This is a genomic window from Vibrio sp. 1288 (assembly GCF_033344475.1).
Genome location: NZ_JAWPOX010000013.1, coordinates 1 through 57,671, shown reverse-complemented (window position 1 = coordinate 57,671; position 57,671 = coordinate 1). Strand labels below are relative to the sequence as shown.

37 protein-coding genes (1 of these 37 running past the window's edge) are annotated in these 57,671 nt (G+C 46.4%); 20 read left to right on the top strand and 17 right to left on the bottom strand.

What is annotated here, in order from left to right; genetic code table 11:
• From R8O11_RS11760 to R8O11_RS11740, 5 genes are all read left to right on the top strand, one after another.
• A protein-coding gene (locus R8O11_RS11760; RefSeq protein ID WP_017634379.1) for a hypothetical protein crosses the window boundary here: on the top strand, positions 1 to 2 show a 2-nt sliver of it. The gene continues 148 nt to the left of window position 1, outside the view; just 2 of its 150 coding nucleotides fall inside the window; the start codon falls outside the window, past its left edge; the stop codon is cut by the window's left edge — 2 of its three bases fall inside, at positions 1 to 2.
• A gap of 12 nt (positions 3 to 14) precedes the next feature.
• Positions 15 to 665: an isoprenoid biosynthesis glyoxalase ElbB gene (gene elbB, locus R8O11_RS11755; RefSeq protein WP_318194171.1), complete on the top strand. Its 651-nt coding sequence runs from the start codon at positions 15 to 17 to the stop codon at positions 663 to 665.
• 333 nt (positions 666 to 998) lie between these two features.
• On the top strand, positions 999 to 2,147 hold the full coding sequence (yiaY, locus tag R8O11_RS11750; RefSeq protein WP_005375581.1) for an L-threonine dehydrogenase: 1,149 nt from the start codon (positions 999 to 1,001) through the stop codon (positions 2,145 to 2,147).
• A 149-nt stretch (positions 2,148 to 2,296) separates the two neighbouring features.
• Positions 2,297 to 3,373, top strand: coding sequence for a PQQ-dependent sugar dehydrogenase (locus tag R8O11_RS11745; protein WP_222716918.1), 1,077 nt, complete (start codon positions 2,297 to 2,299; stop codon positions 3,371 to 3,373).
• 142 nt (positions 3,374 to 3,515) lie between these two features.
• The gene (locus tag R8O11_RS11740) at positions 3,516 to 4,130 is read left to right on the top strand and encodes an HAD family hydrolase (RefSeq protein WP_005442617.1); all 615 of its coding nucleotides are present in this window, start codon (positions 3,516 to 3,518) and stop codon (positions 4,128 to 4,130) included.
• Positions 4,131 to 4,238: 108 nt separating this feature from the next.
• Here R8O11_RS11740 and R8O11_RS11735 read toward each other — a convergent pair whose 3' ends face one another.
• The 4 genes from R8O11_RS11735 to R8O11_RS11720 all read right to left on the bottom strand — a co-directional run bounded on the left by R8O11_RS11735 (position 4,239) and on the right by R8O11_RS11720 (position 29,756).
• Positions 4,239 to 4,718: a Dps family protein gene (locus tag R8O11_RS11735; RefSeq protein ID WP_005388254.1), complete on the bottom strand. Its 480-nt coding sequence runs from the start codon at positions 4,716 to 4,718 to the stop codon at positions 4,239 to 4,241.
• Between the two features lie 300 nt (positions 4,719 to 5,018).
• A complete protein-coding gene (locus R8O11_RS11730) occupies positions 5,019 to 7,019 on the bottom strand; it encodes a methyl-accepting chemotaxis protein (protein WP_222716919.1) in 2,001 nt (666 codons plus the stop codon).
• Between the two features lie 121 nt (positions 7,020 to 7,140).
• Entirely contained in the window at positions 7,141 to 7,494 is a 354-nt protein-coding gene (locus tag R8O11_RS11725; RefSeq protein WP_222716920.1) for a hypothetical protein, read from the bottom strand.
• Positions 7,495 to 7,925: 431 nt separating this feature from the next.
• Positions 7,926 to 29,756 (bottom strand): tandem-95 repeat protein, encoded by a 21,831-nt coding sequence (locus tag R8O11_RS11720; RefSeq protein WP_318194170.1) that lies wholly within the window; start codon positions 29,754 to 29,756, stop codon positions 7,926 to 7,928.
• A gap of 200 nt (positions 29,757 to 29,956) precedes the next feature.
• Here R8O11_RS11720 and R8O11_RS11715 point away from each other — a divergent pair, with 200 nt between their 5' ends.
• The 7 genes from R8O11_RS11715 to R8O11_RS11685 all read left to right on the top strand — a co-directional run bounded on the left by R8O11_RS11715 (position 29,957) and on the right by R8O11_RS11685 (position 39,497).
• Positions 29,957 to 30,310, top strand: coding sequence for a hypothetical protein (locus R8O11_RS11715; RefSeq protein WP_318194169.1), 354 nt, complete (start codon positions 29,957 to 29,959; stop codon positions 30,308 to 30,310).
• 12 nt (positions 30,311 to 30,322) lie between these two features.
• Positions 30,323 to 31,672 carry an HlyD family type I secretion periplasmic adaptor subunit gene (locus tag R8O11_RS11710; RefSeq protein WP_009704725.1) on the top strand — a complete coding sequence of 450 codons (1,350 nt, stop codon included), beginning with the start codon at positions 30,323 to 30,325 and terminating at the stop codon, positions 31,670 to 31,672.
• A gap of 3 nt (positions 31,673 to 31,675) precedes the next feature.
• Positions 31,676 to 33,907, top strand: coding sequence for a response regulator (locus R8O11_RS11705; RefSeq protein ID WP_318194168.1), 2,232 nt, complete (start codon positions 31,676 to 31,678; stop codon positions 33,905 to 33,907).
• On the top strand, positions 33,882 to 35,306 hold the full coding sequence (locus R8O11_RS11700) for a TolC family protein (protein ID WP_017821589.1): 1,425 nt from the start codon (positions 33,882 to 33,884) through the stop codon (positions 35,304 to 35,306). Before R8O11_RS11705 ends, R8O11_RS11700 begins: the two co-directional genes overlap by 26 nt.
• Entirely contained in the window at positions 35,296 to 36,882 is a 1,587-nt protein-coding gene (locus tag R8O11_RS11695; RefSeq protein WP_025768455.1) for an ATP-binding cassette domain-containing protein, read from the top strand. Before R8O11_RS11700 ends, R8O11_RS11695 begins: the two co-directional genes overlap by 11 nt.
• Positions 36,879 to 39,017 carry an ATP-binding cassette domain-containing protein gene (locus R8O11_RS11690; RefSeq protein ID WP_053350479.1) on the top strand — a complete coding sequence of 713 codons (2,139 nt, stop codon included), beginning with the start codon at positions 36,879 to 36,881 and terminating at the stop codon, positions 39,015 to 39,017. The genes R8O11_RS11695 and R8O11_RS11690 overlap by 4 nt, the downstream gene beginning before the upstream one ends.
• A gap of 105 nt (positions 39,018 to 39,122) precedes the next feature.
• On the top strand, positions 39,123 to 39,497 hold the full coding sequence (locus tag R8O11_RS11685) for a hypothetical protein (protein WP_005375619.1): 375 nt from the start codon (positions 39,123 to 39,125) through the stop codon (positions 39,495 to 39,497).
• A 26-nt stretch (positions 39,498 to 39,523) separates the two neighbouring features.
• On the opposite strand, the gene R8O11_RS11680 is transcribed toward R8O11_RS11685, so the two are convergent.
• The 3 genes from R8O11_RS11680 to R8O11_RS11670 all read right to left on the bottom strand — a co-directional run bounded on the left by R8O11_RS11680 (position 39,524) and on the right by R8O11_RS11670 (position 42,716).
• On the bottom strand, positions 39,524 to 40,414 hold the full coding sequence (locus R8O11_RS11680) for an RNA polymerase sigma factor RpoD/SigA (protein WP_025768458.1): 891 nt from the start codon (positions 40,412 to 40,414) through the stop codon (positions 39,524 to 39,526).
• 333 nt (positions 40,415 to 40,747) lie between these two features.
• Positions 40,748 to 42,190 carry a sensor domain-containing diguanylate cyclase gene (locus R8O11_RS11675; RefSeq protein ID WP_318194167.1) on the bottom strand — a complete coding sequence of 481 codons (1,443 nt, stop codon included), beginning with the start codon at positions 42,188 to 42,190 and terminating at the stop codon, positions 40,748 to 40,750.
• Between the two features lie 229 nt (positions 42,191 to 42,419).
• Complete coding sequence (locus R8O11_RS11670) at positions 42,420 to 42,716, bottom strand: alternative ribosome-rescue factor A (RefSeq protein WP_017635870.1); 297 nt, start codon at positions 42,714 to 42,716, stop codon at positions 42,420 to 42,422.
• Between the two features lie 365 nt (positions 42,717 to 43,081).
• Between R8O11_RS11670 and R8O11_RS11665 the strand changes: the two genes are divergently transcribed.
• The 4 genes from R8O11_RS11665 to R8O11_RS11650 all read left to right on the top strand — a co-directional run bounded on the left by R8O11_RS11665 (position 43,082) and on the right by R8O11_RS11650 (position 44,926).
• A complete protein-coding gene (locus R8O11_RS11665) occupies positions 43,082 to 43,291 on the top strand; it encodes a cold-shock protein (RefSeq protein WP_005375625.1) in 210 nt (69 codons plus the stop codon).
• An 89-nt stretch (positions 43,292 to 43,380) separates the two neighbouring features.
• Entirely contained in the window at positions 43,381 to 43,926 is a 546-nt protein-coding gene (locus R8O11_RS11660; RefSeq protein WP_005375627.1) for a YaeQ family protein, read from the top strand.
• Positions 43,913 to 44,455: a hypothetical protein gene (locus R8O11_RS11655; protein ID WP_053303766.1), complete on the top strand. Its 543-nt coding sequence runs from the start codon at positions 43,913 to 43,915 to the stop codon at positions 44,453 to 44,455. Before R8O11_RS11660 ends, R8O11_RS11655 begins: the two co-directional genes overlap by 14 nt.
• Before the next feature lie 111 nt (positions 44,456 to 44,566).
• Positions 44,567 to 44,926: a glutaredoxin family protein gene (locus R8O11_RS11650; protein WP_005375631.1), complete on the top strand. Its 360-nt coding sequence runs from the start codon at positions 44,567 to 44,569 to the stop codon at positions 44,924 to 44,926.
• A gap of 191 nt (positions 44,927 to 45,117) precedes the next feature.
• Here the strand turns inward: R8O11_RS11650 and R8O11_RS11645 are convergent, their stop codons facing one another.
• Positions 45,118 to 45,744, bottom strand: a complete 627-nt coding sequence (locus R8O11_RS11645; RefSeq protein WP_025768460.1) for an OmpA family protein — start codon at positions 45,742 to 45,744, stop codon at positions 45,118 to 45,120.
• A 282-nt stretch (positions 45,745 to 46,026) separates the two neighbouring features.
• On the opposite strand from R8O11_RS11645, the gene R8O11_RS11640 reads away from it, so the two are divergent.
• Both R8O11_RS11640 and R8O11_RS11635 read left to right on the top strand, forming a co-directional pair.
• Positions 46,027 to 46,659 (top strand): thiol:disulfide interchange protein DsbA/DsbL, encoded by a 633-nt coding sequence (locus R8O11_RS11640; RefSeq protein ID WP_318194166.1) that lies wholly within the window; start codon positions 46,027 to 46,029, stop codon positions 46,657 to 46,659.
• A 13-nt stretch (positions 46,660 to 46,672) separates the two neighbouring features.
• Complete coding sequence (locus tag R8O11_RS11635; protein ID WP_005375638.1) at positions 46,673 to 47,146, top strand: FKBP-type peptidyl-prolyl cis-trans isomerase; 474 nt, start codon at positions 46,673 to 46,675, stop codon at positions 47,144 to 47,146.
• Between the two features lie 82 nt (positions 47,147 to 47,228).
• On the opposite strand, the gene cyoE is transcribed toward R8O11_RS11635, so the two are convergent.
• From cyoE to R8O11_RS11615, 4 genes are read right to left on the bottom strand one after another with little or no spacing between them, the layout of a single operon-like run.
• Positions 47,229 to 48,128 carry a heme o synthase gene (gene cyoE / locus R8O11_RS11630; protein ID WP_042521489.1) on the bottom strand — a complete coding sequence of 300 codons (900 nt, stop codon included), beginning with the start codon at positions 48,126 to 48,128 and terminating at the stop codon, positions 47,229 to 47,231.
• Positions 48,121 to 49,140, bottom strand: a complete 1,020-nt coding sequence (locus R8O11_RS11625) for a COX15/CtaA family protein (protein WP_064376784.1) — start codon at positions 49,138 to 49,140, stop codon at positions 48,121 to 48,123. Before R8O11_RS11625 ends, cyoE begins: the two co-directional genes overlap by 8 nt.
• A gap of 11 nt (positions 49,141 to 49,151) precedes the next feature.
• The gene (locus R8O11_RS11620; protein ID WP_064376783.1) at positions 49,152 to 49,688 is read right to left on the bottom strand and encodes a hypothetical protein; all 537 of its coding nucleotides are present in this window, start codon (positions 49,686 to 49,688) and stop codon (positions 49,152 to 49,154) included.
• Positions 49,678 to 50,469 carry an SURF1 family protein gene (locus R8O11_RS11615; RefSeq protein WP_182039332.1) on the bottom strand — a complete coding sequence of 264 codons (792 nt, stop codon included), beginning with the start codon at positions 50,467 to 50,469 and terminating at the stop codon, positions 49,678 to 49,680. Before R8O11_RS11615 ends, R8O11_RS11620 begins: the two co-directional genes overlap by 11 nt.
• Between R8O11_RS11615 and R8O11_RS11610 the strand changes: the two genes are divergently transcribed.
• On the top strand, positions 50,468 to 50,704 hold the full coding sequence (locus R8O11_RS11610) for a DUF2909 domain-containing protein (protein ID WP_005375504.1): 237 nt from the start codon (positions 50,468 to 50,470) through the stop codon (positions 50,702 to 50,704). The genes R8O11_RS11615 and R8O11_RS11610 overlap by 2 nt on opposite strands.
• A 24-nt stretch (positions 50,705 to 50,728) precedes the next feature.
• Here the strand turns inward: R8O11_RS11610 and R8O11_RS11605 are convergent, their stop codons facing one another.
• The 4 genes from R8O11_RS11605 to coxB are packed head-to-tail and all read right to left on the bottom strand — an operon-like array spanning position 50,729 to position 55,016.
• Positions 50,729 to 51,613, bottom strand: coding sequence for a cytochrome c oxidase subunit 3 (locus R8O11_RS11605; RefSeq protein WP_005385214.1), 885 nt, complete (start codon positions 51,611 to 51,613; stop codon positions 50,729 to 50,731).
• A gap of 51 nt (positions 51,614 to 51,664) precedes the next feature.
• Positions 51,665 to 52,204 carry a cytochrome c oxidase assembly protein gene (locus tag R8O11_RS11600; RefSeq protein WP_318194165.1) on the bottom strand — a complete coding sequence of 180 codons (540 nt, stop codon included), beginning with the start codon at positions 52,202 to 52,204 and terminating at the stop codon, positions 51,665 to 51,667.
• A gap of 20 nt (positions 52,205 to 52,224) precedes the next feature.
• Positions 52,225 to 53,856: a cytochrome c oxidase subunit I gene (ctaD, locus tag R8O11_RS11595; protein WP_318194164.1), complete on the bottom strand. Its 1,632-nt coding sequence runs from the start codon at positions 53,854 to 53,856 to the stop codon at positions 52,225 to 52,227.
• The gene (gene coxB, locus R8O11_RS11590) at positions 53,853 to 55,016 is read right to left on the bottom strand and encodes a cytochrome c oxidase subunit II (protein WP_171345465.1); all 1,164 of its coding nucleotides are present in this window, start codon (positions 55,014 to 55,016) and stop codon (positions 53,853 to 53,855) included. Before coxB ends, ctaD begins: the two co-directional genes overlap by 4 nt.
• 330 nt (positions 55,017 to 55,346) lie before the next feature.
• Here coxB and R8O11_RS11585 point away from each other — a divergent pair, with 330 nt between their 5' ends.
• Positions 55,347 to 57,041, top strand: coding sequence for a phospho-sugar mutase (locus R8O11_RS11585; protein ID WP_238972281.1), 1,695 nt, complete (start codon positions 55,347 to 55,349; stop codon positions 57,039 to 57,041).
• A 98-nt stretch (positions 57,042 to 57,139) separates the two neighbouring features.
• Here the strand turns inward: R8O11_RS11585 and R8O11_RS11580 are convergent, their stop codons facing one another.
• The gene (locus tag R8O11_RS11580) at positions 57,140 to 57,562 is read right to left on the bottom strand and encodes a GNAT family N-acetyltransferase (protein ID WP_005375519.1); all 423 of its coding nucleotides are present in this window, start codon (positions 57,560 to 57,562) and stop codon (positions 57,140 to 57,142) included.
• Between the last annotated feature and the right edge of the window lie 109 nt (positions 57,563 to 57,671).

Below are 57,671 nucleotides of genomic sequence, written 5' to 3'. Positions count from 1 at the left end.
AAAGGAATCCAAACATGAAAAAAGTCGCAGTCATTTTAAGTGGTTCAGGCGTTTACGACGGTTCTGAGATCCACGAAGCAGTGTTGGCGCTCTACGCCATCGAGAAGGCAGGTGCAACTTGGCACTGCTTTGCACCTAACATTGACCAACTCCACGTCATCAATCACCTAACTGGTGACGAAATGGATGAAACACGTAACGTATTGATCGAATCAGCTCGTATTGCACGCGGAAATATTGACGATGTCGCCAAACTTAACGTCGATGAATACGATGCCCTACTGCTTCCAGGTGGGTTTGGTGCTGCGAAAAACTTAACCGACTTCGCCGTTTCAGGTGCGGAGTGCTCCATTAACACACACGTAGCTCAAGCTTGTCGCGCGTTTGCTAATGCGAAGAAACCAGCTGGCTATCTGTGTATTTCTCCTGTCATTATTCCGATGATTTATGAGCAAGGCGTGAAAGGAACGGTAGGCAACGATGAGGCAGTCTCAATAGCATTTAATCAAATGGGCGGTGAACACACCACGTGCCCTGTCGAAGGCATCATTTTTGATGAAAAACACCTCGTACTTTCAACCCCTGCTTACATGTTGGCAGAGAATATCTCTCAAGCGGCTTCAGGTATCGAAAAATTAGTATCAAAACTGATTAAAATAGCTTAATTATTAGTAGTTAGCTTATAAAACACTTCCCTATCCCCATTGATAATTAAGTTATTAATGGGGATTTTTTATACTTTAGTCGAATTTAGAGATATATCCGCGTCAGAAGTCAATTTCCGCCAATCGTTTGCGTCCATAGTTTCATATTTGTTCTACTTTATATCAGTGTTGCACTTATACGCAGTGCAACAAGATCACTGTCACAGTTTTTCTCTTGCAAGTACCTCTAAGTAGGTAAACTTGCTTCAGATCAACTTCAATCTGGAAACGAATGTGCGACAGTAAATGGCAAATTAAGAAAGATTATTAAAAATAACGACGGAGCTATCCAATATGACAAGTGCATTTTTTATCCCTACGGTAAACCTAATGGGCGCTGGTTGTTTGAAAGACGCAGCAGACAGCATCCAATCTCAAGGCTTTAAAAAAGGTTTGATCGTTACGGATAAGATCCTTAACCAAATCGGTGTAGTCAAACAAGTTCAAGACCTTCTCACTGAGCGCGATGTAGCAACCGTTGTGTTTGATGGTACTCAACCAAATCCAACTATCAGCAACGTTAACGACGGCTTAGCACTTCTTACTGATAACGAATGTGACTTCGTTGTCTCTCTAGGTGGTGGTTCACCACACGACTGTGCGAAAGGTATCGCGCTTGTTGCTTCTAACGGCGGCAAAATCGCAGATTACGAAGGCGTAGACCAGTCTGCAAAACCAATGATGCCACTTATCGCAATCAACACGACGGCAGGTACTGCATCTGAAATGACGCGTTTCTGCATCATCACTGACGAAGAGCGTCACATCAAGATGGCTATCGTTGATAAGCACACAACACCGCTTATCTCGGTAAACGATCCAGAGCTAATGCTCGCTAAACCTGCTTCGCTAACTGCGGCAACAGGTATGGATGCCCTAACTCACGCGATTGAAGCTTACGTATCTATCGCGGCAACACCAATCACTGATGCGGTAGCAATCAAAGCGATTGAGCTTATCCAAGCTTACCTACGCACAGCAGTGAAAAACGGTGAAGATCTAGAAGCTCGTGAACAAATGGCATACGCACAGTTCATGGCGGGTATGGCGTTCAACAACGCTTCTCTAGGTTACGTACACGCAATGGCACACCAGCTAGGTGGTTTCTACGACCTTCCACACGGTGTTTGTAACGCGATTCTTCTACCTCACGTACAGCGTTACAACGCGCAAGTATGTCCTGAGCGTCTACGTGATGTAGCGAAAGCAATGGGCGTAAACGTAGAAGGCATGTCTGCTGAAGAAGGTGCAGCGGCAGCAATCGACGCTATCGTTACTCTAGCGAAAGATGTGGGTATCCCAGCAGGTATTAAAGAGCTTGGTGCGAAACTAGAAGACATCCCAACACTAGCAGACAACGCACTGAAAGACGCTTGTGGTTTCACTAACCCTAAACAAGCAACTCACGAAGAAATCTCTAAGATCTTCGAAGAAGCGATGTAATCTCGCTAGCTAAACAATTCTCTAGCCTTAATTCAATCCCCGATCTCGTATCGGGGATTTTTTACATTCATATACAAGTGAATCTCTGCCAAACATAGTCTTTTAGTGTTAGCTTTTAAGTATTAACACGATTCATATTGGAAGGAACCATGAGAACGATTGCTGCTACTCTACTCGCTTGTTTATCCTTTTCTGCCAACACTGCCGAATACCGCGCCAACGAAGTGGCGAATGGATTTCAGATCCCTTGGGGGATCGAGTTCTTAGATAACCAACGCGTTATCGTCAATGAAAAAAACGGTACGGTTTCGTTGCTGGATATCACCACAGGCAAACCTCAAATGCTGTTTAACGTCCCCAATGTGAACACCAGTGGACAAGCTGGTTTATTGGATGTTGCACTCGCACCGAATGCCGATACGCAAAACCCGCAACTCTTCTTTACCTACAGCAAGCGCACGAGTAAAGGCAATACGGTGGCGTTAGCGACGGCGCAATTGCAAAACAATCAACTTGTGGGTTGGAACGATCTCTTTGTTGCTGATGCCATCACCGACACAGGGCGTCACTACGGCAGTCGACTTTCATTTGTTGGCGACAAAGTTTATTTCTCAATCGGTGACCGTGGCGAACGTGATAATGGGCAAGACACTCAAACCCATGCTGGCAGTATTCTGCGCCTTAACCTTGATGGTTCGGTTCCACAAGACAACCCATTCAAACCTTCCCAAGCTCTTCCTGAGATATGGAGTTACGGGCACCGCAACCCACAAGGTATGTTTTACGACGAAGCAACAAAACAGCTGTGGTCTATTGAACATGGACCACGCGGCGGCGATGAAATTAATCTAATCAAGAAAGGCGCGAACTACGGCTGGGCAAAAGTCTCTCATGGTAAAGAATATTGGGGACCGTTGGACGTCGGTGAAGCTAAGTCGTTACCGGGAATGGAAGATCCAAGACTGGTATACATCCCTTCTATCGCACCAAGTAACATGATTTTGTACCGTGGCGATAAGTACCCTGAGTTGGACGGAAAGATCCTCGCCGGTGCCTTGAAGCTGGCGCACATCAACGTGGTTTCTATTGAGAATGGCAAGCTCACCGAATCAAAAAGATTGATGGAGAATCTTGGTGAGCGAGTAAGAGATATAACCATCAGCCCCGATGGTTATATCTACTTTTCTACCGACAGCGGCAAAATCTTTCGTCTTGAGGAAAGGTAATCGAACACTAAAATCGTTAAGACTATTTAATTTGTGACGTACTAGTGATTTATTTTCGTACAATCTAAGCAGAAGAATCTAAACTTAACAATAACCTTTTGTTTTTTAAAACGATAGTTCGGTTAAGTTGTACGAGGTCATTATGATTCCATTCCCTTTACAGCTCGATAAAATTAAAGCCGTGGTGTTTGATTTAGACAACACCTTGGTGAGTTCTGATATGAACTTCGGCGAATTGCGACAACAGCTAGGTTGTCCGCAGAGTGAAGATCTATTGGATTTTGTCGACGCACTTGAGCATCCTCATCATCGAGAGCACGCTCATAACGTGATATTTGATTACGAGATTTCTGATGCTGAGCAGTCTGCTCCAATGATTGGCTGCCATGAATTACTCGCCCACTTGCATCAAAATGAAATCAAAACCGCTATCGTGACGCGCAACTGCCAAATCGCTACGCAGCGCAAACTAGAGCACAACCAAATCTCTGTGGAGCGAGTCATCACTCGTGAATGCTTCCCGCCCAAGCCAGACCCTTTGTCTCTGCAAGTATTGGCGAAAGAGTGGCGTTTGATGCCTGATGAAGTGCTTTATGTCGGCGATTACCTCTATGACTTACAGGCAGCGTATAACGCGCAGATGCCCTCTTGCCTTGTTCATCACGGTAATCAAGAAACCTTCAATGATTCAGCCTCGTTGGCGCTTAATGAACTCAGTGATTTATTGAGCCATTTCGAGTCCTTACCACGCAAATAAAGCACACATATAAAATACGCAAACAAAAAAAGGGGCACCAACGTGCCCCTTATGACTTATTCCCGATTGTTTCATGCGTTCCCAAGGATTGCTTGGGTGATGCGCTGCTTAGCCTTGTAGGTAAGCGTTAAGCATCCACATTAATTTTTCTTGCTCACGGATGTAGTCACCCATCAATGCCGCTGTACCTTCGTCATCTGCTTCACCCGCGTTTTGTAGAATCTCACGCTGTTTTAGAAGTAGAACGCTAAAGCCTTGAACTAGGCCTTGTACACACTCCTCACCAGAAGTCGCGTTTTGATGTTCTTTAATTTCACTTGCTTCCAAGTAGTTGCTGAATGCGTGCGCTGGTGTATGACCCAAAGTTAGAATACGCTCTGCAAGCTCATCGATTTTTGTTTGTAGATCCGTGTAGATCTCTTCAAATTTTACGTGCAGTTCGAAGAATTGCGCACCTTTAATGTTCCAGTGGTAACCGCGAGAGTTCATGTACAACACTTGGTAATGCGCTAGCAGTTGATTTAGCTGTTGAGCTAGTTGTGCTGATTGTTCGCTGTCTAGACCAATTAGGCTTACTTGTTTGTTCATAATCTTGCTCCTAGGAGGATGATACCAATCGTAGTAACGAACGATTCTCTTACCGGGATTGGTATAAAGTTTAAAAATTCTTTTGCAGTATTTGCTGCCGATGGAGTCATATTACAACTCCGGCTTGGTGAAGAAAATTTGGTTTTAACTATGATTTAAATAGCTAAATCCAATGAGCAAGTAGACGAATATCGGCGTATCATCCAACAAAAAGCCCCAACCCTTTTTGTGTAAAAAGGATTGGGGCTTTTTTACTATTTGATTAACGTTCAAAAGTAGATGAACAGACGTAAATCTTATCTACGCCGTTTTAAAAGTTGCCATCTGTTGATTCAGCTCAGTAACTTGCTCTTTTACTTGCAATGATGTCTCTGATGCGCGTTGGCTGTTATTCGAAACCTCATCCACTGATTGAGTAATACCGGACATCAATCCAGTGATCGAATTGGTCGCATGAGATTGCTGCTCTGCCGCTGCCGCAAGCTCTGCCATTTGTTCATTCAAGGAACCTATTTGCTCAGTAGTAACAAGCAGACGAGTTACCGCTTTTTCAATGTGCTCAGCGCCCTGCTCCGCAAGTGATTGACTGTGTTCAATCTCCTCAACCACCGAATTGGTCGAGCGTTGAATCGCATTAATGATGCCGTTGATTTCTGTCGTCGATTGAGTGGTGCGCGTCGCTAACATGCGTACTTCGTCCGCCACAACCGCAAAGCCTCGCCCTTGGTCACCCGCACGCGCTGCTTCTATCGCGGCATTCAATGCCAGTAAGTTAGTTTGTTCTGCTAAGCCTTCAATCACCTCTGTAACTCGACCAATGGCTTCGCTCTCTTTGCTTAACTGCGTCACTTGCGTACTCGCGGTTTCAATGCTGCCGTGCAAGCTTTCCATGGTGACTTTGTTTTGCTCTAAAGCATCACGACCTTGTTCAATCTCGCCTTTTGAATCAGAAAGCTTCTGCACCGATTGATTGGCTTGATCTAGGGTGTTACGCGCGGCTAAAGCGATTTCATCCAATTGGCTTCCCATTTCAACAATGCTGGTCTGTTGCTGTTCAACATTCGATGAAGTGACTTGCGCCGATTCCAATAAAGCCCCCATGCTGGTATCCACTTGGTGCGCTTTCTCACTCACCCCAGCCACGATGCTCGCTAACGATTGGTTCATGCGGTTAATCGAATCGGTAAGGTCTGCCAATTCATCTTTCCCAACAACGGTGAGCGGAGGCTGAGAAACGTCTCCTGAAGCGATCGTCTTTGCACGCTCCGATAAGTTTTTCACTCGGCGACCAATGGTGTTGCCCATGTATTTTGAAATCGCTACTGCGGCAAACAAAACTAATGCTGCTGCAATCAACATAGTGGTCAGTACGTTCTTGATCGACTGATTAATACCCTGTCCACTTTGATCAGCACGACTTTGCTGAGCCAATACGATCGTTTCTAAACTTTGGTCTAGTGCATCCGCTGCTGGCAACAGTTCATTCGCCATTAACAAGTTTGATTCGTTCCATTCTGGCGATTGACGCAATGCAACCACCTGCTCTGCTAAAGGAAAGTACAGTTGCTGCATTTCTTTAAACAGTGACCACAGTGATTGGTCGTTATCGGTCAGTCTGTCGAGTTTGCTGTCGATTTCCGCCACGGACTGATTGTGGTACTTAATCAAGTCGTGGTATTTGTCTAGGTGATCTTGCTGCCCGTACAACAGGAAATCTCGCAAGGCGGACAGAGCATTGGCGAGGGAGGTGTAACTGTCGGCATAGACTTTAAACAGACGTTTTCTGTCTCCACCAAATGGGTTTCCCGACTCTTCATTGATTAAGCTTTGAAGCTGATCAAGTGCAACTTCTGCAATGGGTGCCGCTTCGTTAATAAAGAGGTTATGCGCGGGTAAGTTCTCATCACTGTGGCTAAGTTCAATCAACTTGTTTAGAGAAACTTTTACCGCATCCCACTGGGTTTGAATCGCTTGAAAATCCTGTTCAGAGATCAAAGCCTGCAAAGTCGGAAGCGACTCGTCTGTAGATGCCATTATATTGCGTACGTCCTCACTCAGACGTGCACTCGCCTCTTCATCGCCACCTAGCAACATGTAGGCTCGAATAGAAGACAGCGACGCTTGAACGGACTGTTGGATACCGCGACTGGTGTCGACGGTCGGTAAATCGGATTTAAGTAACGAAGAGGCGTATTGCTCTACGGTGGTGACGTTGCGATACGTGAATACCGCTGATGCCATAAAAAGTACGGCTAGCAGCACAAAACTGAGCTGCAACTTCCCTGATATCGTAAGGTTCATCCATAAACTCCTGACAACGATGAGCCTTAAATATAACGATGTTTACAAAAATGTTAAACACAGGTATCAAAAGTTACTAAGAAAACCATGTAAACGACTATTTCAAGCCAAGAAATGGGACTTATTCGAAGTATGGTATGCGCTCACTACGTAAAATCAGATAATTAACGTAAGTGGTTTCTAAACAGTCTTGCTCCCACAACGAGAGAATCCGCTTGGTGGCAAAGTAGTAATCTTTATTACGCAGTAGCACGCCCACCGTACGGCTTAGCTGCTCAAAGCGCTGTTGCTCATTAGCAGAGATGTCATTGTCTTCATTCTGAATGATGGGCGCCAATCCATCGGCAAACCAATTGTTCAGAATTTCACGCATCTCAAGTTCTGACTCCGGCACATCCATACACGACAACTCACGATGCAGTGGCGGCGGTACTATGTACTTTGACGCTTTTGGTGAACTGACATAACGGTACATGTCGCTCCTCCTTGTAAATGACTCTTATACCCAAGTGACTTCAAGATGCAGGATTCAGAGCGTTGTCATTGATTCGGGGTCAAGGAAAACAACGCAGCGTAATAGTCAGCTCTTTCCAAGTTGTTTGACACAGAAGCCGAGTCAATGACACGCTCCCGAAGGGCGAGCTGTCTTGGTTTGTATACTTTGTTGTCGATTCTTGATTTAGACCCACTAGACCTTTAAATCGCCGCCGCGTCTACAAACCAAGCCATTCTCGCTGAACCTAACATCTCGAGGTTACTTGGGTATAAACTAGCTAAGAATACTTTTTTCAATTTCCAAGTTTTTTTCTAGAGCTCATAGAAAGAAGACCAACAAAAAAGCCATGCAAGTAGAACCTGCATGGCTTTGGTCCGGGCAGCAATGACACTGCCCTCGTCTAGGACTGGTTACATTGAGCTTTGATCGAAATCGTTGCCTTGGTCAGTACCCGTTTGAGTATCCGAGTCGAAGCTGCCAGAGTCATCCGTGAAGTCAACACCTTGATCTTGACCTCCCGCACTTGTCCAGTCGCTGCCGCCAGATTCCATACCCGCCATGTCTGGTTGCTGATCTTGAGCAGAACCTTGCATGGTGTATTGGTCATCGACTTCAACTTCAACTGTGCCACTCGCACCTTCTACTGCGCTGCCCAATTCGTCGTAACCTTGGAATTGGATTTCGCTCGTACCTTCGTAACCTTCTGGTAGGTCAACCGATACTGGTTGGTTCAGGTTGCCACTTAATGTGAAGCTGCCATCGCCGTTATCCAGTGCGTTGCTTACTGATGCACCATCAGGTAGACCGGACATTTCTGCATAATCCACCGATTCGTTACCACTGACCTCATCTGGAACCGAGATAGAAATGGTATCCCCTGGTGCTGCAGTCACATCAGCTGCGCTCTCCTCTTCACTGTCTGCACCGTTTGCTGCTTGCTCTTCAGGCTGTTGCGCTTCGCCGACTTGCTGCTCTGATGATGCTTGAGCAGTTTGGATCTGTGGCTCGTCGTTTTGCGCTGAATCGTCTGCAACTTGGATGCTCAGATTCTGAGTCGATACTTCACCATTGTCGTTGACCTGAACATCCATAGCCAAATTGCCATCGAAGTCATCGTTCGGCCAGTATGTCCACTCTTCATCACCTGATTTCGCGAAGAAACCAGCATCGTTTGCATCGGCGACATCCAACACTTCTGCAGAAGGGCTAATGCCAAGCTCATCAATCAACTGTGCTTCCGTTAGTGTTAGTGAACCATCATCAGCCAGTGCGTAGCCTTCGCTGGTAGTGGTTTCACCTTCACCTTGGATGTCGACATTAAAGAAGCTCTCAATGCGGTTTTCACCGTCAGTTGCAATGAAGCCAACTTGAACATCTCCGGTGTAGCCTTCTGCTGGTGTGAATTGGTAGTTACCTTGGTTATCAGTCTCTATCACACCTTGACCTTCCATTAGGCTCACTGACTCAATGCTCAAGCTGTCGCCTTCTGCATCGCTCAATGCCGATAGCATGTCGTCATTGGTGAACGACAGGGTGCCATCCGCTGCCATTTCTGTGGTAGAAATGCTGTCGATTTCTGGAGAAGCATTCTCTTGTGGTGCGTCTTCTTTCACGACCACGCCTGTTTGCTCATCATGAAGCACACCGTCTTTATCAATCACATAAGCGATATCCGCTTCACCCGTAAAGCCCGGTGCTGGATTGAATGTCCATGTGCCATCACCGTTATCGACAATCTCACCTTGGCTGCGATCAGCTAGGTGAACGAATTTCACTTCATCACCCGCATCAGCGTCCACGTTTTCTGCCAATCCGATTAGGTCATCAGCGGTTAGAATAACTGGCTCACCCGCTAGGGTTTCGAAGTCACCTGAATCGATGCCATCTTCGAACTCTTCTGGCTCGTCACCATAATCCACCGTTGTTGCGGTCACGGTTACGAAGAACTCGCCATTAAAGTCAGCCGGAGGCGTCATTTGCAGGTCTGAAATATCCCACTCGTTCAAGTCGATGTATTGACCCGGCTCCGTAATGGTAATGGTATTCACACCATCCGTAACTTCGAAGCCAACAGGGAAACCAGTCATCACTAGGTTACTTAGCGTTTCTGAATCGTCGATTAGACCGACATTCAAGCCTAGGTGACCCGTTTCGTCCTCACCGAAGACTAACGGACCATCATGGTCGGTTGTGATGACCGCGCCATCCGCAACAGGGCGAACAAACACTGGTACATCAAGTACCGTTTCAAACTCACCGTCACTTACCACAACTTGCAAGTCAGAAACACCTGCAAAATCGCCAGTCGGTGTGAATGTCCAAGTACCGTCACCGTTGTCTGTTACCTCACCACCATCTTCACCTTCTGCGGTGATAATGCGTGATACGACTAGGTTTTCAGTGTCGATATCGCCGAACAAGTTCATCAGGTCGCCAGCGTCGAAGGTGAATGCGCCATCCTCGTCAGTTGCCATAAAGGCATTACCCACATTGAATGGAGCATCGTTGACTGGAATGACATCCACATTCAACGAGCCTTCAACCACTTCTTCACCATCCGTCGCGGTGTAGCCCAGTTCCACCAAACCATTGAAGTCTTGAGTGGTTACCAAGTGGTACATACCATCTGGCTGCTGAGTTAATGTCGCGTTTGCAGGCGCACGAACCGTGATGCTTTCTACGCTGATTTCGTCACCATCAAGATCCGTAACTTGATCAGCGATGTAAGCTGGGTCAATCACCATGACCACATCTTCTTCGCCTTGCATCTGGATGGTTGGCGCTTCTGGTGCATCGTTAACCGCTTCGATGTTTAGATTGCCTTCAACCGGCGTCACTAAATCACCATCGCTGACACCAAACGACATTGGCACATCACCATTGAAGTTCTCAGCCGGAGTGAATGACCAAGTGCCATCACCGTTGTCTAGCAAGTCACCGTATTGCTCATCAATCACTAGGTCGACAGCAGACAGTTCGTCGTAGGTGTTGTCGATGTCTGTCGCGTTAGCAAGCAACATGTCCTGCGTGATAAGAATGGTGGTATCTTCGGTGCCAGCAATATTCACTGGCGTTGATTGCGGCGCATCGTTAATTGGGTTCACCGTTAGGTCAACGCCCACTTCCACGCTCGCACCATCGTTATCAATCAAGTCGAAGCTTAGGTCGATATCGCCATTGAAGTTCGCATCAGGCGTAATCGTAAAGCTACCATCTTGGTTCTCAACAACGGTTGCATTGGCTACCGCGGTTAAGTTCACTGCTTCTAGATTATCGCTGTCGACGTCACCCGCTTGAGCCAGTAACTGCTCTTGACTCAATGTGATTGAACCGTCTTCATCGACACTGTAAGCCAAGTCGCCAGATACCGGAGCATCGTTGACTGGCAATACATCGATGTTCGCGTTGGTTGTCGCAGTTGCACCGTCTTCATCAGCCACTACTACGTCTAGGCTTACGCCACCATTGAAGTTTTCATTTGGCGCGAAGCTATAAGTACCATCGTCATTCGCCGTTAGAATACCGTCGCTACCACTGTAAGAGACGCTTTCTAGGCTCACGTCACCTTCCACATCGCTTGATTGCGCTAGCAGTTGCTCTTCCGTGAAGATAATGACTTCATCTTCATTGACAGAGTAACTTGTCGCACCTGCGATTGGTGGATCGTTCACCTCAAGAACGGTAATACCCGCAGTGGTTGAGTCTGTCGCACCCTCTTCATCGACAACCACAACGTCTAGGCTAACCTCGCCATTGAAGTTCTCATTTGGAGAGAAGGTGTACGTACCATCGCCATTGTCTTGGAAGACGCCATCGTTGCCACTGTAAGTCACACTACTGATGTCTACGTCGCCTTCAATATCCGACGAATTAGCCAGTAGTTGCTCGTTGCTGATGGTGATCGAGTTGTCTTCATGTACGGTGTAAGACGTGCTGCCCGCAACCGGAGGATCGTTCTCTGGCGTCACACTCACATCAATGTTGGCAGAGGTCGTATCCGTACCGTCTGACACATCGAACGTAAAGTTCACATCGCCATTGAAGTTCTCGTTCGGCGCGAAGCTGTACGTGCCATCGCCATTGTCGGTTAGGACACCGTCCGTGCCAGTGTAAGTCACACCTTCAACGGTTAGGTTGTCACCTTCTACATCCGTCGCGCCTGTTAACAAGTCTGCGTCTGTGAAGGTAAGAAGACCGTCCTCACCCACGGTGAACGCTTGATCTTGTGGCTCTGGCGCGTCATTGACTGGTGTTACTGATAAGTCGAGACCAGCCGCAACCACTTCTTCGCCATCTGTGACATCGTAACTAAACTCAATGTCACCGTAGAAGTTCTCGCTCGGAGTGATGGTAAAGCTGCCATCCTCGTTCATTTCAACCGTTGCATTTTCATCATTGGTGCTCAGGTTGATTGCACTTAAGTCATCGCCATCGATATCAACAGCGTGCTCCAGTAACTGCTCTTGAGTTAGCGTAATGCTGTTGTCTTCGGCAGTGACTGCAGTGATGTCACCCGTTACTTCTGGTGCATCATTGGTTGGCGAGATATGAATTGTCACATCTTGCGTCGCTGTCGCCGTTGTACCGGTATCCACATCCGTAGAGGTTGCATTCACGGTTAGCGTCACATCGCCATTGAAGTCCGCAGAAGGAATAAACTCTAGCCCTTCTAGCTCGCCTGGTTGTAGTGACCAAGTGCCGTCGCCATTATCAACACCCGCTGATAGTGCGCTGCCCTCTGGCACATCTTCAATCAAGATTGAGAGGTTTTCTGAGCCATCGGTATCGGTCAATGCTGCATCGATATCAAGCGGCACTGGCGTATCTTCGGTACCAATGATTTGGTAATCCGCGTCCGCTACCGTGATTTCGATGTTGTCGATACCAAACGATTCATCCCAAACGTCTTGATTCAAGGTTGAACCGAAGCCGAGTTGCAATTCACCATCCTCGACAGGAACCGTCAGGTTGATTTGGTGAGCTTGGTCATTCCAACCACTGAAGCCTTCACGTTGAGAGGCTCCGTGGATCACTTCACCCACTTCGTTACCGTCAGAATCGTAAAGCGTTGTCGTACCATCTTGAGTACGGAACGCTGAGTTCTCCAAGGTGGTTAGCTGTTCGCCGCCCACAAAGATTTGGAACGACTCGCCATCCCAAGAATCGATTTCGTAGAAGCTAAACGAGATATTCACTTCGTTGACATCGCTTGGGATCTCGTAGGTTTTGCTGACCGCTTCATCACCGCCTGTGCCACCAATACGACCCAGCATGTCGCCCGTTTCGAAGCCTTGTGAACTTTCAGTATTCGCGTTCCAACCGTTCGAGCCAGACTCGAAGTTATCAGACGCAATCACCAAGTCCGAAGCAATCGAAAGCTCTGGCATATCAACCACAGATTGAACATCAATGTTCGCTTCAGCAGGAACCGTTGCAGTGCCATCGTTGACATCAAACGTTACGTTCACGTTGCCATCGAAGTTTTCATTCGGTGCGAAGGTGTACGTGCCGTCACCGTTATCAACCAAAGTACCGCTGTCAGAAGCAACGTTTTCTACGGTTAGGTTATCACCATCGATATCACCTGCATTTTGCAGCAGTTGCTCTTCGGTAAAGGTGAAGCTGGTGTCTTCTTGCGTGACGAACTGTGGCTGACCAACCGTTGGCAAGTCATTCACTGGGTTCACAGTCAGATCGGCAGTCGCTTGAATGGTTGCATCACCGTCCGTAATGTCGAAGCTCAGATCAATGTCGCCATTGAAGTTCGCATCCGGCGTGATAGTGAAGCTACCATCATCGTTCGCAACAACGGTCGCATTACCGTCAACAGTCAGGTTGGATGCGGTTAGGTCATCGCCATCTACGTCGCCGGCTTGCGCAAGAAGTTGCTCTTGGCTTAGCGTGATAGAACCATCTTCATCCACGCTGTAGGCCAAATCACCTGATACCGGAGCATCATTGATTGGCAATACATCGATGTTTGCATTGGTTGACGCAGTTGCACCATCTTCATCAGTCACAACAACATCAAGACTGACGTCACCGTTGAAGTTTTCGTTTGGTGCGAAACTGAATGTGCCATCGCCGTTATCGGTAAAGATACCGTCGGAGCCACTGTAGCTGACGCTATCAATCGCGACGTCACCTTCAACGTCAGAAGCATTCGCCAACAGCTGCTCAGAGCTAATGGTGATGACTTCATCTTCGTTCACTGAGTAGCTAGTTGCACCGGCAATTGGCGGATCATTCACCTCAAGAACAGTAATGCCAGCGGTGGTTGAATCCGTCGCACCGTCTTCATCTACCACGACAACATCTAGGCTGACTTCACCATTGAAGTTCTCGTTTGGCGAGAAGGTGTAAGTACCATCACCATTGTCTTGGAACACGCCATCTGCGCCACTGTAGCTCACGCTATCAACCGAAACATCGCCTTCAATATCTGACGAATTCGCTAGTAATTGCTCATCGCTGATGGTGATCGAGTTGTCTTCATGTACGGTGTAAGACGTGCTGCCCGCCACAGGTGGATCGTTCTCCGGCGTCACACTCACATCAATGTTGGCAGAGGTCGTATCCGTACCGTCTGACACATCGAAAGTGAAGTTCACATCACCATTGAAGTTCTCGTTTGGAGCAAAGCTGTAGGTCCCATCACCGTTATCGGTTAGGACACCATCTGCACCAGTGTAGCTCACACCTTCTACCGAAAGATTATCGCCATCGATATCCGTTGCACCATCAAGCAGATCTTCATCAGTGAACAGCAAGACGCCATCTTCACCAATGGTGAACGCTTGATCTTCCGGCTGCGGCAAGTCATTAACTGGGTTAACCGTTAGGTCAGCCGTTGCAACGATAGTATCGCTGCCATCGTTGATATCGAACGTGAAATCAATGTCGCCATTGAAGTTCGCGTCAGGCGTAATGGTAAAGCTGCCATCGTCATTAGCCGTAACCGTCGCATCACCGTCAACCACTAGGTTAGATGCAGTTAGTGCATCACCTTCTACATCCGTTGCTTGTGCCAACAATTGTTCTTGGCTTAGCGTGATTGAGTTGTCTTCGTCGACACTGTAAGCCAAGTCACCCGATACTGGAGCATCATTGATTGGCAGAACATCAATGTTTGCCGTCGTCGAAGCGGTCGCACCATCTTCGTCCACGACTACAACATCAAGATTCACTTCACCATTGAAGTTTTGGTTTGGTGCAAAGCTGAACGTACCATCACCATTGTCGGTAAAGATACCTTCGCTGCCACTGTAGCTCACGCTATCTAGTGCTACCTCACCTTCAATATCGGAAGAGTTTGCCAACAACTGTTCTGCACTGATGGTGATGACTTCATCTTCATCAATGGTGTAACTGGTTGTGCCTGCGATTGGTGGATCGTTCACTTCAAGAACGGTAATACCCGCTGTTGTTGTATCAACCGCGCCGTCCTCGTCAACCACGACAACATCAAGGCTAACATCGCCTGTAAAGTTTTCGTTTGGTGAGAAGGTGTAAGTACCATCGCCATTAATTTCTAGCACACCGTCGTTACCGCTGTAGCTCACGCTGCTGATCGCAACATCACCCTCGATATCAGACGAATTAGCCAGTAGTTGCTCGTCACTGATGGTGATCGAGTTGTCTTCATGTACTGTGTAAGACGTGCTGCCCGCCACCGGAGGATCGTTCTCTGGCGTCACACTCACATCAATGTTGGCAGAGGTCGTATCCGTACCGTCTGACACATCGAAAGTGAAGTTCACATCGCCATTGAAGTTCTCATTCGGCGCGAAGCTGTAAGTGCCGTCACCATTGTCGGTGAGAACACCGTCTGAACCTGTGTAAGTCACGCCTTCAACTGTTAGGTTGTCACCTTCTACATCCGTCGCGCCTGTTAACAAGTCAGCATCGGTGAAGGTAAGAAGACCGTCCTCACCCACAGTGAACGCTTGATCTTGTGGCTCTGGTGCGTCATTGACTGGCGTTACCGTTAAGTCGAGACCAGCCGCAACCACTTCTGCCCCGTCAGTCACATCGTAGGTGAACTCGATGTCACCGTAGAAGTTCTCGCTCGGTGTAATGGTGAAGCTGCCATCCTCGTTCATTTCAACCGTCGCATTTTCATCATTGGTGCTCAGGTTGATTGCACTTAGGTCGTCACCATCAATATCAACGGCATGCTCCAGTAACTGCTCTTGAGTTAGCGTAATGCTGTTGTCTTCGGCGGTAACGGCACTGATATCACCCGTTACTTCTGGTGCATCATTGGTTGGCGAGATATGAATCGTCACATCTTGCGTCGCTGTCGCCGTTGTACCTGTATCCACATTGGTAGAAGTTGCGTTCATGGTTAGCGTCACATCGCCATTGAAGTCCGCAGAAGGGATAAACTCTAATCCTTCTAGCTCGCCTGGTTGTAGTGACCAAGTGCCGTCGCCATTATCAACACCCGCTGATAGTGCGCTGCCCTCTGGCACATCTTCAATCAAGATTGAGAGGTTTTCTGAACCATCGGTATCGGTTAACGCTGCATCGATATCAAGCGGCACTGGTGTATCTTCGGTACCAATGATTTGGTAATCCGCGTCCGCTACCGTGATTTCGATGTTGTCGATGCCGAATGACTCGTCAGGAATACTTTGGTTTAGCGTAGAACCAAAGCCTAACTGAAGCTGACCATCTTCCACCGGAACGGTTAAGTTCACTTGGTGTGCTTGGTCGTTCCAACCACTGAAGCCTTCACGTTGAGAGGCTCCGTGGATCACTTCACCCACTTCATTACCATCTGAGTCGTAAAGCGTTGTCGTACCATCTTGAGTACGGAACGCGGAGTTCTCCAAGGTGGTTAGCTGTTCGCCACCTACAAAGATTTGGAACGACTCGCCATCCCAAGAATCGATTTCGTAGAAGCTAAACGAGATATTCACTTCGTTGACATCGCTTGGGATCTCGTAGGTTTTGCTGACCGCTTCATCACCGCCAGTGCCACCAATACGACCCAACATGTCGCCCGTTTCGAAGCCTTGTGAACTTTCGGTGTTTGCGTTCCAACCGTTCGAGCCAGACTCGAAGTTATCAGAGGCAATCACCAAGTCTGAAGCAATCGACAGCTCTGGCATATCAACCACAGATTGAACATCAATGTTCGCTTCAGCAGGAACCGTTGCAGTGCCATCGTTGACGTCAAACGTCACGTTCACGTTGCCATCGAAGTTTTCGTTTGGCGCGAAGGTGTACGTGCCGTCACCGTTATCGACTAACGTACCACTGTCAGAAGCAACGTTTTCAACCGTTAGGTTATCACCATCGATATCACCTGCATTTTGCAGCAATTGCTCTTCGGTGAAGGTGAAGCTTGTGTCTTCTTGCGTAACAAACTGTGGCTGACCAACCGTTGGCAAGTCATTCACTGGGTTCACAGTCAGATCGGCAGTGGCTTGAATGGTGGCATCGCCGTCCGTAATGTTGAAGCTCAGATCAATGTCGCCATTGAAGTCCGCATCTGGTGTGATAGTGAAGCTGCCGTCATCGTTCGCAACAACGGTCGCATTGCCGTCAACAGTGAGGTTCGCTGCGGTTAGGTCATCGCCATCTACGTCGCCTGCTTGCGCAAGAAGCTGCTCTTGGCTGAGAGTGATAGAACCATCTTCATCCACGCTGTAAGCCAAATCACCTGATACTGGAGCATCGTTGACTGGCAATACATCAATGTTTGCATTGGTTGCTACCGTTGCACCATCTTCATCGGTCACGACAACATCTAGGCTGACATCACCGTTGAAGTTTTCGTTTGGTGCGAAGCTGAATGTACCGTCGCCGTTGTCAGTAAAGATACCGTCGGAGCCGCTGTAGCTGACACTATCAATCGCGACGTCACCTTCAACATCAGATGCGTTCGCCAATAGCTGCTCAGAGCTAATGGTGATCACTTCGTCTTCGTTGACTGAGTAGCTAGTTGCACCGGCAATTGGTGGATCGTTCACCTCAAGAACGGTAATACCCGCAGTGGTTGAATCCGTTGCACCGTCTTCATCGACAACCACAACGTCAAGGCTCACTTCACCATTGAAGTTCTCGTTTGGCGAGAAGGTGTAAGTACCATCACCATTGTCTTGGAACACGCCATCTGCGCCACTGTAGCTCACGCTGTCGATTGCTACTTCGCCTTCTACGTCAGATGAGTTAGCCAATAGTTGTTCGTTACTGATGGTGATCGAATTATCTTCATGCACCGTGTAAGACGTGCTGCCTGCAACCGGAGGATCGTTCTCTAGCGTCACGCTTACATCGATATTCGCCGTCACGGTATCCGTGCCATCAGAAACATCGAAGGTAAAGTTCACGTCGCCATTGAAGTTTTCGTTTGGCGCGAAGCTGTAAGTGCCATCACCATTGTCGGTTAGGACACCGTCTGCACCTGTGTAAGTGACACCTTCAACCGATAGATTATCGCCATCGATATCCGTTGCACCATCAAGCAGATCTTCATCAGTGAACAGCAAGACGCCATCTTCACCAATGGTAAACGCTTGATCTTCTGGCTGTGGTAAGTCGTTAACTGGATTAACCGTTAGGTCCGCCGTTGCAACAATAGTGTCGCTGCCATCGTTGATATCGAACGTGATATCAATGTCACCATTGAAGTTCGCATCAGGCGTAATGGTAAAGCTGCCATCATCGTTTGCCGTAACCGTTGCATCACCGTCAACCACTAGGTTAGATGCGGTTAGCGCGTCGCCTTCTACATCCGATGCTTGAGCAAGAAGCTGCTCTTGGCTAAGCGTAATTGAATTGTCTTCATCGACACTGTAAGCCAAGTTGCCCGATACTGGCGCATCGTTGATTGGCAATACATCGATGTTTGCATTAGTTGACGCAGTTGCACCGTCTTCATCAACAACCACAACATCTAGGCTCACATCGCCATCGAAGTTTGCGTTTGGTGCGAAGCTGAATGTGCCGTCACCGTTATCAGTAAAGATACCGTCAGAGCCGCTGTAGCTTACGCTATCAATCGCAACTTCACCTTCAACGTCAGAAGCGTTCGCCAATAACTGCTCAGAGCTAATGGTGATGACTTCGTCTTCGTTCACTGAGTAGCTGGTCGCGCCTGCAATTGGTGGATCGTTCACCTCAAGTACTGTAATACCTGCGGTAGTCGAATCCGTCGCACCATCTTCATCGACCACGACAACATCTAGGCTCACTTCGCCATTGAAGTTCTCGTTTGGCGAGAAGGTGTACGTACCGTCACCATTGTCTTGGAACACACCATCTGTGCCGCTGTAGCTAACGCTATCAACCGCGACATCTCCTTCGACGTCAGATGAATTCGCCAGTAACTGCTCGTCACTAATGGTGATCGAGTTGTCTTCATGCACTGTGTAAGACGTGCTGCCTGCCACCGGTGGATCGTTCTCTGGAGTGACTGTCACATCGATATTCGCGGTCACGGTATCCGTGCCATCAGAAACATCGAAGGTAAAGTTCACATCCCCATTGAAGTTCTCATTCGGTGCAAAGCTATACGTACCATCGCCATTGTCAGTTAGGACACCATCTGCGCCTGTGTAAGTGACGCCCTCTACCGATAGGTCATCGCCATCAATGTCCGTTGCACCATCAAGCAGGTCTTGGTCAGTGAAGGTCAACACACCATCTTCACCAATGGTGAACGCTTGATCTTCTGGCTGCGGCAAATCATTAATTGGGTTAACGGTTAGGTCCGCTGTTGCAACAATAGTGTCGCTGCCGTCGTTGATATCGAACGTGATATCAATGTCGCCATTAAAGTTCGCATCTGGCGTGATAGTGAAGCTACCATCGTCGTTTGCCGTAACCCTTGCATCACCGTCAACCATTAGATTAGATGCGGTTAGCGCGTCGCCTTCTACATCCGATGCTTGAGCAAGAAGCTGCTCTTGACTCAACGTGATTGAGTTGTCTTCGTCGACGCTGTACGCCAAGTTACCCGAAACTGGTGCATCATTGATTGGTAAGACATCGACTGTGATGTAAGTATCGACCTCTGCGCCGTCTTCATCACGAATGGTCACATCCAACTGCACTTGACCATTGAAGTTTTCATTCGGAGCAAAGCTACAAGTACCATCGCCGTTTACTGAGAAGATACCATCTGGACCGTCGTAGCTGATGCCTACTAGCTCAACATCCCCTTCAACATCCGAAGCATTCAGTAGCACTTGAGATTCACTAAAGGTTAGAACTTGGTCTTCATCGATAGTGTATGCGGTAGGACCTGCGATTGGTGGGTCATTTACCTCAATCACAGTAATGCCAGCAGTGGTAGAATCCGTTGCACCTTCTTCATCAACAACGACAACATCTAGGCTCACCTCGCCGCTGAAATTTTCGTTTGGTGAGAAGGTGTACGTACCATCACCGTTGATTTCCAGCACGCCATCGTTACCGCTGTAGCTCACGCTATCAATCGCCACTTCGCCTTCTATATCAGACGAGTTAGCCAACAGCTGTTCGTTACTAATGGTAATCGAATTGTCTTCATGAACGGTGTAAGCCGTGCTGCCTGCAACCGGTGGATCGTTCTCCGGCGTCACGCTTACGTCGATATTCGCCGTCACGGTATCCGTGCCATCGGAAACATCGAAAGTGAAGTTCACGTCGCCATTAAAGTTCTCGTTTGGTGCGAAGCTATATGTGCCATCACCATTGTCAGTAAGAACACCGTCCGCGCCTGTGTAAGTGACGCCCTCAACAGATAAGTCATCCCCTTCAATATCGGTAGCGCCTGTTAGGAGATCCGCATCAGTAAAGGTCAGCACACCATCTTCACCAATGGTGAACGCTTGATCTTGTGGTTCAGGCGCATCGTTAACTGGTGACACCAATAACTCAAGGTTGGTTGAGACAACATCATCGCCGTCAGACACATCGAACGTAAAGGTGATGTCACCATTAAAGTCCGCATCTGGCGTTAAGGTGTAAGTACCGTCACCATTGTCTGTGATGGTGATGTTTTCATCATCCGTTGCCAAGTTCAGTGCTGTCAGTTGGTCTCCATCCAAGTCACGCGCATTAGCGAGCAAATCTTCTTGCGTGATTAGGATTGAACCATCTTCTTCAACCACAGCAGAAACAGGCAATGCTTCAGGCGTATGTTCAATGTGAGCACCCGTTGCATTGACGTAGATGGTTTGAGAAACGGTTTCAGAATCATTATTTGATAGCTCTGTCGCCGTTGCCGTTACATTGATTTCTAGCTGTTGGTTAAAGTCTTCTGGCAATTGAATCTGTAGCTCTTGTTCAATTGCTGTGGTTGGAAGCGTTACAGAACCATCTGGACCGACTGTTACTTCACCGCTGTAGATCTGGCTGTTCACTTCACCTACATCAATGGTGAAGTTGAAGTCACTATAATCGGCATCGCCGCCACCGTAGAGATCTTCAAAGCCGTAAACCAGTTCACCGTCTTCGTTCACAGTAGTTCGGGTATGTTCAATACCATCTTGGTTGAGCTCTGAGCTTGAACCACCATGAAAGACTGCATCACCGAATTGGCTTTGAATCACGGTTTCAGAACCATCAGCGCCAACAAACACGAGTTGTGGGTCAACTGTATCCATGTTCGCAGGAGAGCCATCTGCTGCACGGAACTCGTACTGACCATCTTGCATGGATGCAAAGTCATTGAAGTTATGACCGTTAGGAATCAAGAATAGGTTGAAGCTTTCCCCTTCCGAGATTTGGAAGCTGAACTGATCTTGTCCCGGAACGAGGTCACCGCCGCCGCCAACTTGAGAGGCGTTTTCGTACACCACTTCAACGCCCGTGATGTTGCCATCTTCATCGACTTTGTAGTAACCCGCTGTGTTTTGGTAACCCGCGGTTTCACCTTCAAACGTAACCGTGATTTCAGTATCGTTGAAACTGGTGATACCGTTGTCTTGATCGTTAAGTACCCCTTCGTTGTCGTAACTGATCACCGAACCTTCTGGAACACCATCAACGGTCACAGTCAACGTTTCTGACAAGTCTTGGTCAACCAATGCTGCAGCGATGTTCACTTCAACAATACCGCCTGGCTCGACCAAGATTGCTTGATCATCCACGTTTCGACCATCGCCATCAGTGATGACTAGGTCTGGCGCATCTGCCACGGCTTCGATATGGACATTAATGTCTTGCTCAACTTCATCAGTACCGTCAGAAACCGTAAAGCTGAACTGCAAGTCACCACTGAAGTGCTCTTCTGGTACGAAGCTAAATGTACCGTCACCGTTGTCCGTTACAGTACCTTCATCATCCGAGTAGTTAATGCTGGTAACGGTGAGGTCATCACCATCAATATCAATCGCGCCACTTAGAAGATCTTCTTGCGTGAACAGGATGCTGCCATCCTCTTCAATGTGGTAGATGCCAGGTGCAACAATTGGAATGTCATTGACTGGGTTCACCGTCAATGTCATTTCATTGGCAACACTCAATTCGCCGTCGCTCACTTCATAAGTAAACTCGATGTCTCCGTTGAAGTGCTGTGAAGGCGTAACGGTAAAGGTGCCGTCTCCGTTGTCCACGATAGAGGCATTCGGATCATTGGTTTCTAGTGCCGTTGCGTATAGTTCATCACCATCTTGATCGCTGGCGTTTTCAAGCAGCATTTCTTGTGTCACGAGGATAGAGCCATCCTCGTCCACGTCTGCCACGATTGGGGCTGCTTCTGGTGCGTCGTTGACGAACTCAACTTTCAAGTCGATGTTTGCCGCCACCACATCGGTGCCATCGCTCACATCAAACGTGAGGTCAACATTACCAAAGAAGCCCTGCTCTGGCGTTAACGTGTAAGTGCCATCGCCATTGTCTGTCACTTGAACCGTGTCGCTTAAACTCGTCACGTTAACAACAGACAGATCATCGCCTTCGATGTCCGTCGCTTGAGCCAGCAGCTCTGCTTCAGTAATCGTGATAGCCTCGCCATCTTCTGTAGTGAAGGACAAATCAGGTACATCTGGCAGGTCGTTCACTGGATTAACGGTGAGGTTTAGATCCGCGGCGACGGTTTCGATCGCGTCAGTTACGTCATAAGTAAATTCGATTTCACCAAAGAAGTTTTCGCTCGGTGTAATCGTAAAGCTACCATCAGCGTTCTCAACGATGGTTGCATTAGGATCGTTGGTCGACAGGTTCACCGCTTCAAGGTTGTCACCATCCACGTCCGTCGCGTTCGCTAACAAGTCTTCTTGAGTAATGGTAATTGAGCCATCTTCATCAACGACCGCATCAACAGGACCGCTGACCTCTGGACCTTCGTTGACGATCTCAACATCGATCTTCGCTGTGCTTGGTGCACTTGCTTGACCGTCGCTGATGTCGAAGGTCAGGTTCACTTCACCGTAGAAGTTCGAAGTTGGTTCGAAGGTAAAGGTGTTGTCGCCGTTGTCTGTCAACGTACCTTGTGACTGGTCGACAAGCAGTAGATTCTCGATATGCAGAATGTCGCCATCCACATCAGTCGCACCTGATAACAGGTCTTTTGCTTCGATGATGATGGTGCCGTTTTCTAGCATTTGAGTATGTAGCGGTGCACCAGGAACTGGCACATCGTTGACCGGAATAACGGTCAGATCTAGATGGGTATCGACTTCATCGGTGCCATCGAAGACTTTGTAGTCGATGTCGACTTCACCATTGAAGTTTTCATTCGGCATAAAGGTGTAAGTGCCGTCGCCATTGTCGACAAGCTCACCATTGTCACCGCTGTAAGAGATATCAGAGATAGACAGCACATCGCCTTCCACATCACTTGCATTCGCAAGCAGATCGTCCGCGCTAAACGTAATGCCCACATCCTCATCAGTCGACAACACAATCGGACCAGAAACGATTGGCGCATCGTTTACTGCTTCGAAGTTGATGTTGATGATGTTGTCGTCAGTGAGTTCACCATCCGTAACTTGGTAGCCAAGCTCAATCTCACCGTAGAAGTTCTCATCTGGTGTGACTGTCCACGTACCATCGCCGTTGTCGGTTAACGTAGCGTGCTCCGCGTTATCCCCCACCAGCTCTAGGTTTTGAATATCAAGAACGTCACTATCGATATCACTCGCTTGTGCGAGAAGCTGCTCTTCTGTGATTACCACAGAGGCAAACTGCGTAGAACCTTCGGTATCGATGGTCACATTTGGCAGATCAGCCGTCAGTTCGATTTCACTGTCACCTTCTCGGATATTCAGTTCTACCGTTTCCGTGATTTCCGTGCCGTCCACGCCAATAGATGTGAACACCGCTTCATCATGACAAGTTTGCGAAACCGTCATGTTTTGAACCACGTATGTACCGTTACCTTGAATCGTACCTAGCTCAAAGTAAGATACCGGCTCGTTCACCGTTAGGGTGTAATCCGTCTCATAGCTACCACGATCTTCTTTGTGGTAAGTCATCGAGTCGATCAAGTCACCATCAGAGTTGAATGCGCGAATTTCGACTTCGGTAAAGTGGCGAGACTCTTCCATAAACCAACCGCCTAGACCATCTAGGTGGAAGCTGATTTCGTTGATGTCTTGACCTTCAACGGTCACAGTTAGTTTTTCATCACCACTCAAGCCTTGGCGGTCAGTATCGCCAATACCGTGACCGATGTGTGTTTTACCATTCCACGCACCGAGTGGGTCATCATTACTTTGAACAGTAACTTTCAAATCGCCATCAACAAACTCACGTGTGTAAGGGTCAACAGCTGTACCCCAATCATCGAGGCTAGCGTTGTCATCAAAGGTACCGATTTGGGTGGTATGCGTACCGTTCGCCAACGCATCATCATTTGGAATGAAGCGCACTTCCGTATCTGCAGGAACCTCCTGCCCGACTTCTAGCTGTACCCATTCGTCATTTAGATTCGCTTCGATGATGCCGTTTTCAGGGGCTTGGTCGAGACGTAACGCAGGCTCTTCACGCAGAGAAACACCCACGGTTTGGTCTTCTTCCGCTTGAATAAAGATCTCGTCGCCCGCTTCTGGCGCATCGTTGACCGGATTAACGGTCAGATCCAACGTGGTCAGAACATCATTTTCGCCATCGCTGATGTTGTAAGTGAAGTCCAACTCACCATTGAAGTTTTCCGTATGCGTAATAGTGAATGAACCATCATCGTTGGCTACGATCGTCGCATCTGGGTCATTGGTTTGTAGATTGCTGGCAACAAGGTCATCACCTTCAATGTCAGTCGCATTCGCAAGCAACTGTTCTTGCGTGATGGTGATGGCGTTATCTTCATCCACTTCAGCTTGAATGCCTGATGTTTCAGGTGCGTCGTTCACCGCGATAACATCAATGCCTGCGGTTGTCGTATCTGTTGCACCATCTTGGTCGATAACCGTAACGTCGAGCGAAATGTTACCGTCAAAGTTCTCATTTGGCGTAAAGGTATATGTGCCGTCGCCATTGTCCACGAAGCTACCGTCGTTACCAGAGTAGCTAACATTCGCCAAGGCTACGTCGCCTTCCACATCAGAAGAGTTGGCTAACAACTGCTCGTCACTAATGGTGATTTGACCATCTTCTTGAACCGTGTAAGACGTAGAACCTGCCACCGGAGGATCGTTCACTGGAGTCACGCTGACATCAATGAATGCTGGTGTTGAACCTGTACCGTCAGACACATCGAATGTGAACTGAACATCACCGTTGAAGTTCTCATTCGGCGCGAAGCTGTAGGTGCCATCGCCATTGTCGGTAAGCACACCATCTGCACCTGTGTAGAGAACGTTTTCGATAGACAGATCATCGCCATCAATATCCGATGCGCCTTCCAATAGGTCTGCATCCGTGAACAGCAAGGTGCCATCTTCTTCTACCGTGAACTGTTGATCTTGCGCTTGTGGCAAGTCATTCACAGGATTAACCGTAATGTCCAGACCAACTTGTACCGAGCCACCATCGTTATCAATGATATCGAAGGTCAGATCTAGGTCGCCGTTGTAGTTTTCATCCGGTGTGATGGTGTAACTGCCATCATCGTTGTATTGAATCGTTGCGTTGTCATCTGTCGATAGATTGATGGCTTCAAGGTTCTCGCTATCAATATCGCCCGCTTTGGCAAGCAGCTGCTCTTGGCTTAGCGTGATTGAGCTGTCTTCGTTGATGGTGTAAGCCAAATCACCCGATACTGGTGGATCGTTGATTGGCAATACATCGACATTGATGTGCGTATCAACGGTTGCCCCATTCTCATCTTGAATGGTCACATCCAACTGAACTTGACCATTGAAGTTCTCGTTTGGTGCAAAGCTACAAGTACCATCGCCATTGACGGTAAAGATACCATCCGAGCCTTCATAGCTGATGCCAACAAGCTCTACATCGCCCTCGATATCAGATGCGTTAGCAAGAATTTGTGACTCACTGAATGTCAGTACTGAATCTTCGTCAATCGTGTAAGACGTTGGACCGGCAACTGGAGGGTCATTCACTTCAATGACGGTAATGCCTGCAGTCGTTTCGTCAATCGCACCTTGCTCATCCGCCACAATCACATCAAGGCTGATATCACCGCTGAAGTTCTCATTCGGCATGAAGGTGTAAGTGCCGTCACCGTTGTCTTGGAATACGCCATCGGTGCCTGAATAAGTCACGCTATCGATAGACACTGCGCCTTCCACATCCGAAGAGTTAGCCAGAAGCTGCTCGTCGGAAATGGTAATCGCGTTGTCTTCATCAACCGTGTAAGACGTAGAACCCGCAACCGGAGGATCGTTCACTGGAGTGACGCTCACGTCCACATTTGCTGGTACGGTTTCAGTACCGTCAGAAACACCAAAACTAAAGCTGACGTCTCCGTTGAAGTTTTCATTTGGTGCAAAGGTGTAAGTACCATCACCGTGGTCAGTCAGCACACCATCGCTGCCTGTGTAGCTAATGCCATCAACCGTTAAGTTATCGCCATCGATATCGGTCGCGCCAGCAAGCAAGTCTGCATCGGTAAACTGAAGCGTGCCATCTTCTTCAACACTGAACTGCTGGTCTTGAGGAACAGGAAGATCGTTAACTGGATTAACCGTTAGATCCGCCGTTGCTTTGATAGTGTCTGTGCCATCTGTAATGTTGAATTGGATATCAATGTCACCATTAAAGTCCGCATCTGGCGTAATCGTGAAGCTGCCATCGTCGTTCGCTGTGACGGTTGCGTTTCCATCTACAGTCAAATCGCTAGCAGTCAGACCATCTCCCTCAATATCAGACGCTTGAGAAAGAAGCTGTTCTTGGCTGAGTGTAATCGCACCGTCTTCATCAACACTGTAAGCCAAATCACCCGATACTGGCGCATCATTGATTGGCAATACATTCACATTAATGACGGTATCAACTTCTGCTCCATCTTCATCTCGAATGGTCACATCAAGTTGAACTTGCCCGTTAAAGTTCTCGTTTGGCGCGAAGCTGCACGTGCCATCATCGTTAACGGTGAAAATGCCATCCGGACCATCGTAACTAATGCCAACAAGCTCTACATCGCCTTCCACATCAGAGGCATTCAGCAGCACTTGCGATTCACTGAAGGTCAGAACTGAATCTTCATCAATGGTGTAAGAAGTTGGTCCTGCGACTGGTGGATCGTTCACTTCCAGCACCGTAATGCCAGCAGTGGTGGCATCCGTTGCTCCTTCTTCATCAGCGACGACAACATCAAGCGTCACTTCACCATTAAAGTTTTCATTTGGAGAGAAGGTGTACGTGCCGTCACCATTGATTTGCAACACACCATCGCTACCAGAGTAGCTCACGCTATCAATCGAGACATCCCCTTCTAAATCCGAAGAATTTGCCAACAGCTGCGCGTCAGAAATGGTAATAGAGTTATCTTCGTGAACCGTGTAAGACGTTGAACCAGCCACCGGAGGATCATTCACCGGCGTAACGCTCACATCCACATTCGCTGAAACTGTATCTGTGCCATCAGATACGTCGAAGCTGAAGTTTACATCACCGTTGAAGTTCTCATTTGGCGCAAAGCTATACGTGCCATCGCCATTGTCAGTTAGAACGCCGTCGGTTCCTTCGTAGCTGATTCCCGTTACAGAAAGGTCATCGCCTTCAATGTCGGTCGCACCTGCAAGCAGATCCGCATCGGTAAATTGTAGCGTGCCGTCCTCTTCCACACTGAATTGTTGGTCTTGAGGAACAGGCAGATCGTTGATTGGATTAACGGTTAGGTCAGCGGTTGCTTGAACGGTATTCGTGCCATCTGAAATATCAAAGCTAATGTCGATATCACCGTTGAAATCTGCGTCCGGCGTGATGGTGAAGCTACCATCGTCATTTTGAGTCACCGTCGCGTTGCCATCTACCGAAAGGTTAGAAGCCGTCAGTGCATCGCCTTCCACGTCAGAAGCTTGCGACAACAACTGTTCTTGGCTCAAACGAATCGAGCCATCTTCATCCACTGAGTAAGCAAGATTGCCAGATACTGGCGCATCATCAACTGGCGTAACGTTAACATCAATGTTGGCAGAAACCGTATCTGTGCCATCGGACACATCAAAGCTAAAGTTCACATCGCCATTGAAGTTTTCATTTGGCGCAAAAGTGTAGGTCCCATTACCGTTGTCGGTCAGGATGCCGTCACCACCGTCGTAGCTTACGCCCTCAACCGTTAGGTTATCGCCTTCAATATCCGTTGCACCACTGAGCAGGTCTGCGTCCGTAAAGATCAGCGTGCCATCTTCTTCCACGCTGAACTGTTGGTCTTGAGGAACAGGCAGATCGTTGATTGGATTAACGGTTAGGTCAGCGGTTGCTTGAACGGTATTCGTGCCATCTGAGATATCAAAGCTGATGTCGATATCACCATTAAAATCTGCGTCCGGCGTGATGGTGAAGCTACCATCGTCATTTTGAGTTACCGTCGCGTTGCCATCTACCGAAAGATTAGATGCCGTCAGTGCATCGCCTTCCACATCGGAAGCTTGCGACAACAACTGCTCTTGGCTCAAACGAATCGAGCCATCTTCATCCACCGAGTATGCAAGATTGCCAGATACTGGTGCATCGTCGACTGGCGTAACGCTTACATCAATGTTGGCAGAAACCGTATCCGTGCCGTCGGACACATCAAAGCTAAAGTTCACATCGCCATTGAAGTTTTCATTTGGCGCAAAAGTGTAAGTCCCATTACCGTTGTCGGTCAGGATGCCGTCGCCACCGTCGTAGCTTACGCCCTCAACTGTTAGGTTATCGCCTTCAATATCCGTTGCACCAGCAAGCAGGTCAGCATCGGTGAAGATCAGCGTGCCGTCTTCTTCCACCTCAAAGGTTTTATCTTCCGGCACTGGTGCGTCATTGATTGGACGAACAGTTAAATCAATCGTACTAGAAATGGTTTCTTGACCATCACTGATATCAAACGTTAAGTCGAGTTCACCATTAAAATCAGCTTCAGGTGTGACGGTATAAGTGCCATCACCATTATCCACAACGGATGCATTAGCACCCACTTGCACGTTAAATGCGGCAAGATCATCGCCATCAACATCACTCGCGTACCCGAGAAGTTGTTCTTGAGTGAAGGTAATAGTGCCATCTTCATCCATGATGTATGCCAGATCTTGCCCTACTTCTGGCGCGTCATTTTCACCTTCGACTTTAATTTGGAACGTCTCGCTCGTAGTTTCGGAGTCGAAATCGTCTTCTACTTGCGTCGTGGTTTCTTCGCTAGTGTCTTGTACATCCACCGCGAAGCTCTCTTCAGTGGTTTCTGAATCTAGCTCGTCACCACCTTGAGAACCTTCAGAGTCTGAAGAAGCACTTGGCGCAGATGAAGTTTGTACCGCTTGTCCTTGCGCTTCATTGCCTTCTGCGTCCAAACCACCTTCAGAGCCAGAGGCATCACCACCACCGACCGCTTGGGCACCCGCCCCAGAATCCGAACCACCGCTGCCCAGAGCCTCGTCACCTGATTCTCCGCTAGAAGCTACACTATCAACAACATTGGATTGTGCAGCGTCAGAGTCGCTGCTACTTTCAGTATCCTCTTCTTGAACTGCGCCACCCGAGCTCACTGCTTCTTCTTCCGTACCCGCGCCACTAGGATTTTCTTCCATCGCACGATTGGCTTCATCAACAGCATCTGCACTTTCAGCACCGGTCGCTACAGTCGAAGAGACGGTCGACTGCTGTTTTTCTTCTTTTGTCCCCGTATCCTTCGTTTCTGTTTGCTCTACCGCATCGTTAAGCTTTTCATTGTCTTTTTCTTGATTAGTGTCGCCTGCCATTACAGCCTCCGTTGCCATTAGCTAACTGATCGTGTTTAGAGGCAGTAAAGGACACCATTCTGGAAAACCAACTTTTTTATCCAACTTTTTTCATACTCATGTTGTTTAACCAAAAAGAGGTAAAAAAAATTTGAAAACGCAATTTAAAGATCCTTAGTTATTGTCATTAAAGCAATTAGGGCGGTGGAACAATGATAAACATGACGAATCTGTTGCGCTCAGTCGACAACAGCCACAAAGGGCTGCAATTGCTATTGGGAGATTTTTATAAGGATTTCAGCAGCGCGGCGATCAACATCGAAATGCTGCATAAACAAAACCGTTTTGAAGAGCTGAGCGGCTACTCAAAAAAGCTGAAAGCCATTCTGGTCCTGCTTTGTGATGATGATTTACCACCCAAGATGGCAAAGCTAGAACATTTAAGTAAGCACCACTTTCCCGCACCTAATGAATTGATTGAGGACATCAAAACTGAGCTCAACAACGTGAACAAACAAATTAGCCAGCTGTTAGATATCGAGAACTCTATCGATGACAGCGCAGATGATGAATAACCGGGGTGGATCATGAGTAACAAGCAGATCGAGCACCACCTCAGAAAAGCACTCGTGTCCAACAACGAGTCTTCGAAGGTGACCGCAGACGATACGATCGTGCTAGCCAGTGCGATGACCAGCGTACACAAAACACTGCTGGTTATCTTTTTGCTTTCAATGGTGGCGATCGCCGTGGCGTCTCAAGCTCGTATCGACATTGTGGTGTCGGTGCGCGGTGAGCTATTGCTGGAATCTGACGTAGAAAAAGTGCAACACCTTGAAGGCGGTATTCTTGAAGAAATGTTAGTGCGCAAGGGTGAAGTGGTTTACGAAGGTCAACCCATTGCGCGCATTCGCTCTTTGGATAGAAACACTCAACTCGATACAGTAAACACAGAAATCATTCAGCTTGAGTTAGATAAACTCCGTTATGAAAGCCTGCGCGATATGGTAGAGCCCGATTTCTCTGCCTACATCGAAAAATACCCAGAATTGGTTCAGGTAAATATGAATACCTGGCAGCAAGAGTTTTCCAAAAACCGATCTAATGAAGAGTTGATCACTCACGACATCAATCACAAGAACTCGTTGATTGATTCTATGCTTAAGCGCCGCAAAAGCTCCGAGAACCAGCTTTCTTTGATTCGCAAGCAGCTCAATATCAAGAACACCCTCTATAAAGAAGAAATGGCATCTTATGTCGATGTTCTGAATATGCAGGTTCAAGAGTCAAACATGGTGCGTGAGATTGAAAACCTTGATGAGTCAGTCATGAATGAGCGCTTCCAACTCGACAAGCTAGAAAAACAGTACCGTGACTTGGTGGAAAATCGCAACTCCGAATACCAAGCGCAAATCATTCAAGCGAAGAAAGATCTCAAGCTGAAACGCATTCTTCGTCCTCAACACTCAGACAAAGTGGATCGTCTTGTGGTCTACGCCCCTATTGATGGTGTGGTGGATAAAGTGCACTTTAATTTCCGTTCTGCCGTGATACCGCCGGGTGAAAGTATCGCGGACATTGCGCCGATTAATAATTCTCTTCACGGCGAAGCGAAGATTCCACGTAAAGACATGGGCTTTGTTGAAATCGGACAGGCAGTCAAAGTGAAGATGGACACCTACAACTTTGCCAAGTACGGATTTTTGGAAGGTCGAATCGCGTCGATCAGCCGTTCGTCCTATGAAGAAGAGGACGCTGAATTCTACCTCGCTGAAATCCAAATCAGCCAAAACTATCTAGAGCGCGGAGGCACACAATACAAACTGTCCCCTTACATGGAGTTTACCGCCGACGTGAAAACAGGGTCGCGTCGGGTTATCGAATACGCTGCGAAGCCGGTTATGTCGGCTATCGAAGACGCCTTCGATGAGAGGTAATGGATGAGTAACAAACCTTCCTACAATATTTCCGTTCCTGTTATGCGCCTTAGCATTGCTTTCAGCTTGGTGCTGGCTGCCCTCGCCTTTTATTTGTATGTCTCTTGGGAAAAAGTGGATTCAGTGGAGCAAGTGCAAAACGCGCCTCTGTTAGTTCAAGCTCAACAACTCAACCAAACCATCGAACTTGATATCCAAACGCTGCAACGCTGTTTAGCCGCGCGTTATTGTAGTACAACAGAGCTCGATTTTGAGGTTCTGAAAAACGAAATTGACCAGTTTAAGTCTCTCGCGTCACTCAACAAAACCGAGTTTAGCTTGGTAGGTGCGACCGAATATACGCAGCTTGAACTGGCGATTAGTCGCTTCTCGGACAGCTCAAAAACTCGCGACGATGTGTTGGCACTGTATCTCTCGCTCACCAATAACTACCTACAAATGGACGACAACTATCGCACCATGTTTAACAACCATGCGAGCGACCTAATGATGGAGAAAAACGAGTTCTTCATTTGGTTGTTTATGGTCGTTGTTGTGTTGGTTGGTATCGCCGTTCTATCGAATTTAGTGGCAATCCTTAAACTGAGAAAATCCAGTTCGAATGAGCGCGACATTGATCAAGAATTCGACGGACTTTATCAAGAACTCAAACAACTGGATTTACAGAGGTTGGAAGAGTTGCTCAATGAAGTGAGCATCAATCCGAAGCAGCGTCAGATTTACTCTCACCTAAAACTGATTTTCAGCAAACTCGAAGAGCAAAAACGCAATAACGATCTCTACAAGCAGCTCTATGCTCTGATTGGTTACGAGATTCGAGGCATCACCAACACCATTAACGGCGGCGTGCAATACCTCGTACAAGAGACCGATGAGAGCGGCGTGTTGATGGCGCAAGATATAACCTCGGCTGCCAATACCCTGTCTGAGTTGGCAGAGAACTACAACCGACTCATTTCACAAGGAACCGAGAGCAAATCGAAAGAATTTTCACTGCTTAATGTGCTGTCTGAATTGATGATTCACATCAGTTCAAAAGTGCAGCGAAATGAAGGTGAATTAGACTGCTTTATCTCGGATAACCTACCAAACCGTGTTGAAGGACAATCCACCAGCTTATTCTGGGTGTTGTTCCTACAGCTATCGAATGCCATCCAACTCAAAGCCGATAAGAAACTGTTTGTCACCATTGAATCAGGTGCGGCGTCAGACATTGAAAACACCCGCTTGACCATCAATCTAAACTTCTTAACCACACTGGATGTGCCGTTTGCCAAGCTCAATACCCTACACTGGAGCGACCATAAACAGCACACCGCAACCAAAGACGATTTGGCGAAAAGCGTGCTGAAAGATTATGGCTATTACGAGAGCCATTGGTATCAATCGGGCAATCAGGAACGTTTTCAAATTCAGCTCGATTTAAAAGCCAAGAGCTTCCACACCGAGAAAACTCGCTTCGACAATAAACGTTTGTTGCTGTGTGCCAACTCTCAGCTGCGCATTGATGTGATGAACAAAATGCTGGTCAACTTGGGCTTAGAGATCACACCAATTCGAACGCCGAACGAGCTCTTCTCTGCTGCAAAAACCTTTGGCGATTACGATGCCATCATGCTGACCGACACGTTCGAGCCAAACAAACTGCCCTCACTGAGCAAAACGGTGAAATCGCAACTGCGCAATCACCCGAATACTAAATTGCTGCTTTCGGTTACTAGCACTCAGCAAGCGCAAGAGAGCCATACCTTTGTCGACAAGATTCTGAACTCTCCTGGGATTCCGTATGAGTTCATCCCTAACCTATTGGCAATCATGGAAGCGGAAGCCTCTGAAGATCAGATGGAGAACAGCTCATTCCTGATTGTGGAAGATGACCGTGTTCAACAGATTCTACTCAAACGTATTTTGAGCAAGCAAGAATACGAAGCAGATACCGTTGGCGATGGCGCAGACGCTGTTCAGCACTTCATAAATCAACGCTCGGACATCATCTTTATGGACTGCATTATGCCTGGCATGGGCGGTATTGAAGCAACCAAACGCATTCGACAATACGAACAAGAGAGCGGACAAAACCCCTGCACCATCATAGGTGCGACAGCATTGACCAGCAGTAATGAACACCAAGCTTGTATCGAAGCTGGAATGGATTACGTGATCAGTAAACCTTATAAAAACGACGAAATCATCAAGGTGATCAACAAGTATGTGGCGGTACAGAAACTTAACTAGCTGCGTATTGGCAGCGCTTACATTGAGCAATGCTCCTTCAGCAATGGCGACCACCTTGCTTGAGGCGGTCAAACTCGGCTTGGAAAACAATTTATCTCTGCGCGCTAGTGACAAAGGCGTGGAAGAAAACGAATACAACATCGACATTAGCCGTTCTAAGTTCCTGCCCTCTTTAAACGGTGCCGCTGATACTACATGGAATGAAAACGAGACCATATTAACGGGAACACCGGATACGCGTTCTAGCTACAACTCCAACAGCTACAGCGTGTCTTTATCTCAATCGGTGTTTAACCTTGGCGACATCTTCAAATACGGCACCGCAAAGCTTGATTTCAACATTGAAGAAATCAAGCACGAGAACAAAATCCAGAGCACCATTTCTGAAATCGCGACCCAGTATTTCGAGTACCTCAAAAACAACGCGCAAATCAAAGCCACGAAAGTCGAGCTTAAATCGTCTGAAACGCGTGAACGCCAAATGCGTCGCAACGTGGAGCTTGGCAACACTGCGGCGAGCGAGTTGTATGAGGTAATTGCTCAGAAAGAAGGCATTGCCAACCGCTTAAGAACCTTAGAGAAAGATCGACGTGTGATTTTGAACGGTTTAGAGATTCAAGTTCAATATCCAGTCACCCCGTCGCAGGACATCTACGAAAGCGTGCCCTTGGCGGAAATCAGCGAATCCGAACAACGCGCGATTCTTGAACAAGCTTTGAAGCTCAATAACGATTTATTGGTTGCGAAGAAAACCGTAGAACGCAGCCGAAGAGGCTTGAAAGAAAGCGGTTCAAACTTTGTGCCGACCGTATCGCTCTCTGCCAGTTACCGTTACGACGATGCGAACAACTATGACCGAACCGACCCAACCGCAACAGGGGACAGTAATTCCACCAGCGTAGGTTTGAACTTGAATGTGCCGATTTTCTCCGGCGGTTCGGATTATTACGGTTATCAAAAATCTTCAACTGCTATCGAGCGAACGGAGCTACTTTACCAAGATTCGTTGTTCACGACGCGCAATAGCGTTAACACCTCGGTACTCAACATTAATGACTTCTCCCGAGCTATTAGCAGTTACGAGAACATCATCCGAGCTAACTACGCCTCCTACAAAGGCATTCAGCGCGCTTACCAGCTTGGTACTCGAACCATTACCGACTTACTGGCAGCGGAAAGTAAACTGTTTAGCGCACTACGTGATTACGAGAGCGCGCGCTATGACTACATCATTGAATCGATCAATCTTGAACAAATCAAAGGCATGTTGTCGGTGCAATCCATCGAAAGCATCATGCAGTTGATGAGCGATATCGAAGGCAGAAGCAATCAAGACTTAGTTCCAAAACACCTTCTCTCCAAACCATCGATTAAGAAAGGAGGTCGCAATGCAAACTGAGCATTTTTCCCAGAAGATTAACTTTGCTGACAAGTGTTACCTGACTTTCTCAACGGTCATCTCAACGCTGTTTGGTTTGGTACTGCCCTTTTCGATTCTGATTATCTTTGACCGAGTTTTACCTAACCAAGCTAAAGACACGCTGTTTCTTCTGTTTGCCATTATCTTGATCACCATCTTCCTCGACTATCACTTAAAGAATCAGGAAGAGAAGATTTCGTCGGTGATCATGAAGCAGTTCGAAACCAACTTAACCAACAAGGTGTTTCAATCCATCTGTTTGGCTGAGATATCGAAGTTTCGTCGCCTAGAACCCGGTGAATACCTAGAGCGTATTGCTACCATTCCAGAGATTAAATCCTTCTTTGGCGGAGAATCTGTACGGGCATTGATCAATCTTGCAGTCAGCATACTGACCATTCTGATTATCGGTCTGATCAACATTTGGGCAGGGGTGACTATCTTGCTCGCCTCCATCATTTTGGCGGTGTTCGCACTCAGTCTTTCCAAGCAAAAAATCAACAGCCTAGAAAACAAATCCGACATCGAAGGCTTAACCACGTCGAAAATCATCGAGATCATCTCTAGCCCCCTCGATATCAAAGCGCGCAATATGGAATATCGCGTTGAGAGCTTGATGACACAAATGGTGGAAGAACGTGAAGTCGAGAACATCAAATACGAGCAAATTGAATCAAACTTCAACCTTATCTTGTCGCTCATACAACAGCTCTCCATCGCTTGTGTGGTGGTGGTTTTGGCAACGGCAGTTATCAACATGCAATCGAGCCAAGGCATCATGGCTGCCATCATCATGCTTACCAACCGCTACTTCGCGCCATACCAGCAAGTAATGCGCACGGTGAGCCGCTGGGAGTTGAACAAGCTTCATATTCAACGTATCGCCGAGCTGCTTGAGCTTGCTGCATCTATAGAACAACAAAACGACACGACGGAAGTCGAGCGCATCTCGGTGAAGTATTCGGAAAAACAACGCATCGAGTTTGAACGCGGTCAGGCTTACTTGCTGACGGGGAAAAGCGGCGCGGGCAAAACCCACCTCGCCAATTGCATTACGCGGCAAAACACCGACAGCAAGCTCGATATCCAAATCAACGAGACACCGCTCGATGACGTCAACTACAACGTCTGGCGTAATAGCGTGCTCATGGTCGACAAAACCAGTTCGTTCGTCGAAGGCACCATCATCGACAACTTGACTTGTTTCCGCCCAAGCTTAAATAACACGGCATTTGCGCTTTGCGAAACCATGAACATCAAGGCACAAATCGATGCCCTTCCCGCTGGTTTTTACACCGAGCTTAAAGGACATTTACGCAACCCATTCTCGCGCCAAGTCGCTTATGCCTTGTTGTTAGTGCGTGCCTTACTCGCGAACAAACGTGTGTTGATCTTCGACGACATCGACTGTGTTTATGATGACGACTTTGCTCGATTGGTTTTGACCAGCACCGCCTATCGCGCCAACGACAAAATCCTCATCATCGTCAGCAACAAGATGGACAAACTCAATCATCGCCTCAAACGCGTCAAACTTACCGGAGGTGACCAATGAGTATTTTGGTTGATTTTAATAATGTCCCTCAGCGCTTGTTGGACTTTGAGGCTCGCAGTTATGACGAGCGATACAATGAGTCACCTTTGATTCGTGGTTTAGCTTATACCCTCATAGCGCTTGAATGGGAAGGCACACCTTCTATCCTCAGTGACGCTTTTATCCCTAAACCAAAAGACAGCGACAGTTTTATTGCCACCATTGAACGTCTTGGTTACCGTTGTGACGTCACCAAATTAAAAACGTTGGAGCACATCGAGGGGCACCCTCATCCTTGTTTTATTGAGATAGAAAACCTCACTGCGATTTTCTTGGGCACCAAAGACGGCAAACTGATCCTGTTTGATTACACCAATAACAACACCATTGAATACCCGCTCTGCAAGAAGCCGTGCTTGTTGGTGTCGATCAGCGAATACTCCCGCTTATTCCGAGAGCCGCCACCTGAATCTCAAGACCGCAGTAACTGGATTAAATACGCGTTTTATCGCTACAACAATGAACTCAAAAGCCTGATTATTCTCAGCTTCGTGGTCAGCATTCTCGGCGCACTCCAGCCCTTTTTTATTATGAGTGTGTACAACTTCGCCTTAACCTCTAGCTCGCAAGCCACGCTTTATTGGCTCACGTTATTTGCTGTGATTGTTGGGTTCTCGGAATACTTTTTCAAGAAAATGCGGGTCAACATCATCGCCACATCAGGAAAGGATTTGGCGGTGCATATTTCTCAAAACGTAATATCCAAACTGTTGTGGCTTCCTTATTCGATGACATCTACCGCTGGTGTCTCTTCTCAGTTAGCACGATTGAAGGACATCGACACTTTCCGCCGTTTGGTAACCGCAGAGTCAACATTAAGCTACTTCGACATGCCGTTTGTTATCGTATTCATTATTGCCATTGCTCTTATGTCTGGTACCGCAGCGCTAGTCGTTATGGCGGGGTTGATTCTAATGTTGGTGTTCTGTGTTTATTCTCGTTACATCTACTCGCAAGCCACGTCCAAGAGCTCTCGCGCCAACGCCATGGTTTCTTACCAATGGAATGAGATTCTTCGTGGTATAAAAACCATCCAAGGCTTGCCATTATTGCGTGTTATCCAGTCCCGCTTTAGCGCATCGCATTTACAAAGCACCAACGATGCAGAACATGTTTCAGTGACTAATAGCAGGGTTCAGGCAGCAGGCGGGAGTTTGATTCAGGTTATTGGTACCGCAAGTATCGTCGCGGCCGTTATCGGCGTGATGGACGGCACCTCCGATGCAGGTGCAATGCTTGCTACCGTAATTTTAGTCTGGAAGGCGTTGGGGCCTATTATGGGCATCTACAACTCTATTTCTAAGTTCCAATCCATTAAGGCGTCTTCTGCGCAAATCAACAACCTTATGGCGATGAATGACGATAAGCTAACGTTAGAGAAAAGCCCCCCTATTCGCCTCTTTCAAGGTAGTATCGTCGGCTCTGGTGTGAGCCATCGTTATAGTGGTGCGGCAACAGGCTTAACTAATCTTGGTTTTAAAATTCCACCGGGCGCAAAAGTTGTGATTTGTGGACCAACAGGTTGCGGTAAAACGACGCTCATTTCTATTATCGCTGGGCTAGAGGAACGCTATCAAGGCTCAGTTTCGGTGGACGGTTATAACATCAAACAATTCAACAGTTACCGCTATCGAACCTCGATTAACTACATCCCGTTTAACCTGCATATTTTTGAAGGCTCCTTGGAGACTAACTTCATCTTGCATAATGGGTTAATCCCAACAGAAAAAATGCGTGAAATGGTGAGTTTCTTTGAGCTCGATACATGGTTGCCACAAGGCCTGGACACTCAATTGAGCGTTGATATCTGTAAAAGTTTACCAAATGGTATTCAACAAAGACTGCGGCTCGCATTAGGGCTAGGCAACTGCGAACAATCTTTGATTATCATTGACGAGCCATTTAATGGTGCAGAGCAAGAAAATTCCCACTACTTCAAGCGGTTATTTAGCGACAAACTACTCAATAAGACCGTTATTTTCTCAACGAATGATCCGGGCATGATCTCTACATCCAATATGAGCTTAGTCTTGGAGCCAGATGGCAACCTGAAGTATTTCGGGTTAACCGATAAGTACTTAAAAAGTCTAAGTTAAGTTCGGAATGTGGTGTGGTTCATCATTCATACTTGAGCACGGTCATTGACAAAAATGTAAACGATGAGACTATTTACTCTGTAAGCGCGTACACTAAGGAATCCGATGTATACATTTGTTGCAGACAAATTGGATGTGGTTTATTTATCAACGATACCAGAAAACTACCAGTTACAAGACTTCGACGTGCCTGAAGAAGAACTCGAAATTCGTGAAATTGTAGAGGTATGGTATGAGTGTGCGTTTCTTCCTGACTTTAACCTTCAACACATCGACATCGAAAACAAAACTGCTTTGGTCGAGACACAAGCGCAAGTCGTAAACAACTACACAAGTACGCTCGCTTTTTTACTCAAAAGTCGTACTTATCGCGCAGCACTTAACCGATTATTGAGTGTATGGAGATTGGAGGCAGCAGCTAAAGCACAGCTTGAGCTGCTGTTACTTACGGAAGAACAGAGTAGCAAGCCAGTAAATTAATCAGCTAGGATAAGGGGCTAAAAATCTTAAACCCAACCATCGAATCGGAGACGTTTCTGCACGCGTTCAACCGCCTCTATCTGCATCTGACGAACACGCTCGTTAGATACGTTTAATAACAGGCCTATTTCCGACAAGGTTTTCACTCTCTGGTCAAATAATCCGAATCGATGGATCAAGACTTTCTGCAACTTAATTGGCAAAGTTTTAATAATATTTTCAATAGCTTGAGTAAAGCACTGGTTTTCACAGTCTTGTTGTGGATCTGGCGTATACTCACTTTCACACAGTTCAAGAACAAATGGAACACGATGTAGGTCCGCAGTGGTCGATACATCAATAAAACCACTTAGAGCAACAAGTTCATCTATACGTTCTGCTTTCACCCCTGAGCAGCGTGAGAGTTCAGAAATAGACAACTCCTTGCTCTCACTTTTTGACGCATCGAGCTTTTTTAAAGCCAGGCTATTTATCTCTTTGCACACATGAGCAGGTAAACGTACCGTGCGGCCATTGTTCATTAATGCCGCTTCTATATTCTCGCGAATCCACCATACCGCATAAGTAGAAAAACGGTAGCCTGGCTCAGGATCGAACTTATCGACCGCTTTTATCAAACCAATGTTACCTTCTTCTATTAAATCGAGCAGAGTAAAGTTATTGCCTGGCCGTTTGAGGTAACCTTTTGCGATTTTCACAACAAGTCGAAGATTAGACTCAATCAACATTTCGCGCGCTTCTTCATCACCAGCTCGATTAAGTTTGGCGTAATGCAACTCCTCTTCACGAGACAACAAATCAATCCCCACAATATCTTTGAGATAGTGAGCATAAGGGTCTTTCCCAACTGACAACGATTCTTTCATTGACAGTTCATCCGTGACAGCTCGGAACCTAGCAAAGCATTCGTTGTTCATTCCCCGTCCTTCTCAAGCCAACTTATTTCTTATCTTCTTTAATTGTTTTTGTACAACACTGTATGCATCATGCTTTATATGCATTACTTTACACTGAGTGTAGACAGGGGTTCTGATCTTTACCAAGAAATCACTTATCACTTTAAAACAATTACTGCTTCTATGATAAAAACGTGAGCAGGTGGGGGGTTATATATATGAAAGTGCAAGTATTTGTACGCAAATTGGCCTCAAAGAAAACAACGCAACGTGATCGTTAACGCTTACCACGTTACTCTGACTAAAACTTTGAGGCTTGAGGATGGTTTGAAGTATCAGTTGAATTAGCGAGATCTAATTCACTTGACGAAGCGCAGGTTGAAGCTGACAGTCTGTTATAACTTGGAAAACTGCACGATTCTTTCCTTCAGACTTACCTTGATACATCAACTCGTCAGCATCTTGCAAGCTCACGATGTGGGTAAACTCAGGATAGTAAGCACAGCCCAAACTGATACTCAAATGAATTGCTTGTCCGCCCAGTATAACAGGCTGATCGTAAACTGCTTTACAGAGCATATTGGCAAAATTGAGTGCTTCTCGCTCTGACAGAGAAGACGTAACGAGTGCGAACTCTTCTCCTCCAATTCTCGCCAATGTCATTCGGTCATCAGTCATCGACTTAGCGGCTTCTGCGATGGCAACTATTGCTCGGTCTCCAGCAAGGTGGCCATATCGATCATTGATTGATTTAAAATCATCAATATCAAACACCATCACCGTTAAGTTTCGCTTCAAATGATTCAGTAGCGCCAATTGCTCAATCAGGTGTCTACGGTTGTATAGCTTTGTGAGAGAATCCGTCAACGTCATCTCTAGCAATTGCTGATTGGCAATCGTTAATTGCCTTGTCCGAAGAGCAACCATACGTTTGAGGGCAAAAATATGATAAAGCGTTGCGACCGCCATAATGAAAATAGCAATAGGGAAAAGATAAAGTGGATAAACCGTTTTCACCAGACTCCAACGGGTGAGGATCCGCTCACGATCCGTATCGATGACTTTTTCAAACGCTCGTGATACCTCTAAAATGGAAGTTGCACTGTGCATTCCTGCTGCAATCCGAAGATCTTTACTATATAAGCTAATTGTCGGGACAAACATACCCGCTCCCGGCGTGGTTGCCATATAAAAGTTAGCAACTTGCAGGTCCGCAACGAAGTACAGCACCTTTTTATCGACGGCGGCTTGTATCATCGAATCATTGTTAATGTATTCTGCGATAGGTGCATTCGGATAATTCGTCTGAACAAACTCAGACTCGTAACTTCCTTTAACAACGCCAATTGGCAGCGTCATTTCGCCAGTTAAAACACTCCTGATATCAACCGAAAGTACATCTTTATTTACGTACAATTTGGTTTGGATAGGCATTATGACTGCGCCAAAGTCCATATACTTCGCCCTTTCGGGCGAGTAGACAAGTCCTCCGTGAAAGTCAGCCTTACCCTCTTTTACGGCTTGCAAAGAAGCATCCCAATCCAAAAGGAGAAACTGAACGTCGATTTGGTTGTTCACCGCGTACTCTTTCCAAAAGTCGATTAAAATACCTTTAGGTTCACCATCTGGGCTAAGGTAAGAGAACGGCTTCCACGCTTTGGAGTTAGCAACAATTAAAGAATGAGACTCTGACTTGTGTGCATGCGCCATCGGACAAATGGACAGCCACAGTAGTAATAAAGAAGCACACGCTTTTTTACATTTGCAACCATAAGTACCATAACTCGTCGATGACATACCTACTTCTCACCAGTCTTTTTAAACCATAATCTCGGCTGTTTGATTAGACTAAAGATATAGTAGAGTTGCATAAGACAGGAAGTGACGCTTATTGATATGAATCTAACTTAGTAAGTTTTAGTACTTAATTGGTACTTTCAACGCCTAGTTCGCTGAAGCAGTTGAAGCAGTTGAAGCAGTTGAAGCAGTTGAAGCAGTTGAAGCAGTTGAAGCAGTACATGATAAATTAGGAAAACTTATCTGGTACTAAAAATTGAATATCATCAGTTTTGCAAACACCTAGTACCAACAAAAAAGCCCTATTCAAAATCCACCTTGGGGAGAACTTTGAATAGGGCTCTTTGCCTCTATGCTTCATTTTACGGCTGAAGCTACCTTTACCTTTTTTCGCTTTAACGACTCGTGTTTGGAACAGCTGACTGGTAACAACCGCTTTTAACGCGTTGTCTTTGATTTCACCTCTGCCGAAGTCGGTCTCATGTTGTGAGCCACTCGGTTGAGGACTGATTTTACGCTTTGCCATAAATCCTCCTTAATGGTCGAACCAGATTGGACAATAATTATATAAATAAGTCAAATTTATAGATTTAGTTGAATTTTATGCTAAAAAACTTCACATCACCGTCATTTATTTGAAATTTAATCAAAAACATGCTGGTTAAATAGTGACTAAATACAAATATTTGTCCATAAAGCACTAATATATGTTGACTCTTCGTGGAATTAACCTAGACTCAAACACGGCTAGAAAGAAAGTTCTTTGTTTTCACATTTCGTTGGATTACTTGTAACCCGTCGTCCTGTGGTACGCAATAGCAATTTATTTTTCCACGCTATAAGCGCCGTTGAGGCGAAAGATTACATTATTTAGATATTTAGGAAATAGACATGTCTAACACAGCTACTGGCACAGTTAAGTGGTTCAACGAAACTAAAGGCTTCGGTTTCATTCAACAAGAAAACGGTCCTGACGTATTTGCTCACTTCTCTGCAATCACTGGTGACGGCTTCCGTACTCTAGTTGAAGGCCAGAAAGTAGAATTTGTTATCTCTCAAGGTCAAAAAGGCCCTCAAGCAGAGCAAATCAAAGTACTTTAATTCTTAAAGAATTTGATACGATAGCCAGCTTTTAAAGCTGGCTATTTTTTTGCCTAAAACTTATTTTGCCAACAAAACGATATAAATCTATGGCTCTTAAACCAACCATTTACAAATTTCGTATCGCCATTTCCGATATGAATAATGACTATTACGATTCTAAAAATCTAACTATCGCCCTTCATCCTTCTGAAAAGCCGCAACGAATGTTGGCTCGCATTCTAGCTTACTGTTTAAATGCTCAAAGCAATCTGGAGTTTACAAAAGGACTCTCTACGATTGAAGAGCCTGATTTATGGCATGTTGGCGATGATCAAAGCATTACTCACTGGATTGAAATTGGCGAACCAGAACCAGACAGAATTAAGAAAGCTTCTCGCCTCGCAAAGCATGTAAAAGTTTACACTTATAACACCAAAGCGGCTGTCTGGTGGGACAAAATGTCAGGAAAGTTCTCAATGCTTCCCGTCAACGTAGAGAGCTTTGACTATGACGCTATCGACTTGATTTGTCAGCATCTTGACCGAGGTACTAGCCTTTCTGTTATGATTACTGGCAGCTCAATTTTTGTTGATATCAATGATCAACATATCGAAGTAACGGTGAAGGAACTAAAAAACCATGACGTCTCTTAGTGAACTGAGTCAAGAGATGGGATTTGAAGAAATCCCCTTTGTTAAAGAACATAAAGCAGCAAAGCGGCGTTGGTTAAAAGAACAGTCACAACTATTTACAAAAGTTTGTGAGAACAAACCCACAACAGCACCTACTCTTCACCTGCTTGGCCTTTTGACCAAATCACATATTGAAGCAAGTGCTAACTACGAGCAACATGCTCACTCTACCCAGCGTATGCAGCAAGTTCTGACTGACTCCTTGGGTAATGAGCTCGCGGATAAGTTTACTAACCAATCTGCTGAAGACCTAATCTTAGTCACCCACCTTTGGTTATACACGCAAGGCTATTTAAATATGGATTTCAGCTTGGCGCACGATCATGCCGAGCAGACTCAAAATACATTGCAGCATGAGCTTGTCATAAAACGCATGGACGTTGATGCATTCAGAACCGAACTCATGCAAAGTTTTTATCAAGGTAAAGAAGCCCGTCCGGCTTCAGCAAGTGGCTTTTGGGGTTGGTTTAAACGTCTATTTTCCGCATAAAATACATGGTTTTATCCATTTCAAACAACTGATAGACTTCACGCTCAGTGCAACAAGCATCATGATTGCATTCTTAAAGGACAGTTACCCAATGAACGTCAAGGGATCATTATGAAGTTTATCCGTTGGATTTTAGGCAAGGTTATCTTATTGCTGAACGCGGTGTTCTCACCTCGTGGTATTAAGCGCACCGCAGAAGAACAGCAACGTATTGATGAAAAAGCGAAACAATACGCACTTTACCAATTTGAAGCCTGCCCTTTTTGCGTAAAGGTCCGCCGTGCAATGAAGCGTCAATCGGTGAACATTGAGCTACGTGATGCAAAAAATAATCCTACTCATCGAGCTGAACTAGAGCAAGGTGGTGGGCGAGTTAAAGTCCCTTGCCTTCGTATCGAAAAAGATGGCGAAACACAGTGGTTATACGAGTCATCTGACATCGTCGCTTACGTTGAAAAAGAATTTGCCTAAGTTCCCCCTATGAACATTGGCGGATGTAAAAGAGGCACCTAACGGTGCCTCTTTTCTATTTTTTCTAGCTAAATGTTGCCGTGCGAGCTTTCCTTATTCAGTCTTCTTGCTCAACTCCGAACTTAAACTCCACTAAGCAAATAACGGGTATGCAAGAACAACACAACGAAGATTACCACCCAACGTCTGCGTTATTCATCCACGATCAATGTTAGCTCTACGCGCCGATTGCAAGCTTTACCACTCGCTGTCGCATTGCTGCACTTCGGTACATACTCTCCGAAGCCTCTAGAAAACACTCGTTGACGTGGAATACTCGTCGCCAATAATTGTTTTTCTACTTCACGAGCTCGCTTTTCAGATAGCGTGTCGTTGAAACTTTCAGCTCCCGTACTATCCGCATGACCATCAATCACGACATCAACATCAGTTCTTCCCGCCAGATAGTGACCAATGTTTCGAATCCAGTCTTGAGATTGAGCAGATAACCGTGCAGAGCCCGTTTGAAAATGCACTTGCTCTTTCAAACGTATCATCAGGTGACCACCACTGAGCGTCTCGTGAGGAATGTTATGCCTGCTCAGGAACATTTCCAGAGAGGTCACGTTTTGCGACTTTTTTACTGACGCCCTCGCCGTTTGATATGAACGAGGGGAAGAAGCCACATTGGATGCGCTCGGGTATCCCCATTCTGGGTGTCTCAGCTCAGTGTTTGATTTAGGAGCTGTATCTAAAATGTTCCCACCTGGGACCATATCTTGATCGAGGCTACTGCACCCGGCCAGAATGCCACAAACAATTAAAAACCAATGCTTCATACCATTACCAACGTAGAAAAACTCTTGTTCATTGTGTCGACAAAACACGCCGAATCTTTAGCGCTTTTGTCCACCGATTGGTTTGTCTATGCAGCGTTCATGCCACTGGAGTCAATGCCAAATCATCTCTCAAATAAAAAGCAACACTAAAATACCCTACCCTTACAGCCCATACGTCAGGCTAAGTCTGTTACCAATGGTCTCACTTTATTGTTATTTAATGGTTTTAGTCACTATCGTTAACCGATAAACTAACGCAAATTTCTCATTTAGAGCACTACTATGTTAAAAACCATATCGAAAGGCTTTGCTGTTGTTGTTGCCGTAATGGCTTTGTCGGCATGCGATAGCGGCAAGAGTCAGCCTCAGCAAGGCAAACAATACGAAGTTTTGCCAGTATCCCTTGAAGAATATGATTTAGCTCCCCTGACTGAAGCATTCTCTTTAACTTGTGGCCACTGCCGCTCAATGGAAGAGTTTATCCCTCAAATTGAATCATTGACCGATCAAAGCGTTGAAAAAATGCATGTAACGTTCAATGAAAGTGCACAAGTGAGCGCCATCATCTTTTATACTGCCGTAATGCAGCTTGAATCAACACCAGATAAAGCGTTTATGGCAGATCTTTTTACTGCTGTGCAAATGGGTGCCGATGCAACGGCTGAGGAACGCCAAATCGCTGTTGAGAAAGCCTTTGAGTCTCGCAACCTTATCAGCCCTTACCATTTAGATGAAGCACAGCAAAAAGCGCTGTTTGAGTACATCACTAAGGCAGAAGCGATCACCACGCGAGGCCAAATTAACTCCGTTCCAGCCTTTATCGTAAACGGAAAATATCAAGTAATTACTGGTGGTCATGACAGCGTTGAAGCCATGGCAGAAACCATCAACTTTTTGCTAAAACAACCTAAATAGACAAGGAGATTACGTGTCTAAATTTTTGTTTCCTCTTATTATTTTTATTTTGGCGGGCTTTTTCATTTACCGTACTTGGACAAACCATAAAGTAGCAGATGAAAACTTTGCCAAAGGCCAAGCATTCTTACTAGAAAATGCGAAAAAAGAAGGCGTCATCACAACAGAAAGTGGCCTTCAATACATGGTTCTTGAAAAAGGCGAAGGTGAGGTTCACCCAACGGCAACAAGTAAAGTAAAAGTACACTACCACGGCACCTTGATTGATGGCACGGTATTCGATAGCTCTGTTAATCGTGGTGAGCCGATTTCATTTGGTCTTAACCAAGTCATTAAAGGCTGGCAAGAAGGTCTACAATACATGGTAGAAGGTGAGAAAATCCGCCTTTTCGTACCAAGCACGCTTGGCTATGGTAAGAGTGGCTCTGGCCCAATTCCACCAGCAAGTGTTTTGATCTTTGATGTTGAACTGCTAGAAATTCAATAAATCTAGAAAGCTTTGTCTTAAAGCCAAAGTATCAAAACCAAAAACGCCGCGAACCACGCGGCGTTTTCTGTTTTAAGAAAGGTTAAAAACCAATATAGTGATCCGAAAGCAATGCAATGAACAACGCCAAAAGATGATAGATAGAGAATTTAAACGTCTCCATCGCGGTATTTGGCTCTGGTGCATATTTTAGCTTCCATGCATGGTACATAAAGCCAGCATTGAGGAGTAGCGAGGCAAAAAGATACACCACGCCGACCATACCAACCAAAACCGGTAGGACACAAACCAAAGTCAATAGCACCGTATACAACAGAATAGAAGTTTTGGTGTACTCAATGCCGTGTGTCACTGGCAGCATGGGAATATCTACCTTGCGGTAATCCTCGACACGATGAATAGCCAGAGCCCAAAAATGTGGTGGCGTCCAGATAAAAATGATCATTACGAGCAGCCAGGCATTCGCATGTAATTGCCCTGTTACAGCAGTCCAACCGAGAAGAGGCGGCATCGCACCGGCAATCCCTGCAATGACGATATTTTGGGGCGTAGCACGTTTGAGGTACATTGTGTATACCATCGCATAGCCGAGCAAACTCATCAAAGTCAACCATGCCGTCAGCGGGTTGACTATCGCATAGAGAAGTACAAACCCTAAGACACCTAAAACTGTAGCGAAGGCTATCACCGATGATGGTTTAGTCTCACCCGATGGCAATGGTCGTTTGTGTGTACGTGCCATTCTCGCATCAATTCGGCGGTCAATTAGATGATTAAACGCTGCCGCAGACCCGGCCATCAGACCAATCCCCGTTAGGCCAACTACCGCCTGCAACCAGGGGAAATCATCAACCGGGGCTAAGCTCATACCTACTACTGCCGTCACCAACATTAACGCCACCACTTTAGGTTTCGTTAACTTCAAATAAACGGAACTTAGTCGCTTTCGCCCATTTAACGACAGCGCGATTTCTTTACTCATAGCGAACTCCTTTCGCGGTGTAATTCCAAGCCGTTTTACCCTGCCACAAGTAAAACTGGCTAACACAAACGAGACTCAACATAACAGCGGCACCAAGGTTGTGCGCCACCGCGACATAGATAGGAAGTTGAAATACTACGTTGCTTACACCCAGCATAATTTGGCACACCAGAGTGAATAACAACCACCCTCCAATTCTCTGTGAATGATGAGAATCTTGCCTCATAAGCCCAATACTATAAGCCAATACCACGGTGGCGGTAACAATAGCGCCTATACGATGAGTGACGTGTATAGTCATTCTTGCCGGATACTCCAAGACACCAAATTCATAATTCTCGAATCCAGTTTGCCAGAAAGAAAACGCTTCTTTCCATGAGAGATGGCTCATCCAGTCTCCCTCACAAATCGGCAGTGTGGTACACATCAGCGCAGCATAATTTGACGAAGTCCATCCTCCAAGGAGCACTTGCACCAAAACAACCAGAAAAACCAACAATGAAAAGCCTCTCAGAGAGCTAGAAGATGGAGAGAAATAGAGATTGTTTTGCGCTTTTAATTGGCAGTAAAAAATCGCCTGTAACGCCAATAAAACAAAACCACCGAGCAAGTGAAGCATCACGATGACGGGCATTAATTTAAGAGTAACTGTCCACATTCCCAAAAGTGCCTGCCCAATCACCAATACGCTTAGCAACATCGGAATGGTTGAATTTACACGCTCAGACCTTACTGATATCGCTGCCATCGCAAAAATGACTAAACCTAACGTTCCCGCAAAATAGCGATGAATCATCTCAAGCCATGCTTTCTCATGCTCTACTGCCCGCTCGGGGAAGTTCAGGTTAGCACGTATGACGTCTTCTTCTTGATGCGGTACAGAAAAGTGCCCATAACAACCAGGCCAGTCCGGGCAACCTAACCCTGCATCTGAAAGGCGAGTATATGCCCCTAATATGATCACCACGAGAGTTAGCAGCAAACTGAATCTAACCAACTGAATTAATTTCATATGCACTTCCTCTAACCGACTCGTGACAGTTTTAAGAGCTTGCGTAAGTCCGCCAACATACCTTTATTCAATAGGACTAAGTCCTCATTTGGTTTCGGCGAGTAAGACATCACCAGTTGCCCAAGAGGATCAACGATCAATATTTGCCCAGGTTTCACTTTAGCGGTAACCAATTCATTCATTTGCATCGCTAACATCGATACTTCCATGGGTTCTGAATGCTCAGTCTGCCAAACGACTGGCACTACTCGCTCTTGATACTTACCTAAAGCAACATGGCTTTGCTGAAGCAGGTAAAGCTGCTGTTTACACTGTTCAGTGCATTCGTTAGGCAATACATAAGCGAGTTGCCAACCATGGTCTTTGAGAGGTGACTCTTGACCAAGCTGCTCTAACGTCGTATATGGTTCGACTAACTCGCCTCTATTGGTCACTCCGCTTTGATACCACCCTTGTGTGAGAATGACTTTTGCAATGACAGCGGGAAGCGCGAACGTACAAACCAGCGCAATCAACATTAGTCGTCCTTTGGTTACTTTAGATGTCATGCTTCACCTCCATGTGACGCAACTTTTTTTGCCAACGAACAAAAACAATTAAAGTCAGTATTAAGAAAACACCTGCCATCGAAAACCATTGAATCGAATAGCCAAAATGTTTGGCACTATTGAGTGGCAATGGATTCCAAGGAAAGTCATAGGGCCAACGAGTTAAATTGTCTGGCTGCAAGACTGCGGGCATAAGTTCAATATTCAGTAGCTGATTCAATTGCGCGATGTTTAGGTTTTGCACGCGAATAACATCGCCAACTTCCGGCATTAACTCTGAACTCAGTGGATTAGTAGATTTTCGGTACAGGCGTCCTGTGATGAAAGTCGAATTATCGAGTTTGGTGACCGTTGGTAACACTGAGCGTTCTGCTCTTCCCTCGACAAAACCAAGCTCCAATAACGCATAGGCACTAGGCTCATCGATCGTCAATACAATCTGAAATGCTAAATATCCCACACTGCCTTGATGCGTTTGGTTGTCTAACAAAATTACGGGAAACGCCTGAGGAACAACATTAACTTCCACTTTTTTCCCGAGGATACTTTCCTCTCGCCAGTCGTTGTCTTCAAGAACGACGCTTAGTGCTTGGTACGCACTATCCGCACGCGCGAGAATGGCTTGTTCCAATGCTTGTTTTTCTTGCCCTCTCTCAAACTGCCAAAAACCCAGTTTGACCAAAAGAGAAAACACAACCACAGTTAAACCAACTGCAACCCAAAACCGTTTCGATAGCCATAATTGTCTTGATAACAACAATGATGAAACCGGAGGTGCCATGTCCACCGTATTTCTATTCAAACTGACGCTTGTCCTTTTGCTGCTTTTCATTATCTTCAACCTCGCAAAAGCGCTTATCGAAATGGTTCGTGAAGACCCAGATAATCCTGAAAAAAGAGACAAACCCATGAGTCATTACTTAGGCCGTCGAGTCATGTTCTCCGCTTTGGTGGTCGTCCTTTTGCTTATTGCGCTCAGCTCGGGTTGGCTAGCACCAAACCCTCGCCCTTATTAGTCGAACCAAGAGTTCACACTGCGCCTAAAGTACGTAAACAAACACAAACAGACATAACCAAACCACATCCACGAAATGCCAATACCAGCTGCCCGCTTGAAAGGCAAAATGGTTCTTTGGCGAAAAGTGATCTTTAGCGATTCTGAACAGCAGCACGATCAAGAAGATAGTCCCAAGACAAACGTGTAAACCGTGGAACCCCGTCAACATGAAGAACGTGTTACCGTAAATACCGGACTGCAACGTGAGCCCTATGTCTTGATAAGCATGAACATACTCAACCGCTTGGTAATATAGGAAAAAGCCAGCAAGTACGATGGTTATCTCTAACCAAACAATCAGTGCCGTTCTTTTGTCTTGTTCAAGGCTTATATGCGCCATATGTAGCGTAATAGACGACAATAGCAGCAAGATAGTATTGGTAAGGGGTATGCCCTGCCACGGCATAGCTTGTGTTGTTTCTCCTCCCGGCGTCAGTGTGAGTGGCCACATCGCTTCGAAGGTTGGCCACAGGACTTCGTTAGTCATGAAGTTATTATCTGCCCCACCTAACCAAGGCACAGAAATCATTCTGGCGTAGAACAAGGCACCAAAAAAGGCACCAAAAAACATCACTTCAGAAAAGATAAACCAGCTCATTCCTTGGCGAAAAGAACGAGTAATTTGCGAGCTGTATTTTCCACTCAGTGATTCAGTAATCACATTACTAAACCAACCAGCCAACATGTAAAGCAAGAACAAGAAGCCCACCGCTAGCACAATGCCACCAATGGTTCCCACTGCACCGTCACTTTGTGTCCCCTGGACGGTCATGCCTGCGCCAACAGCAACCAAAAACAGAGCAAATGCACCGATGATCGGCCAGCTACTTTGAGCGGGAACATAATATGTTCCTGGCTTGTTACTCATAATTTCTCTCCTTACTGACCAACCTTGGTCTGTATCTCTCTCCCTGAGTGGCTAAGAGCCTGTAGGAGGGGGAAGTTTATAGAGTGTGTAAGACAGCGTTAACGTGTGTATAGACTCCGGCAAGTCCGGTTCGATATAAAAAATCAACGGCATTTGAGCTTGCTGTTTACCATCCAGAGGCTGCTGGTTAAAACAAAAACACTCAATCTTATTGAAGTAAGCAGCTCCAGTCCCGGGAGAAACAGAAGGAACGGCTTGCCCCACCAACTTCTGCCCGCTTTCATTAAATGCAAGGTATTCGGTTTGCACGACTTCACCTGGGTGAACATCCATCGAAATCACTTTGGGTCTAAACTCCCAAGGCATATCTGGGCTGACATGCGCCATAAACTCCACGCGAACAGTTCGGCTCATGTCCGGTTGCATACCTGTCGGTTGAATGGCGGCTACTTCACTTGCCTTTCCATTGATTCCCAGTGCGTCGCACATCACGTCATAAAGTGGGACCAGTGCATAGCCGAAGCCAAACATTAACAGGGTCGCCAAAAGCAACTTCACTGTGAGCTTCTTGTTTGATGGATTCGGTTTCATGTCACTCACCCCACTCTTTGCTAGTCAATCTTAGGCGGTGTAGTAAACGTATGATGCGGCGCAGGGCTTGGCACTGTCCACTCTAAACCTTCCGCACGTTCCCACGGTTTTGCAGAAGCCTTCTCCCCGCCACGAATACACTTGATCACCAACCATAAGAAGATCAGTTGTGACAACCCAAATGCAAACCCACCAATTGATACTATTTGATTAACATCAGCAAACTGAATGGCGTAATCCGGTATGCGCCTTGGCATGCCTGCTAAGCCTAGGAAGTGCATTGGGAAAAACAGGACATTGACGGAAATAATTGAGCACCAGAAATGCCATAAACTCAGCTTGTGGTCGTACATATTGCCCGTCCACTTAGGTAGCCAGTAGTATGCCGCTGCCATGATCGAGAATACCGCACCAGATACCAACACATAATGAAAATGGGCAACCACGAAGTAAGTGTCATGATATTGGAAATCCGCCGGCACAATCGCCAACATCAGTCCCGAGAAGCCGCCAATAGTAAAAAGCACAATAAAGGCAATGGCAAACAACATTGGCGTTTCAAATGTCAGAGCTCCACGCCACATGGTGGCAACCCAGTTAAAGACTTTCACCCCCGTTGGTACCGCAATCAGCATAGTGCAATACATAAAGAAGAGCTCAGCAAAAACTGGCATCCCCGTGGTAAACATGTGGTGCGCCCACACAAGGAAAGATAACAATGCAATGCTGCACGTCGCGTAAACCATCGAATGATAACCAAACAGCTTCTTACCACTGAAAGCAGGCAGAATAGCGGAGATGATTCCAAACGACGGTAAAATCATGATGTACACTTCTGGGTGACCAAAGAACCAAAAGATGTGTTGGAACATTACCGGGTCACCACCACCAACTGCGTCAAAGAAGCTAGTCCCGAAATATTTGTCAGTAAGAACCATGGTCACCGCACCCGCTAGTACCGGCATAACCGCGATCAACAAGAAAGCGGTGATTAGCCAAGTCCAAACAAACATTGGTAACTTGAACCAAGTCATTCCCGGAGCTCGCATATTTACGATCGTCACGATAACGTTGATCGCGCCCATAATGGAGCTAATACCCATGATATGAACAGAGAATACAAACAGCGCAGTGCTATCCGGGCCATAAGTCGTGGACAGCGGAGCATAAAACGTCCAACCAAAATCAGGACCGCCGCCAGGTAAAAACAACGAGCTCAACAAAATAAGAAATGCAAAAGGTAAGATCCAAAAGCTCAAGTTGTTCATGCGCGGCAGCGCCATATCTGGAGCGCCGATCATCATCGGGATCATCCAGTTAGCAAGACCCGTAAATGCTGGCATCACCGCACCAAATACCATTACTAAACCGTGTACCGTGGTCATTTGATTAAAAAACTGCGGATCGACTAGCTGTAGCCCTGGCTGGAACAGTTCGGCACGAATGATCATAGCCATCGCACCACCTGTTAGAAACATCGCAAAGCTAAACCAAAGGTAGAGGGTGCCTATGTCTTTATGACTTGTAGAATACAACCAACGAGTGATGCCCTGGGGGGCATGATGCTCGTAACCATCATCAATCGCAATGGTACTGTTCGCACTGGCTTCTGCTGGCGCAGACTTCACTGCCTTATCTATTGGCTTACTCATATTTCCTCCTTAGCACTGCCTTGTGCCTTAAAGGCATTCACATCGGATGCTTGCACTGTATCGCCAGTATCGTTGCCCCATGCATTTCGTTGATATGTGATAACCGCGCCAATTTCTTTGTCACTTAACTGATTAGAAAAAGCCTGCATTGCGGTGCCCGGGCGACCGTTGACAATAATATCTATGTGCTCTGTAACATCTCCGGTTGCAATAGGACTGCCTTTAATCGCGGGAAATGCACCCGGAATCCCCTCACCATTTGCCTGATGACACACAGCGCAACGCGCCGTGTATATCGATTCGCCTTGCGCCATCAATTCGTCCATAGATAAGTCTTGAGAGAGCGCTTCTTGTGCCGCCGCTTTTTGAAGCGCGAGTTCTTCCTTCTTACTCGCTAGCCATTCATCGAACTTTTCTTCTTCCATCGCATGCACCACCACTGGCATAAATCCGTGTGCACGACCACATAGCTCCGCACACTGACCGCGATATACGCCTGGCTCATCAATTCTTGTCCATGCTTCATTAATAAAACCTGGAATGGTGTCTTTCTTGACGGCAAAGTCTGGTACCCACCAAGAGTGAATGACATCATCAGAAGTCATCAAAAAACGCACTTTGCGATTCACAGGCAACACCAAAGGGTTGTCTACTTCCAGTAAGTAATGTGCGCCTTTAGCTTCGATTCCATCAATTTGTTTTTGGCTGGTGGCAAGCAAACTAAAAAACTCAACATCTTCGCCAAAATAGCTGTAATGCCATTTCCATTGCGAGCCTGTGATCTTGACCGTGATATCCGATTGGCTTGTGTCTTCCATTGCGACTAAAGTTTTCGTTGCGGGAATCGCCATAGCGACAAGAATGATGATGGGTATGACCGTCCAAATAATTTCCACTTTTGTACTTTCATGGAAATGTGCGGCAACTGCTCCTTTTGACTTGCGATGACGGAAGATGGAATAGAACATCACACCAAAAACAATCAAAGCGATTACACAGCAGATATAGAAAATCAGCATATGTAATTCATACACTTGCCCACTTATCTCTGTGACCCCTTTTGTCATGTTGTAGTCATTTTCCTTTGACCAACCAAAAGAGGAAAATGTGATTAAAATCACATTCAGTGATAAGGCTAGAGTAGTCGTTAATCTTTTCAAAAGATCTCTCCTCTGCTCAGCCGCTACGCCTACGCGAGCTTCCTTGCGTCCCGATGCAAATATCGAACAACTTTACGAAAAATCACAAAAACTACGATTTCGACACGGTTTGTTATATTTATGTTAAAAGGCTAGTTATAGTTCCAAGGTTCTTCAAGAAATTAAATATGATTAAATTTTGTTCTGATAAGAAAAATTAATTCGGTTTATCGATTGCCCTCTTTGAAATGTAATTGAGAACCATTTACATTGATTTAAAAGAAAACATTGAGATACTTACCAAACGAAGTGTCCAAGAAAGTAGGCTCCACCTACTAAGGAATGACTGATATGACAGCACTAATTACTCAATGGCTAGAACGAGACCCTGATCCTAAGACTCGTGAAGAGCTACAACACCTCGTCGATACGAACAATGAACAAGAACTTACTGATCGCTTTGGCTCACGCCTTGCCTTTGGTACTGCAGGCTTACGTGGAAAAGTGGGCGCAGGTCCAAACCGAATGAACCGCTTGGTGATTCAAGAGACCGCCACTGGTTTAGGGCACTATTTGCTTGAGCAAGTCAAAGATGCCGCGAGTCGTGGTGTCGTTATTGGCTACGATGGTCGTCCCGATTCAAAACAATTCGCGCATGATACCGCATCCGTACTGACGGCCCTTGGTATCAAGGTTTACCTAACGTATGACGTTGCAGCAACCCCAATTGTCGCGTTTGGTGTCCGTACATTGAATGCGGCGGCCGCTGTTGTTGTTACTGCCAGTCACAATCCACCAGAATACAATGGCTTTAAAGTATATTGGGAGAATGGCGCACAGATTATTCCTCCACACGACTCTGGAATCGCAGCGAAAATTGATGACGCAACAACGAAGCCATTACCTTTAATGTCTCTCGATGATGCAAAACAGCACGGTTTGTTAGTTTGGTTGGAAGACGACTACTACCAAACTTACCGTAAGACAATGAATGAAAACGCGCTGCTTACTCCTGACAACAATACCGATATATCTATTGCTTACACCGCAATGCATGGCGTTGGCGCGAATATGGCGGAAACGCTACTTGCCGACGCAGGCTTCCAAAAAGTGGCAAGTGTTAAGGAACAGCGCGAACCTGATGGAAGCTTCCCAACCGTCAACTTCCCAAACCCTGAAGAAGCCGGTGCAATGGATATGGTGATGGCATTAGGTAAGTCCGTAGATGCCGATATCGCTTGCGCGAACGATCCAGATGCGGACCGTTTTGCCGTGGCAGTTAAACGCCCAGATGGCGAGTATCAAATGCTAACAGGTGATCAGGTGGGCTCACTGTTTGGCGATTACTTGCTGGAACAGCAACCTAACGCTTTGATTGGCAACACCATCGTATCCTCAAGAATGCTGAGCAGCATCGCTAAGGCGCATGGCGCACAATACTATCAAACATTAACTGGCTTTAAATGGCTTACTAACGTTGCCATGGAACAAGAGACAGAAACCAACCCATTCTTGTTTGCTTATGAGGAAGCGCTCGGTTATACCGTGGGTAACAAGGTGTGGGATAAAGATGGTTTATCTGCAATCGTCGCGTTTTCACAGCTAACAGGCAAGCTTAAAGCGCAAGGCAAAACACTGTGGGATAAACTGGAAGAGCTGTACCGCGAGCACGGTTTCTACTTCAACGCACAACGCAGCATCGCTCTCGACCCGAACTCTCCACCAATCGGCGACAAACTCCGAGCCAATCCACCAACAGAGATTGCTGGTAAAAAAGTTGCAGTAACCGAAGATCTAAAAACATCGGTTCGCATGTTTGACGACGGCTCTGAAGAATCCATTGACTTACCAGCAAGTGACGTATTGATTTATCACCTAGAAGATCAATCTCGCGTGATTGTTCGTCCTTCTGGTACTGAGCCAAAACTAAAATGTTACTACGAAGTCATCAACCTCTTCCCTGCGGATATGAGCTATGAACAAGCACAGCAAGCAGCAGAAGCGAAGATGAACGAACTTATCGACGCGCACCAGCAAAGTTTGTAAGTCAAAGAGAAACATAGATATTTGATACAACAAGAGGCGCAAATTCGCGCCTCTTTTTTGATTTTCACTAGAACAAGTCAAGCTAACCCGTGCTTTCCCTAGCCTACAATTTCCTTTTGTAGAAAGTACTTGTGGATGCCCTCTGCAGGATAGCCTGAGTACTGCCCCACTTTCTCAAAACCCAATTTGAGATAGAACTCAAGAGCTTGAAAGCTGTAGGTATCCAAATAAACATGGGTAACCCCATGAGGCTTTACTTTTTGTTCTAGCATCGACATTAATTGACTACCGAGACCAGAGGTTCGACTTTCAGCGTCTACCCACAAAAACTCAACAAACACCGTATTTTTAAACATTTCGCCAGTCAAGCCACCCATGATCTTGCCATTCTCATCTTTTGCGAAACAGCCTACAGCATGCACTTCCCCTTCAGGTAAATGCAGTCGGTTATAAGATCGAATACCTTCACGAACAAAATCAAGGTCTGTTTGATCTGGATTTAAACAAAATTCAAGCTTCATATATCCTCTCCTTAGGAAACACCAATATCCTAAAGTAAATTACCACCTTCTAAAGAAGGTGGCTTTGTGTGAGCCCCCTAAAAGGGGGCCTTTGTTTAGTCCAGCGCCA

Bases quoted from the DNA above. Each gene is read 5' to 3' on its own strand.
- R8O11_RS11745 (WP_222716918.1), top strand. From the start codon at position 2,297: ATGAGAACGATTGCTGCTACTCTACTCGCTTGTTTATCCTTTTCTGCC.
- R8O11_RS11620 (WP_064376783.1), bottom strand. From the start codon at position 49,688: ATGACATCTAAAGTAACCAAAGGACGACTAATGTTGATTGCGCTGGTT.
- R8O11_RS11645 (WP_025768460.1), bottom strand. From the start codon at position 45,744: ATGAAGCATTGGTTTTTAATTGTTTGTGGCATTCTGGCCGGGTGCAGT.
- R8O11_RS11605 (WP_005385214.1), bottom strand. From the start codon at position 51,613: ATGAGTAACAAGCCAGGAACATATTATGTTCCCGCTCAAAGTAGCTGG.
- R8O11_RS11715 (WP_318194169.1), top strand. From the start codon at position 29,957: ATGACGAATCTGTTGCGCTCAGTCGACAACAGCCACAAAGGGCTGCAA.
- R8O11_RS11665 (WP_005375625.1), top strand. From the start codon at position 43,082: ATGTCTAACACAGCTACTGGCACAGTTAAGTGGTTCAACGAAACTAAA.
- R8O11_RS11740 (WP_005442617.1), top strand. From the start codon at position 3,516: ATGATTCCATTCCCTTTACAGCTCGATAAAATTAAAGCCGTGGTGTTT.
- R8O11_RS11650 (WP_005375631.1), top strand. From the start codon at position 44,567: ATGAAGTTTATCCGTTGGATTTTAGGCAAGGTTATCTTATTGCTGAAC.
- R8O11_RS11585 (WP_238972281.1), top strand. From the start codon at position 55,347: ATGACAGCACTAATTACTCAATGGCTAGAACGAGACCCTGATCCTAAG.
- R8O11_RS11690 (WP_053350479.1), top strand. From the start codon at position 36,879: ATGAGTATTTTGGTTGATTTTAATAATGTCCCTCAGCGCTTGTTGGAC.
- ctaD (WP_318194164.1), bottom strand. From the start codon at position 53,856: ATGAGTAAGCCAATAGATAAGGCAGTGAAGTCTGCGCCAGCAGAAGCC.
- R8O11_RS11625 (WP_064376784.1), bottom strand. From the start codon at position 49,140: ATGAAATTAATTCAGTTGGTTAGATTCAGTTTGCTGCTAACTCTCGTG.
- R8O11_RS11680 (WP_025768458.1), bottom strand. From the start codon at position 40,414: ATGAACAACGAATGCTTTGCTAGGTTCCGAGCTGTCACGGATGAACTG.
- R8O11_RS11660 (WP_005375627.1), top strand. From the start codon at position 43,381: ATGGCTCTTAAACCAACCATTTACAAATTTCGTATCGCCATTTCCGAT.
- R8O11_RS11600 (WP_318194165.1), bottom strand. From the start codon at position 52,204: ATGAAACCGAATCCATCAAACAAGAAGCTCACAGTGAAGTTGCTTTTG.
- R8O11_RS11710 (WP_009704725.1), top strand. From the start codon at position 30,323: ATGAGTAACAAGCAGATCGAGCACCACCTCAGAAAAGCACTCGTGTCC.
- R8O11_RS11735 (WP_005388254.1), bottom strand. From the start codon at position 4,718: ATGAACAAACAAGTAAGCCTAATTGGTCTAGACAGCGAACAATCAGCA.
- R8O11_RS11580 (WP_005375519.1), bottom strand. From the start codon at position 57,562: ATGAAGCTTGAATTTTGTTTAAATCCAGATCAAACAGACCTTGATTTT.
- elbB (WP_318194171.1), top strand. From the start codon at position 15: ATGAAAAAAGTCGCAGTCATTTTAAGTGGTTCAGGCGTTTACGACGGT.
- cyoE (WP_042521489.1), bottom strand. From the start codon at position 48,128: ATGAGTAAAGAAATCGCGCTGTCGTTAAATGGGCGAAAGCGACTAAGT.
- R8O11_RS11730 (WP_222716919.1), bottom strand. From the start codon at position 7,019: ATGAACCTTACGATATCAGGGAAGTTGCAGCTCAGTTTTGTGCTGCTA.
- R8O11_RS11670 (WP_017635870.1), bottom strand. From the start codon at position 42,716: ATGGCAAAGCGTAAAATCAGTCCTCAACCGAGTGGCTCACAACATGAG.
- R8O11_RS11685 (WP_005375619.1), top strand. From the start codon at position 39,123: ATGTATACATTTGTTGCAGACAAATTGGATGTGGTTTATTTATCAACG.
- R8O11_RS11695 (WP_025768455.1), top strand. From the start codon at position 35,296: ATGCAAACTGAGCATTTTTCCCAGAAGATTAACTTTGCTGACAAGTGT.
- R8O11_RS11640 (WP_318194166.1), top strand. From the start codon at position 46,027: ATGTTAAAAACCATATCGAAAGGCTTTGCTGTTGTTGTTGCCGTAATG.
- R8O11_RS11610 (WP_005375504.1), top strand. From the start codon at position 50,468: ATGTCCACCGTATTTCTATTCAAACTGACGCTTGTCCTTTTGCTGCTT.
- R8O11_RS11725 (WP_222716920.1), bottom strand. From the start codon at position 7,494: ATGTACCGTTATGTCAGTTCACCAAAAGCGTCAAAGTACATAGTACCG.
- yiaY (WP_005375581.1), top strand. From the start codon at position 999: ATGACAAGTGCATTTTTTATCCCTACGGTAAACCTAATGGGCGCTGGT.
- R8O11_RS11675 (WP_318194167.1), bottom strand. From the start codon at position 42,190: ATGTCATCGACGAGTTATGGTACTTATGGTTGCAAATGTAAAAAAGCG.
- R8O11_RS11705 (WP_318194168.1), top strand. From the start codon at position 31,676: ATGAGTAACAAACCTTCCTACAATATTTCCGTTCCTGTTATGCGCCTT.
- R8O11_RS11700 (WP_017821589.1), top strand. From the start codon at position 33,882: ATGTGGCGGTACAGAAACTTAACTAGCTGCGTATTGGCAGCGCTTACA.
- R8O11_RS11720 (WP_318194170.1), bottom strand. From the start codon at position 29,756: ATGGCAGGCGACACTAATCAAGAAAAAGACAATGAAAAGCTTAACGAT.
- R8O11_RS11655 (WP_053303766.1), top strand. From the start codon at position 43,913: ATGACGTCTCTTAGTGAACTGAGTCAAGAGATGGGATTTGAAGAAATC.
- R8O11_RS11615 (WP_182039332.1), bottom strand. From the start codon at position 50,469: ATGGCACCTCCGGTTTCATCATTGTTGTTATCAAGACAATTATGGCTA.